General features: G+C 43.8%; 52 protein-coding genes and 1 tRNA gene (2 of these 53 cut by a window edge). 14 read left to right on the top strand and 39 right to left on the bottom strand.

The window, feature by feature from the left end; all coding sequences use genetic code 11:
• The 3 genes from CYQ88_RS00770 to CYQ88_RS00760 form a co-directional block, all read right to left on the bottom strand.
• On the bottom strand, nt 1-520 hold the 5' portion of the coding sequence (locus tag CYQ88_RS00770) for a Gfo/Idh/MocA family protein (RefSeq protein WP_101839394.1). It extends 488 nt beyond the left edge of the window; only the first 520 of its 1,008 coding nucleotides appear in the window; the start codon lies at nt 518-520; its stop codon lies off the left edge, out of view.
• Nucleotides 513-1,091 (bottom strand): SIS domain-containing protein, encoded by a 579-nt coding sequence (locus CYQ88_RS00765; RefSeq protein WP_199170133.1) that lies wholly within the window; start codon nt 1,089-1,091, stop codon nt 513-515. Before CYQ88_RS00765 ends, CYQ88_RS00770 begins: the two co-directional genes overlap by 8 nt.
• Before the next feature lie 535 nt (nt 1,092-1,626).
• Entirely contained in the window at nt 1,627-1,932 is a 306-nt protein-coding gene (locus CYQ88_RS00760) for a MarR family EPS-associated transcriptional regulator (protein WP_101839393.1), read from the bottom strand.
• 225 nt (nt 1,933-2,157) lie between these two features.
• Here CYQ88_RS00760 and cysQ point away from each other — a divergent pair, with 225 nt between their 5' ends.
• Nucleotides 2,158-2,979 carry a 3'(2'),5'-bisphosphate nucleotidase CysQ gene (gene cysQ, locus CYQ88_RS00755; RefSeq protein WP_101839390.1) on the top strand — a complete coding sequence of 274 codons (822 nt, stop codon included), beginning with the start codon at nt 2,158-2,160 and terminating at the stop codon, nt 2,977-2,979.
• 262 nt (nt 2,980-3,241) lie between these two features.
• Here cysQ and CYQ88_RS00750 read toward each other — a convergent pair.
• From CYQ88_RS00750 to cysD, 5 genes are all read right to left on the bottom strand, one after another.
• Nucleotides 3,242-3,317: transfer RNA gene (locus CYQ88_RS00750), tRNA-Asn, on the bottom strand.
• 404 nt (nt 3,318-3,721) lie between these two features.
• Entirely contained in the window at nt 3,722-4,324 is a 603-nt protein-coding gene (cysC, locus tag CYQ88_RS00745) for an adenylyl-sulfate kinase (RefSeq protein ID WP_101839388.1), read from the bottom strand.
• A gap of 30 nt (nt 4,325-4,354) precedes the next feature.
• The gene (locus tag CYQ88_RS00740) at nt 4,355-6,082 is read right to left on the bottom strand and encodes an SLC13 family permease (protein WP_101839386.1); all 1,728 of its coding nucleotides are present in this window, start codon (nt 6,080-6,082) and stop codon (nt 4,355-4,357) included.
• Nucleotides 6,083-6,091: 9 nt separating this feature from the next.
• The gene (gene cysN / locus CYQ88_RS00735) at nt 6,092-7,525 is read right to left on the bottom strand and encodes a sulfate adenylyltransferase subunit CysN (protein WP_101839385.1); all 1,434 of its coding nucleotides are present in this window, start codon (nt 7,523-7,525) and stop codon (nt 6,092-6,094) included.
• Nucleotides 7,525-8,427: a sulfate adenylyltransferase subunit CysD gene (cysD, locus tag CYQ88_RS00730; protein WP_101839383.1), complete on the bottom strand. Its 903-nt coding sequence runs from the start codon at nt 8,425-8,427 to the stop codon at nt 7,525-7,527. The genes cysN and cysD overlap by 1 nt, the downstream gene beginning before the upstream one ends.
• A gap of 209 nt (nt 8,428-8,636) precedes the next feature.
• Here cysD and CYQ88_RS00725 point away from each other — a divergent pair, with 209 nt between their 5' ends.
• The 4 genes from CYQ88_RS00725 (at nt 8,637) to CYQ88_RS00710 (ending at nt 13,607) form a co-directional block, all read left to right on the top strand.
• Nucleotides 8,637-8,951 carry a c-type cytochrome gene (locus tag CYQ88_RS00725; protein WP_101839382.1) on the top strand — a complete coding sequence of 105 codons (315 nt, stop codon included), beginning with the start codon at nt 8,637-8,639 and terminating at the stop codon, nt 8,949-8,951.
• A 155-nt stretch (nt 8,952-9,106) separates the two neighbouring features.
• Nucleotides 9,107-9,406 carry a cytochrome c gene (locus CYQ88_RS00720; RefSeq protein WP_101839381.1) on the top strand — a complete coding sequence of 100 codons (300 nt, stop codon included), beginning with the start codon at nt 9,107-9,109 and terminating at the stop codon, nt 9,404-9,406.
• 149 nt (nt 9,407-9,555) lie between these two features.
• Nucleotides 9,556-10,785 carry a phosphoglycerate dehydrogenase gene (serA, locus tag CYQ88_RS00715; protein ID WP_101839379.1) on the top strand — a complete coding sequence of 410 codons (1,230 nt, stop codon included), beginning with the start codon at nt 9,556-9,558 and terminating at the stop codon, nt 10,783-10,785.
• 32 nt (nt 10,786-10,817) lie between these two features.
• The gene (locus tag CYQ88_RS00710; RefSeq protein WP_101839378.1) at nt 10,818-13,607 is read left to right on the top strand and encodes an FAD-binding and (Fe-S)-binding domain-containing protein; all 2,790 of its coding nucleotides are present in this window, start codon (nt 10,818-10,820) and stop codon (nt 13,605-13,607) included.
• 63 nt (nt 13,608-13,670) lie between these two features.
• Here CYQ88_RS00710 and der read toward each other — a convergent pair whose 3' ends face one another.
• The 11 genes from der to CYQ88_RS00655 form a co-directional block, all read right to left on the bottom strand.
• Nucleotides 13,671-15,119: a ribosome biogenesis GTPase Der gene (gene der / locus CYQ88_RS00705; RefSeq protein ID WP_101839376.1), complete on the bottom strand. Its 1,449-nt coding sequence runs from the start codon at nt 15,117-15,119 to the stop codon at nt 13,671-13,673.
• The gene (gene bamB, locus CYQ88_RS00700) at nt 15,116-16,363 is read right to left on the bottom strand and encodes an outer membrane protein assembly factor BamB (protein WP_101839375.1); all 1,248 of its coding nucleotides are present in this window, start codon (nt 16,361-16,363) and stop codon (nt 15,116-15,118) included. The genes der and bamB overlap by 4 nt, the downstream gene beginning before the upstream one ends.
• Before the next feature lie 25 nt (nt 16,364-16,388).
• Nucleotides 16,389-17,030 (bottom strand): tetratricopeptide repeat protein, encoded by a 642-nt coding sequence (locus CYQ88_RS00695; protein ID WP_101839374.1) that lies wholly within the window; start codon nt 17,028-17,030, stop codon nt 16,389-16,391.
• Nucleotides 17,031-17,077: 47 nt separating this feature from the next.
• Complete coding sequence (gene hisS, locus CYQ88_RS00690) at nt 17,078-18,370, bottom strand: histidine--tRNA ligase (RefSeq protein WP_101839510.1); 1,293 nt, start codon at nt 18,368-18,370, stop codon at nt 17,078-17,080.
• Nucleotides 18,371-18,411: 41 nt separating this feature from the next.
• The gene (locus tag CYQ88_RS00685) at nt 18,412-18,825 is read right to left on the bottom strand and encodes a RodZ family helix-turn-helix domain-containing protein (protein ID WP_101839373.1); all 414 of its coding nucleotides are present in this window, start codon (nt 18,823-18,825) and stop codon (nt 18,412-18,414) included.
• Nucleotides 18,818-19,966, bottom strand: a complete 1,149-nt coding sequence (gene rlmN, locus CYQ88_RS00680; RefSeq protein ID WP_101839372.1) for a 23S rRNA (adenine(2503)-C(2))-methyltransferase RlmN — start codon at nt 19,964-19,966, stop codon at nt 18,818-18,820. Before rlmN ends, CYQ88_RS00685 begins: the two co-directional genes overlap by 8 nt.
• A gap of 30 nt (nt 19,967-19,996) precedes the next feature.
• The gene (gene ndk, locus CYQ88_RS00675) at nt 19,997-20,425 is read right to left on the bottom strand and encodes a nucleoside-diphosphate kinase (protein WP_101839371.1); all 429 of its coding nucleotides are present in this window, start codon (nt 20,423-20,425) and stop codon (nt 19,997-19,999) included.
• 187 nt (nt 20,426-20,612) lie between these two features.
• Nucleotides 20,613-20,939: an iron-sulfur cluster assembly accessory protein gene (locus CYQ88_RS00670; RefSeq protein ID WP_101839370.1), complete on the bottom strand. Its 327-nt coding sequence runs from the start codon at nt 20,937-20,939 to the stop codon at nt 20,613-20,615.
• A gap of 26 nt (nt 20,940-20,965) precedes the next feature.
• Nucleotides 20,966-21,400, bottom strand: a complete 435-nt coding sequence (locus CYQ88_RS00665; protein WP_101839368.1) for an Rrf2 family transcriptional regulator — start codon at nt 21,398-21,400, stop codon at nt 20,966-20,968.
• Between the two features lie 70 nt (nt 21,401-21,470).
• Nucleotides 21,471-22,271 (bottom strand): serine O-acetyltransferase, encoded by an 801-nt coding sequence (gene cysE, locus CYQ88_RS00660; RefSeq protein ID WP_101839367.1) that lies wholly within the window; start codon nt 22,269-22,271, stop codon nt 21,471-21,473.
• On the bottom strand, nt 22,255-23,055 hold the full coding sequence (locus tag CYQ88_RS00655) for an RNA methyltransferase (RefSeq protein ID WP_101839366.1): 801 nt from the start codon (nt 23,053-23,055) through the stop codon (nt 22,255-22,257). Before CYQ88_RS00655 ends, cysE begins: the two co-directional genes overlap by 17 nt.
• A 100-nt stretch (nt 23,056-23,155) precedes the next feature.
• Here CYQ88_RS00655 and CYQ88_RS00650 point away from each other — a divergent pair, with 100 nt between their 5' ends.
• Nucleotides 23,156-23,956, top strand: coding sequence for an inositol monophosphatase family protein (locus CYQ88_RS00650; protein WP_101839364.1), 801 nt, complete (start codon nt 23,156-23,158; stop codon nt 23,954-23,956).
• A 21-nt stretch (nt 23,957-23,977) separates the two neighbouring features.
• Here CYQ88_RS00650 and rimI read toward each other — a convergent pair whose 3' ends face one another.
• The 8 genes from rimI to CYQ88_RS00610 form a co-directional block, all read right to left on the bottom strand.
• On the bottom strand, nt 23,978-24,457 hold the full coding sequence (gene rimI, locus CYQ88_RS00645; RefSeq protein WP_101839362.1) for a ribosomal protein S18-alanine N-acetyltransferase: 480 nt from the start codon (nt 24,455-24,457) through the stop codon (nt 23,978-23,980).
• Between the two features lie 24 nt (nt 24,458-24,481).
• On the bottom strand, nt 24,482-25,054 hold the full coding sequence (locus CYQ88_RS00640) for a hypothetical protein (RefSeq protein WP_143483740.1): 573 nt from the start codon (nt 25,052-25,054) through the stop codon (nt 24,482-24,484).
• 15 nt (nt 25,055-25,069) lie between these two features.
• Entirely contained in the window at nt 25,070-26,617 is a 1,548-nt protein-coding gene (locus tag CYQ88_RS00635) for a 2-isopropylmalate synthase (protein WP_101839360.1), read from the bottom strand.
• Nucleotides 26,618-26,631: 14 nt separating this feature from the next.
• The gene (pssA, locus tag CYQ88_RS00630; RefSeq protein WP_199170132.1) at nt 26,632-27,450 is read right to left on the bottom strand and encodes a CDP-diacylglycerol--serine O-phosphatidyltransferase; all 819 of its coding nucleotides are present in this window, start codon (nt 27,448-27,450) and stop codon (nt 26,632-26,634) included.
• Between the two features lie 207 nt (nt 27,451-27,657).
• Complete coding sequence (locus tag CYQ88_RS00625; protein ID WP_101839357.1) at nt 27,658-28,968, bottom strand: UDP-glucose/GDP-mannose dehydrogenase family protein; 1,311 nt, start codon at nt 28,966-28,968, stop codon at nt 27,658-27,660.
• Entirely contained in the window at nt 28,965-30,596 is a 1,632-nt protein-coding gene (gene pgi, locus CYQ88_RS00620) for a glucose-6-phosphate isomerase (protein ID WP_101839356.1), read from the bottom strand. Before pgi ends, CYQ88_RS00625 begins: the two co-directional genes overlap by 4 nt.
• A gap of 133 nt (nt 30,597-30,729) precedes the next feature.
• Nucleotides 30,730-31,614 (bottom strand): UTP--glucose-1-phosphate uridylyltransferase GalU, encoded by an 885-nt coding sequence (galU, locus tag CYQ88_RS00615; protein WP_101839355.1) that lies wholly within the window; start codon nt 31,612-31,614, stop codon nt 30,730-30,732.
• Between the two features lie 76 nt (nt 31,615-31,690).
• Complete coding sequence (locus CYQ88_RS00610; RefSeq protein WP_158235984.1) at nt 31,691-31,930, bottom strand: sulfurtransferase TusA family protein; 240 nt, start codon at nt 31,928-31,930, stop codon at nt 31,691-31,693.
• A gap of 81 nt (nt 31,931-32,011) precedes the next feature.
• Here CYQ88_RS00610 and CYQ88_RS00605 point away from each other — a divergent pair, with 81 nt between their 5' ends.
• The 4 genes from CYQ88_RS00605 to CYQ88_RS00590 all read left to right on the top strand — a co-directional run bounded on the left by CYQ88_RS00605 (nt 32,012) and on the right by CYQ88_RS00590 (nt 39,016).
• Nucleotides 32,012-33,424: a M48 family metalloprotease gene (locus CYQ88_RS00605; RefSeq protein WP_101839353.1), complete on the top strand. Its 1,413-nt coding sequence runs from the start codon at nt 32,012-32,014 to the stop codon at nt 33,422-33,424.
• A gap of 110 nt (nt 33,425-33,534) precedes the next feature.
• Nucleotides 33,535-34,539, top strand: coding sequence for a tryptophan--tRNA ligase (trpS, locus tag CYQ88_RS00600; protein ID WP_101839352.1), 1,005 nt, complete (start codon nt 33,535-33,537; stop codon nt 34,537-34,539).
• A gap of 155 nt (nt 34,540-34,694) precedes the next feature.
• Nucleotides 34,695-35,873, top strand: a complete 1,179-nt coding sequence (locus CYQ88_RS00595; RefSeq protein WP_101839351.1) for an efflux RND transporter periplasmic adaptor subunit — start codon at nt 34,695-34,697, stop codon at nt 35,871-35,873.
• Nucleotides 35,873-39,016: an efflux RND transporter permease subunit gene (locus CYQ88_RS00590; protein WP_101839349.1), complete on the top strand. Its 3,144-nt coding sequence runs from the start codon at nt 35,873-35,875 to the stop codon at nt 39,014-39,016. Before CYQ88_RS00595 ends, CYQ88_RS00590 begins: the two co-directional genes overlap by 1 nt.
• An 80-nt stretch (nt 39,017-39,096) precedes the next feature.
• Here the strand turns inward: CYQ88_RS00590 and CYQ88_RS00585 are convergent, their stop codons facing one another.
• The 6 genes from CYQ88_RS00585 to CYQ88_RS00560 all read right to left on the bottom strand — a co-directional run bounded on the left by CYQ88_RS00585 (nt 39,097) and on the right by CYQ88_RS00560 (nt 44,765).
• A complete protein-coding gene (locus tag CYQ88_RS00585; protein WP_101839347.1) occupies nt 39,097-39,408 on the bottom strand; it encodes a pyrimidine/purine nucleoside phosphorylase in 312 nt (103 codons plus the stop codon).
• Between the two features lie 42 nt (nt 39,409-39,450).
• Nucleotides 39,451-39,834 carry a lactoylglutathione lyase gene (gene gloA / locus CYQ88_RS00580; RefSeq protein ID WP_101839342.1) on the bottom strand — a complete coding sequence of 128 codons (384 nt, stop codon included), beginning with the start codon at nt 39,832-39,834 and terminating at the stop codon, nt 39,451-39,453.
• 79 nt (nt 39,835-39,913) lie between these two features.
• The gene (locus CYQ88_RS00575) at nt 39,914-41,194 is read right to left on the bottom strand and encodes an O-acetylhomoserine aminocarboxypropyltransferase/cysteine synthase family protein (RefSeq protein WP_101839340.1); all 1,281 of its coding nucleotides are present in this window, start codon (nt 41,192-41,194) and stop codon (nt 39,914-39,916) included.
• A 133-nt stretch (nt 41,195-41,327) separates the two neighbouring features.
• Nucleotides 41,328-42,506, bottom strand: coding sequence for an MFS transporter (locus tag CYQ88_RS00570; RefSeq protein ID WP_101839338.1), 1,179 nt, complete (start codon nt 42,504-42,506; stop codon nt 41,328-41,330).
• A gap of 39 nt (nt 42,507-42,545) precedes the next feature.
• Nucleotides 42,546-43,649, bottom strand: a complete 1,104-nt coding sequence (aroC, locus tag CYQ88_RS00565; protein ID WP_101839336.1) for a chorismate synthase — start codon at nt 43,647-43,649, stop codon at nt 42,546-42,548.
• A 135-nt stretch (nt 43,650-43,784) separates the two neighbouring features.
• A complete protein-coding gene (locus CYQ88_RS00560) occupies nt 43,785-44,765 on the bottom strand; it encodes an integron integrase (protein WP_199170131.1) in 981 nt (326 codons plus the stop codon).
• Between the two features lie 211 nt (nt 44,766-44,976).
• Here CYQ88_RS00560 and CYQ88_RS00555 point away from each other — a divergent pair, with 211 nt between their 5' ends.
• The 3 genes from CYQ88_RS00555 to CYQ88_RS00545 all read left to right on the top strand — a co-directional run bounded on the left by CYQ88_RS00555 (nt 44,977) and on the right by CYQ88_RS00545 (nt 47,719).
• Nucleotides 44,977-45,252, top strand: coding sequence for a hypothetical protein (locus CYQ88_RS00555; protein WP_101839334.1), 276 nt, complete (start codon nt 44,977-44,979; stop codon nt 45,250-45,252).
• Between the two features lie 150 nt (nt 45,253-45,402).
• Nucleotides 45,403-46,113 (top strand): hypothetical protein, encoded by a 711-nt coding sequence (locus CYQ88_RS00550; RefSeq protein WP_101839332.1) that lies wholly within the window; start codon nt 45,403-45,405, stop codon nt 46,111-46,113.
• 13 nt (nt 46,114-46,126) lie between these two features.
• Nucleotides 46,127-47,719, top strand: a complete 1,593-nt coding sequence (locus tag CYQ88_RS00545) for a hypothetical protein (protein WP_101839330.1) — start codon at nt 46,127-46,129, stop codon at nt 47,717-47,719.
• Nucleotides 47,720-47,829: 110 nt separating this feature from the next.
• Here CYQ88_RS00545 and CYQ88_RS00540 read toward each other — a convergent pair whose 3' ends face one another.
• The 6 genes from CYQ88_RS00540 to mog all read right to left on the bottom strand — a co-directional run bounded on the left by CYQ88_RS00540 (nt 47,830) and on the right by mog (nt 56,335).
• Nucleotides 47,830-49,017: a MalY/PatB family protein gene (locus CYQ88_RS00540; protein ID WP_101839328.1), complete on the bottom strand. Its 1,188-nt coding sequence runs from the start codon at nt 49,015-49,017 to the stop codon at nt 47,830-47,832.
• Nucleotides 49,018-51,150 (bottom strand): 5-histidylcysteine sulfoxide synthase, encoded by a 2,133-nt coding sequence (ovoA, locus tag CYQ88_RS00535; RefSeq protein ID WP_101839326.1) that lies wholly within the window; start codon nt 51,148-51,150, stop codon nt 49,018-49,020.
• 44 nt (nt 51,151-51,194) lie between these two features.
• The gene (locus CYQ88_RS00530; protein ID WP_101839324.1) at nt 51,195-53,555 is read right to left on the bottom strand and encodes a DUF748 domain-containing protein; all 2,361 of its coding nucleotides are present in this window, start codon (nt 53,553-53,555) and stop codon (nt 51,195-51,197) included.
• A gap of 146 nt (nt 53,556-53,701) precedes the next feature.
• Nucleotides 53,702-54,679 (bottom strand): carbonic anhydrase, encoded by a 978-nt coding sequence (locus tag CYQ88_RS00525; RefSeq protein WP_101839322.1) that lies wholly within the window; start codon nt 54,677-54,679, stop codon nt 53,702-53,704.
• Nucleotides 54,680-54,831: 152 nt separating this feature from the next.
• On the bottom strand, nt 54,832-55,773 hold the full coding sequence (prmB, locus tag CYQ88_RS00520) for a 50S ribosomal protein L3 N(5)-glutamine methyltransferase (protein ID WP_233188770.1): 942 nt from the start codon (nt 55,771-55,773) through the stop codon (nt 54,832-54,834).
• Nucleotides 55,774-55,780: 7 nt separating this feature from the next.
• Nucleotides 55,781-56,335 (bottom strand): molybdopterin adenylyltransferase, encoded by a 555-nt coding sequence (gene mog, locus CYQ88_RS00515; RefSeq protein ID WP_101839320.1) that lies wholly within the window; start codon nt 56,333-56,335, stop codon nt 55,781-55,783.
• 166 nt (nt 56,336-56,501) lie between these two features.
• On the opposite strand from mog, the gene lon reads away from it, so the two are divergent.
• On the top strand, nt 56,502-57,671 hold the beginning of the coding sequence (gene lon / locus CYQ88_RS00510; protein WP_233188769.1) for an endopeptidase La. 1,317 nt of this gene lie beyond the right edge of the window; 1,170 of the gene's 2,487 nt are visible here — the first part of the coding sequence; its start codon is at nt 56,502-56,504; its stop codon lies beyond the right edge, outside the window.

Below are 57,671 nucleotides of genomic sequence, written 5' to 3'. Positions count from 1 at the left end.
GAATACCTTGATCAATCAATATCCCCCCGCCCGATAAGTTTCTAAAATTTCGCCAATTTTGATGGTAGTCGATACTGCCAGCCTTCCCGTAGACACCACGCAGCCACAATAAACGCCCCATATCCCCCGAGTCTATTAACTTTTTAGCTTCCATCACAGAATAATGGTAACGATGATTAAAACCATACTTTAATATCAACCCTGATGCACTTTCCGCTTCAATAACTGCGAGAAGCTCTGCAGTACTTCTCGCAGGAGGCTTCTCACAAAACACATGAACACCCCGTCCCAATGCTTTTACTGTAAAATCAGAAAGCACATCATTGTAAGCACAAATAAATACAGCATCTAATTTTTGATCCAACAACTCATCATAACTGTTACAAACAACAACCCCTCCCTGTAATTCAGGAGGATCAATGTCATATATCGCTACAACCTCTGCGAAATCAACGTTATTAACATGAATTTCTCTAACCTTACCAAGCTTTCCATACCCTGCAATACCGACTCTAAGCATTAGAACCTCGATTAATGTAATATGAGTAAATAATATGATCTAGGATCATATGTACATCTTCAACCAACCCATACTCGCCCTTAGGGGCATCTACATGAAATTTAATATCGGCAACTTCTTTAAGATAACCACCTTCAAACCCCGTTATACCAACGACCTTACACCCAATTTCTTTTGCATAACCAACAGCTTTGACGATATTGGGCGAATCACCACTACATGAAATAGCTATTACGAGATCGTCTTTAGAAACTAACCCGTTCATTTGCATATAAAATACATTTTCATAACCAATATCATTAGCAATTGCTGTAACTACTGGAGAATTATCACCCAAACTAGTTACATCGAAGTTCATAATTTCTCTTCGACGCAAGCCGGCACCTAAGTCGTTAACCATATGAGAGGCCGTTGCAGAACTACCTCCATTACCAAGAATATATACTCTAGACTTTTTCTTGACAGTTAATTCTAGCGACTCAATAATATCTTGAATAATACTCGCATCCACACTATCTAACAACAACTTCAGTTTCTCTATATAAAGAGGGGTAAATTCTTTTGCATTCACTATGTAATCACTCCACAATTAAAGACCTTGCCGAACCTTAACCAGCCCACACCAGAACCAATATTAAATTAACAACTTATTAAAACTTTGTGTAAAAACCTACTCTACTAGGCAACCTCTTCACTTCAAAATAACACATCCATTTTCTCTACCCCAGACTAGCCTCTGACAGCCACTAACCGACATACTTTTATGATAAAAGCAAGCAGCATGAAATCAATATGACTGTTTTACAGGCGCTATTTTTAAACATTACCTTTGGCTGTCACCCATATTTTACAATCAAGATTAGTTAACATTAACGATACTTTCACTACTAAACTTGAAGGCAATCTACCCTAGCCTCCGCTCTTCAGATAATACCGAGAAAATAATTTACCCACTCTCAACAAAAAGAAATACGAAGCTACCATCACAATCGGGTTTATCTACAAAACATAACAAAGTGACCACAGGGTAAATTCAGCAACAACTGCAATTAAGGCTTTAACATCAAACCTTTACTCCAAAATCTTTTTTTCTACCTTTAACCTTATCATTCAAAAGCTTTTAACTTCTGCAATTCAGAAGATAATTCATCATATTCTTGACGTTTGCGACAAATAAACTGTTCAGTAAGCTGGATACGCTCTTTTAAACCTTTAGGGGTCAACACATATCGGTAACCTAATTTATTTGAATTTTGAGCAAAACGCTCAGCTTTAACCAACCCTTTTTCCATTAAACACTTCAATACGTAGTTCGTTTTACCCAAACTAAAGCCAAGTTTCTGAGCCAAAGTACGTTGATTTGGTTCGAAATCTAAATATCGCAGGACTTGTAATTGGTTTTCTGGAGTCATTTTTTTAAACTGGACTTTGTTCAAATTTTGAAATTAAAGATTTTATCTGATGCCACTAGTAATTAAAAGTGATTTTCCGGAAATTTTCATATTAATTTCTCTCTCCTCCACAACATATGCCACCCTTATAGCGCTCAAGATAATATTGGCAACCCAAAAACACTCGCAATGTGCTATCCTTAATCAAAACCTTACCTACAACTTCCCTGCCTGATGGAATCTATTATGTCATCAATACCACTATTATTAGATCAAATCGATATTACCGACATTATTTCAATTGCCAAAGAGGCTGGAGAGGTCATAATGACCGTTTATGTACAAGATTTTCAAGTGGCTTTTAAAGCGGACGAATCTCCTCTTACCGAAGCTGACCAAAAATCAAACCAAGTTATTGAAGCAGGTTTGAAAAAAATATCGGATACTTTGGGTGTCAATATCCCCATCCTATCTGAAGAAGGTCGTGATATTCCTTACGAAGAACGGAAAAGCTGGACAACCTTTTGGTTAGTTGATCCATTAGATGGTACTAAAGAATTTGTGAAAAGGAATGATGAGTTTACCGTCAATATTGCCCTGATTCACAATAATACACCGGTATTAGGCGTAGTTTACACCCCCGCTTTAGGGCAGCTGTATTATGCCAAGCAAGGCGATGGTGCCTTCAAATCAGAAAGGATTAACAGCAACATAGTTACCCACACCTTACCCATCGCTAGCGAGCGCAAGCCTGGCGAATTAAAGATAGTAGCTAGTAAATCACACTTATCCAAGGAAACGGAACAGTTTATTGATGACTTGGCTAAACAAGGGCATAAAATTACATTAGAGTCGATTGGCAGCTCACTAAAGCTATGCTTAGTTGCAGAAGGTAAAGCGGACATTTACCCAAGACTTGGGCCTACAATGGAATGGGATACAGGCGCAGCTCACGCCATTGTCAATGAAGCCGGCTTTAGCCTACAAAAGTTTACCTTTGAACATGGCTATGAACCGCACTTATATAACAAAGAAAACTTGTTGAATGACTGGTTTGTAGTGAAATAACACTCACTCCAACGCAAAGGACGAGGTTTTACACTCCTGTTACCAAAACCTCACCTTATTTAGCCTGCCACTTCATCAGTCAATCCTGCCGCAAATCAAGACCCCTTAAAAGCGAATCGATTTTACTCATAAGTAACTAAAACGCCATGTAAACCACTCTACAAGCGGCCATGACACAATTTTCCCCACAAGGGTTATTTTGGGCAATAAAAAAGCCTGACTTCAAAACACGTAAGTACTTGAAACATCAGGCTTTAGAATGTGGCTCCCCAAGCTGGACTCGAACCAGCGACATACGGATTAACAGTCCGGTGTTCTACCAACTGAACTATTGGGGAATAGTTGGTCAAACATTGCGTTTGAATGGGCGTATTATAGACAGCTTACAAAACTTTGCAACCCCTTTTTAAATAAATTTTTATTAGCTAACGCCCCATTCTATCAGCCTTAAGGACATCTCTTTCCTTTACTACTGCTAATTACTTGATATTAAAAGCGTCTGGTTTTCATTCAAAATGTAAATACCAGACTCTGGTCACAGAATCCCTTTTTTTTGAGTCTGTGACAAATTTGTGAGAATCGTTTCTGACAAACGAACCCCAGACAAATTAAATAAAGCCGAATGAATTGCAGACATGTAAAAAAAATCGTCAAAACCTCCATAAAATCACATTTTCAGTGCATTTCTAGAATGGCATAAATCAGTTCAAATCGACACTACCTGATCACTTTCAGAAACAGATTACAGTATGCCTTTTTCGGTTAGTGCATCCACCAATTGCAGGGTAACAATTTCAATTGAGACGTCATGATTGTGAATATGGATGTCCGGCGCTCTTGGCGTCTCGTAGGGTGAGTCGATACCTGTAAAATTGGCAATTTCCCCGGCACGGGCTTTTTGATAGAGTCCTTTGGGATCTCTTTGCTCACAAACTTCGAGCGGGGTATCGATAAAAACTTCTAAAAAATGGCCTGGCCTTGCCATGTTTCGCACCAGTTCACGATCAGCTTGAAAAGGAGAAATAAAGGCAGTAATAACGATTAAACCCGCATCACACATTAAATTGGCTACCTCCCCTACACGTCGGATATTTTCAATACGATCAGCCTCGCCAAAGCCTAAATCTTTATTGAGTCGATGACGTACATTGTCTCCATCTAATAAATAGCAATGTTTACCCGAATCAAAAAGCGTACGCTCCAATTGGTTTGCTAAAGTCGATTTGCCACTGCCGCTCAAACCCGTAAACCAGATAATACAAGGGGTCTGATGCTTTTGTTTGGCTCGATCTTGTTGCGTTACAAAATGTTGATGCCAAACAATATTTGAAGAAGGGTTATTCATAACAAATCCTAAGGTCGTAGGGCTTTAGCCTCAGTTATTAAAAGGAAAAAATAGTGGGACTAGGGTAATCACGGTCATGCCATAAACTAACGAAACAGGTAGTCCCATTTTTAAGTAATCAATAAATCGATAGCCACCCAGCGAATAGACCATTAAATTAGTTTGGTATCCATATGGTGTTAAAAAGCTGGCACTGGCACCATAAGCGACCGCCATTATAAAAGGCCAAGGACTGACATCTAATGTTTGTGCCGTGACCAAAGCGATTGGAAAACTAATAGCCGCGGCTGCATTATTGGTAACGGATTCAGTCATCACTACGGTTAACAAATAAATACCAATAAAACTACCATAGATACCCCAAGCACCGCTCCACAGCATGATGGTACTTGCAATCATATCTGCTACGCCGAACTGCATCATCACTTCTGCAATACCCAGCGCAGATCCGATGATCATCACCAGCTCAAATGGCATACGCCGACGAAGTTCATTGACATGTGTCAACCCGAATACTAAATACATCACCAGTAGCAACATCAACCCTTTTAACAAAGGTAAAAAATCTAAAGCTGAAAGCGCTATCACGCCACCAAATGCGGAGACCGCCACAACACTTTGCTTTAACGACAATGGATTCTGTGATTCTAATGCGGTGTAAAAGTAGAAATTTTTATCCAAGTTTTCACGCTTTATAAAATCTACACCTGTCAGCAAAACCAACACATCTCCAGGTTGTAATATCATTTCAGCTAGCCGACCATTTAATTGTTCATTGCCACGACGAATAGCAACCACGGCCGCATCAAATTTATTACGAAATTGCGCACTTTTAAGGGTTTGACCAATCATAGAAGATTGGTGAGATAACACCACTTCTACGAAATGCTGCTCCTTGGTTGAGGCTCCACCAGAAAAGGTTAAACCGTTAAACAACAATAATTTTGATGCCGATTTAATATCCCCCGCGAATAATAATCGATCTCCACTTTGCAACACATAGGCAGGTGAAACTGGAGTTATCACTGTGCCACTCGAAACCACTTGTGCCAAATAAAGATCATGAAGATGTCTTAGGCCTGCTTGCTCAACACTCAAATTGATTAAATCCGAGCCAGCCTCCAACTTAGCCTCAATCATATAATCACCGACTTGCGACTTTGTGACTTGAAGATCAGGCAGCAACTTCCCCCCCAGAACAATCAAAGTGATACCACCAAACAGCAATAAAAAAACACCCACTGAAAAAAAATCAAATAACTGTAAATTTGGCAGACCCGCTTGAACCACAAAACTATCCACAATTAAATGTGTCGAGGTACCTACCAAAGTGAGCGTACCGCCAAGAATAGCAAAGTAAGACAAGGGCATTAGTAGCTTAGAAGGTGCGATCGTTTTTGAACGCCCTAACAGAGCCATAAAAGCAGCCACCATTGCTGTATTATTGAGGAAAGCAGACCCAATCCCGACAACCCCACTCATTCGCACAAGCGATTGACGTTGCGTTCTGCCTACCAACCAACAAGAAAGAGACTCAAACAGCCGAGTTTTCTCAAGAACACTACTGACCAGAAGTAAAAAAACCAGCGTGACCAACCCCGTATTGACATAATTAGCCAACATTGATTCAAGTGAAATTAAACCAAAAACATAATAAATTAATAATAACGCCAAAAACAATTTAAAGGCCTGAATACGACCCCAAACCAACCCTCCTAGCAACAGTAGAATGGAAACAAAAATGGCACCCGTTAACATCGATCCACTTTACCCTTGATCATCAATCACAACACAACCCCATTCGGGATAGTGTTCACGTATATAAGTATTTAACGCCTTTTCCGCGTCACTATAGTGACGTGAAGGTGCATGCGCATTATTCGCTTCAACCGCTTCAACAATCATTCCCGCAGCCAAAGTTGCATTGGAGTACTTATCAATAACAATAAAAGAGCCAGTTCCTTTGATATCAGTATAAGCATCATAGGCAATGGCCTGGTTCAGGTGTAGCTGACATTGTGCGATTTGATTAAGCTCCAACTTGGCCGCATCTGATTGAACTAACGTATTCACATCAATCTGGTGATCAATTTGGGTAAACCGTCCCGACACCACAGATGTTGCACGTTTAATAAGATAATCACTTCCTGGCGTCATTGCGGCTTCATTCATCCACACCAACATCACTTTAAAATCGCTGGCGACCAGAGGAATATCTTGCGATTTAACAATCATATCACCACGACTAATATCAACTTCGTCCTCCAGGGTTAGCGTTACCGCTGAGGGTGCGAAGGCGGACTCAGAAACCGTTTCATCACTGGTAGCAGGTAGAATAACGTCTTTAACCTTGCTCGTTTTGCGAGATGGCAATACCGTCACCGCATCCCCCACTGCAATTTCACCGGCAGCAATGGTGCCACAATAGCCACGGAAATTTAAATGCGGACGATTGACATATTGAACAGGTAACCGGAAGTGCGCTAGGTCGACATTATCAGCAATGGCGATAGAATCGAGCAATCCCATTAACGGTTTTCCTTGATACCAATCCATCTGCTCGCTTGGGTTCACAACGTTATCACCTTTCAATGCTGACAATGGGATAAACACCGGTGATTCAATACCTAGTTGCTTAGCGAACTCAGTATAGTCAGCTTTGATATCATCATATCGTTGTTGCGAATAATCGACCAAATCCATTTTATTAATGGCAACCACAATGTGCTTCAAGCCAAGCAATTTGGTAATAAATGAATGACGACGCGTCTGGGTTTGAACCCCATGACGCGCATCAATCAAAATAATCGCTAAGTCTGCTGTTGATGCTCCAGTTGCCATATTACGGGTATATTGTTCATGACCCGGTGTATCGGCAATAATATATTTACGCTTGTCGGTTGAGAAAAAACGATAGGCAACATCAATGGTAATACCTTGCTCGCGCTCAGATTGCAAACCATCCACCAAAAGCGCTAAATCAACTTCTTCTCCAGTGGTACCATGCTTTTTGGAATCTTTATTAATGGCGGCTAACTGATCTTCAAAGATCATTTTGCTATCATGTAGCAAACGGCCAATTAAGGTACTTTTTCCATCATCGACACTGCCGCAAGTAATAAACCGTAGCAGTTCTTTGTTTTCATGCTGATGTAAATAGGATTCAATATTTTCTGCAATCAGATCTGATTGGTGTGACATTAGAAGTACCCTTCCATTTTTTTCTTTTCCATCGAACCGGCTTCATCATGATCAATCATGCGCCCTTGACGCTCGGAAACCTTGGTTAACAACATTTCTTGAATAATTTCAGGCAAAGTCGTTGCTTCTGATGCAACTGCGCCAGTCAATGGATAACAGCCCAAGGTTCTAAAACGAACCTTTTCCATTTTGGCCGTTTTGCGTAGCTCTTCAGGCATACGATCGTCATCCACCATTATCTTGGTACCACCATACTCAACCACTGGACGTTCTTTTGAAAAGTATAAATCTGGAATCGGTACTTGCTCTAAATAAATGTACTGCCAAATATCCAACTCCGTCCAGTTCGATAATGGGAATACCCGAATGGATTCACCTTTTTTATGGCGGCCATTATAAATATCCCAAAGCTCTGGACGCTGGTTTTTTGGATCCCAACGGTGATGATCGTCACGGAAAGAATAAATACGTTCTTTCGCACGAGATTTTTCTTCATCTCGTCTCGCACCACCAAAGACAGCGTCATACTGATAATGATCTAGCATCTGGCGCAAGCCTTCGGTCTTCATGATATCCGTGTGCATCGTCGAGCCATGTTCAAAGGGTGAAATATTCAATTCCGCCCCTTTGGGGTTAATATGGACAATTAATTCCATCCCCACTTCCTTGGCTCGTTGATCACGAAATCCAATCATTTCCTTGAACTTCCAAGTGGTATCCACATGGACTAACGGAAATGGTGGTGGCGCAGGATAAAAGGCCTTTTGCGCTAGATGCAACATCACCGACGAATCTTTACCAATACTATATAGCATGGCGGGGTTTTCAAATTCAGCAACCACTTCACGCATGATATGAATGGCTTCAGCTTCCAGTTTTTTTAAATGGGTTACTGTCTTCACAAAAAATCCTTATCCACTACTCTCTTTAACTTCTAAAAGTCATTTTACCGACTCCCAAAGCTTATGTCTTTTTAAATAGCACTTTACCACATGAGTTAATTTCCTCACTCCCCTTGACTATTGAATTAAATTCCGCTGTAATTACGCGCAAGGCTATGCCTTATACTAAATAGAAATACGATTCTTAATCAGTGCTTAGGAGAGTACAAATGAAAAAATTATTACTTGCAGTCACTGCAACATCTTTAATGTCTTTTGGTCTAGCAGCTCAAGCTGGTGATGTAGCCGCAGGAAAAGCTACTTTCTCTTCAACTTGTGTTTCTTGTCATGGTGAGCAAGGACAAGGTGTTGTTGGTCCTAAACTAGCAGGTCAATCAGCTTCTGACCTACAAGCAAAATTACACGCTTATAAAAATGGTGAACAAAGAGGTCCTATGACTTCAATGATGGCACCTATGGCTGCTGGTCTTTCTGAAGCAGACATTCAAAACGTAACTGCATACATCGAAGCAGAATTACACTAAGTTTGCTTTGATTTTAGAAAAGCCGCTTTTTTAAGCGGTTTTTTTTCATATTAAGTAAATTTTTCCACTTATCTAAAGCTTTGTAAAAGATTGACCTAAGTGAAAAAATCGTTTTTAATAGCTTCTGTCTATTTATTCAACAAGAGATACTGTTTATGAGAACTCTACTATTAATCGCACTATCTGCTGGCCTACTTTTTACTCAAACATCAATGGCTGCTGAAATGCCTGCCAAAGCCAATACTTGTGCAGGATGTCATGGAAAAGATGGCAACAGCTTATCCCCTATTTTCCCTAACTTAGCTGGCCAGCATGCGCAGTACCTTGAAGTTCAATTAAAAAACTTTAGAGATGGATTCCGTAAAAATGCCACTATGCAGCCTTTTGCAAAAGGGTTAACGGATCAAGAAATTAAAGAATTGGCAGCTTATTTCTCTGCTCAGGCACCAAAATAATTTATAAAACATGTCTGCTTTACCCTAAGAGCGCCAACTTTATTAAGGCGCTCTATCGTTTTTTTCCTCTCTGTGGGCGTTAAGGCCTCTACAATCTTTTCTGAATCATTTATAATTGCGCTTTGTTAATTTGAACATCAGGAAGCGCCATGACCGATAAATCTCTTGCTAAAGATAAAATTAGAATCTTACTTCTGGAAGGCCCCCATCAATCTGCGGTTGATGTTTTTAATGAAAACGGCTACCACAACATTGAATACATCAAAGGGTCTTTGCCTGAAGACGAATTAAAGCAAAAGATTGCGAACGCGCATTTTGTCGGCATTCGATCTCGCACCAACCTGACTGCCGATGTGTTTGCTACGGCCAAAAAACTGGTCGGGGTTGGCTGTTTTTGCATTGGCACCAATCAAGTTGATCTAGAAGAAGCCAAACGACTCGGCATTGCAGTTTTCAATGCACCCTTTTCCAATACCCGTTCGGTTGCTGAATTAGTCTTAGGGGAAATCCTACTTTTATTGAGAGATATTCCTGCTAAAAATGCCAAGGTGCACCGTGGCGAATGGGACAAATCTGCAGCAGGCTCCGTCGAAGCACGCGGCAAAACTTTAGGCATCGTCGGTTATGGACATATTGGAATTCAATTAAGCATTATGGCTGAAAACATCGGCATGAACGTCATTTTCCATGATATTGAAACAAAATTACCATTAAGCAATGCATCGCAAGTGAAATCGTTAGAGGCTCTGTTAAAGAAATCTGATATTGTTTCTCTACACGTTCCAGAAACCGAAGAAACCCAAAATATGATGGGCGCTGAACAATTTGCACTGATGAAAAAAGGGGCTATTTTTATTAATGCCGCTCGTGGCACTGTAGTCGATATTGATGCATTAGCAGCCGCTTTAACTTCTGGCCACCTATCTGGTGCCGCTATCGATGTGTTTCCAGAAGAACCAAAGTCAAATGATGAAGAGTTCCAATCACCATTACGCGGTATGGACAATGTCATTTTAACCCCGCATATAGGCGGTAGCACTGAAGAAGCACAAGAAAATATTGGGCTAGAAGTGGCGACTAAATTGGTGCGTTACTCAGACACCGGCACCACTCTTTCGGCAAAGAACTTTCCCGAAGTCTCACTGCCTGAACACCGTGATCGTAGCCGACTATTGCACATCCACCAAAACCGCCCAGGTATTATGACAAAAATCAATGAGGCCTTTGCGGCTCAGAACATTAATGTCGCGGCACAATACCTGCAAACCAATAATGAAATTGGTTATGTGGTCATTGATATCGACTCTAAAGATCGAGAGACCGGTTTAAAAGAACTGCAAGCAATTGACGGCACTATTCGTACCCGTGTTTTACATTAATTACTGACCGATTTAGAACCTTAGGAACCTTCATGATTTCAACTGATGCTTCTGTCTATGAGATTTTTCCAGCGGACTTTATCTATCCAAAAGATACCGCTATGCTACAAGCGCGCGTCCAAGCCGCCTTAGCATCCAAGCAACCGATTACTATGCGTGCTGGCGGAACTTCTTTAGGCGGGCAAGCCATCGGTTCTGGTTTATTGGTCGATATTTCCAAACACTTGACTAAAATTTTGGATTATCGACCTGAGTTAAAAGAAGTTGACGTTGAACCTGGCGTAATTCAGGATGATTTAAATGACTTCGTCAAACAAGATCATTTACGGTTTGCTCCCGATACTTCGACCTCTAACCGCGCCATGATCGGCGGAATGATTGGTAATAATTCTTGTGGATCTTATTCCATTTATTATGGCACCACCCGTGACCATGTTAAATCAGTTGAAGTAATTTTAGCCGATGGCAACTTGGTTAAGTTTGAAGACTTAGCCGCCGACGAACTGCACCAAAAATTATCGCTTCAAACGCTTGAAGGTACCATTTATCGCACTGTCATTGAAATGCTAGAAGCCCATGGCCAAGCCATCGTCGATGCATTCCCCGATCCATCAATCGTCCGCAGAACAACTGGCTATGCCCTGGATGTACTCTATCGTGACTACCAACCCTTTAATCCGGATGGTAAACCCTTTAACTTAACCCCGCTGATCTGCGGCAGTGAAGGAACTTTAGGCGTCATCACCAAGGCGACATTAAGATTGGTCGACTTGCCCAAACACCGTCAGCTATTCTGCGCTCACTTTGACTCGATTTACACTGCTATGCAGGTGGTTCCACGTTATTTACAGTTCAAACCAGCTGCGATTGAACTAATTGATAAAGCAACCCTTGACGGCACTAAAAATAATGCAGAGCAAACTCAGAATCGTTTTTGGGTACAACAAGACCCTGAAGCCGTATTGGTGGTTGAATTATTTGACGAGGATGCGAATCAACTCCAACAACGCCTAAAAAATGACCAAGCCTGGATGTTGCTACAAGGGGCTTATGCCTGTCCCATCATAGAGCCTCAAGACAGCAGTAAAGTGTGGAATCTACGCAAGGCTGGCTTAGGGTTATTAATGGGTAAACCCACTCGAGATAAGGCCGTTGCCGTTATAGAAGATGCCGCAGTACCTGTCGCCGACTTACCCGCTTTCTACCAAGATACGCAGGCATTAATGGCGGAATTGGACATTGGCTGTGTCTATTATGGCCATGCATCCGTTGGACTGATTCACGTCCGCCCTGAAATGGACTTGGCGACTGATAAAGGCAAGCAATTGTTTCAAATTGTTGCTGAACGCAGCGCTGCCTTGGTTAAAAAATACCGTGGGGCGATTTCCGGGGAGCATGGCGATGGCCGTATTCGAGCACCTTTTATTCGACAACAATTAGGGGATGCTGTTTATCAACACCTGGTTACCTTAAAGCAAACCTTTGACCCGCAAAACCTTTTCAATCCAGGTGTCATTATCGGTGACGCCCCCATTACCGATAATTTACGAGCGAATCGCCAACCTCAGCAGTTACTCAGCCCTGGGTACAACTGGCAAAAAGATTTATCGCTAATGGATGCGGTTGAAAAATGTAATGGTGCTGGAGCCTGCCGGAAATCACCGGGTAATGGCGTGATGTGCCCCTCTTATCAGGCGACTCGTGAAGAACATTATTCCACCCGAGGCCGCAGCAATCTATTGCGCCACGCGCTAACAGAACCTAATCCATTGGCTGCCTTAAAACAACAAGAACTACAAGATGCGTTATCACTTTGTTTAGGCTGCAAGGCTTGTAAATCGGAATGTCCTGCCAGTGTTGATATGGCACGCTTAAAATCCGAAGTCCTTTATCAAGTCGATGCTTTTTCATTGAGCCGCCTGTCGATTAAGTTTTATGGTGCCATTATGAAGCTGGGAGCACTAATGCCTAGCCTTTACAATGGAATCCAAAACCTCGGGTTGATTAAACGTCTCATGGGCGTTGATTCAAGACGAACCCTTCCCAAATTGGCAAATCAATCAGCAGGTAAATGGCTTGCTAGCCAGCCGAAACCTAATTCCGTTTCGCCATCAAATCAAAAAACCGTTTGGTTACTGCTCGATTTATATGTGCAATATCAAGAACCGAATATCGCTCAAGCCGCCATTCAGAGCTTGCAAGCACTTGGGCTTAAGGTTGAACCGGTTCTATTAACCAGTTCTCCCCGAGCACTGCTGAGCCAAGGATTACTAAGCGAAGCGAAAACAGCATTATCCGACATACAAAAGCAGTTACATAACGTAACAGAGACCGACTTTGTTGTTGGTATCGAACCGTCTGACACTTTGGTTTGGCGTGATGAAGCCTGTGATTTGGTGACCGAGAATGACCAGGCCTGGTCATTTTCATCGGTGTTATTATTTGAAGAGTTGATCTTACAGCTCAACCAAACCCAGTCACTTGACTTCCAGCCGTTAAGAAAAACTGCTTGGTTGCATGTGCATTGTCATCAAAAATCTTTGGCTAAACCGGCAGAAGTAGTTAAGGCACTTCAACTCATTCCAGAGCTGCGTGTTAATACCATTCAATCGGGTTGTTGTGGGATGTCGGGTGAATTTGGTTATAAGAATTATGATGTTTCTCACAAAATTGCCAGTCAAACCTTATTACCAACTTTAGAAAAAGCGGATAAAGAAGACTTAGTAATTGCAACAGGAACCAGTTGCCGTCACCAAATTGAAGACTTTGCCGAAAAACAAGGTCTTCACCCGGCTGAAATCTTTTGGATGGCGTTACGCTAAATTAGTGTCGAAAAAGAGGTCATAGATAAGCAGTGAATCTCTTTGGTTTTCGTTGAACGGATATTAATGAGTGCGGCGTTTTTGCTGAGGTTTCTTTTTGCGTTTGCGTTTTAGCAATGCATTTTCTGCTTGCGACTCCGACTTCCCTCGACGGAAAGTAAAATTGGACTTACGCCCCTCATAAGGGTTTGCAGTCACCTTATACTCAATCATCACGGGTGTACCCACCCATTTAAATGCCTTGCGAAACACATTCATTAAATACTTGGTATAGGCTTGTGGTAATTTATCAACTTGATTACCATGAATAATCACTCTAGGGGGATTGAGTCCCCCTAAGTGCGCATAACGACATTTCACTCTGCACCCACCAATAAGCGGTGGTTGATGATCTAAAATCGCTTGTGATAAAACTCGGTTCAAATCAGAGGTGGATACCTGCTTCATGGACGCATCATAAACCGCATTGACCGTCTTAAACAAATCACCAACCCCTGTTCCGTGTAATGCAGAAATTAAATGACGCTTAGCATAATCCACAAAGTGCAATTTAAATTCCAATTCATGTTTCACTTTACTGCGCTGTTCCGGCGATAGGTTATCCCATTTATTTATAGCAATCACCAAACCGCGGCCCGATTCCATCGCCAACCCCAACAAGGTCAGATCCTGATCGGTAATACCTTCAGAACCGTCTACCACCAGCACTACGACATTGGAATTTTCCATGGCTTCAATGGCTTTAACAATACTGAATTTTTCGATTTTTTCTTTAATGTTTTTACGACGACGCACACCTGCCGTATCAATCAAAGTGTAAAGGCGCTCACCCCGCTGAAACGGGACATAAATACTGTCACGCGTCGTGCCCGGCATATCAAATGCCACCACGCGTTCTTCACCCATCATACGATTAATCAATGTGGACTTACCAACATTGGGGCGACCAATAACCGCAACTCGAATGCCCGGGTGCTTATCTAAATCGAGTGCATCTTCGTCTTCTTCAGCTCCGAAAGGCGCGACATCCGAAAGCACTTGCCCAATCATTTCTGCCACATTATCACCATGGGCAGAAGAAATAACATGCGGTTCTCCTAATCCCATTTGATAAAAGTCATTAGCAATAACCGCTTTCTTATGGCCTTCTGCCTTGTTGACTAATAAATAAATCGGCTTATTAAATTGGCGGACATAGTGCGCAATACTCTCGTCAGCAGGAATTAACCCGGCACGACCATCGACCAAGAATAACACTGCATCCGCTTCACCAATGGCAGACTGAACTTGTCCTGCCATTAATGGGTCAACGCCTTCTTGCTCACCACTCAAGCCACCAGTATCGACCACAATATAAGGCGTATCGCCTAGCCGCCCCGTGCCATATTGACGATCCCTTGTTAGGCCTGGATAATCAGCAACAATCGCATCTCGAGACCGAGTCAGACGATTAAAAAGTGTGGACTTACCCACATTGGGGCGGCCAACCAAGGCAATAACCGGTTTGCTCACTGAATTTCCTTTGTTTTAGGCGTAACGGATTTTTTGACACCTTGCGGGTCATTAGAATGGTTAAATTGATACCAATCAGCAGGCTTAACTTGATACACCGTCAGATAACCATCATTATCTAACACATATAGTTGTTGATCTGCAATCTGAACGCGTGCAATGCCTTCACTGGTACCCAAATAACCACTGCCGTGACGTGCCCGTGCAACTGGGGTACCATCCAGTTTATCAATCCAATGTAAATAGCCAAGACCATCAGCGACGAGTAATTGGGTATCGTTATACAATTTGATATTACGCAATTGACGATATTTAAAGTTCTGCTGTTGCCATAATTGGGTGCCATTCACATAATCGACTGCGGTTAGAAGATCATTTTCATCGACTAGGTATAATGCTTTGTCATCCACCACAAAATTTCTAAATCCCGAAATTTCTTTGGACCAATAAAGGTTTCCGGTGTTGGCATTCATCGCTAACAACTTACCTTGATAACCTAATACAAATAATCGACCATCTTTAACAATTAAACCCGCTTGGATATCGACCATCCTTTCCAAGTCAGTGCGACCTGATGGCACAATAACTTGCGTTTGCCAATCCAGGGCACCCGCTTTGGACTCTAATGACTGAACTTGGCCTGTCTCCCAACCCAGGAAAAGTTTTCCAGATGCATATGTAATTGGCGCGATTCCGCGGAAGGACAGATTCGGTAAGTTATGTTCAACCACCCATTCTTTGACCCCAGTATCCGCATTCAATGCCACCACTTTACCATCCACTGTGCGGACAAACACCTTACCTTCAGCAATAATGGGACGGCTCAACACCTCACTCGTTAATTGTGTCATCCAAGCCTGACTGCCATCACTTTGATTCACAGCCAATACCTGACCTTTTGACGTGCCCACGATAACGGTGCTTCGGTAAATCGTTGGGCCGGACGCAATCGGTGCTTGGAAACGTGTTTGCCAGATCACCTGATCCTGCCAACGGTCTTGATTGGCTTTATGGGCTTTAATCAAGCCACCCTTTGGGGTCGCAAAATACACGGCCTTCTTAATATCGGCAAAATACAGGCCATGACTATCCTCTCGGTTAAAGGCATCCAATTGTAATTGCCACTGTTTTTCCAACGCATAAGGCGATGTCATCTTCAGTAAGGGGGTCGGTTCCCGAACCACTTTCGGACTACTAGAACACCCAACTAACGTTAAGACGGTAAATAAAAATAAAATACGCATTAATATCACGGAATGAAAACCCACCTTATTCTGCTAGATCAGCCAGTTTAATACTGGCCACATTTTGTAACGAATCCACGGTTGATGGATTATCAACCACCGCCTGATAACCTGCTCTTGCAGTAGATAAGTCACCTTGATTAAAGGCTAATTCTGCACGATGAAAAGCAAGGTTAGCCTTCTCAGATTCAGACAAAACCGTTTCGTCAATTTGAGCCAGTAACTGAGCAGCATCTCCAAAGCGTTGCTGGTCACTATAAAGTGTTACCAGGCGCAATTGTGCCACTAGCTTTAGGGATGCATCTGGTGCATGATTAACGACCCATTGATAATTTTCATAGGCCAAATCTAATTTATCTTGTTCCAAATAGTGCTTAGCAACCATGAAAGCAATTGCTGTTGAATAAGGGCTTTCTGGCTGCTCTTCCATTAACGTCAAACCTTCACGCATCGCTTCCCCAAAGGAACCTTGCTGCTGACGAATCTGAAGCATCTCGAACATCGCTGAGGCCTTCAACCCTTCGTTTAATTTGGTATTCTGCCAGTAAGTCCATCCAGACCAGGCTAAAACGATCACTAAAATACCAGACAACAACTGGGTACCGTTTTTCTGCCACCACTGTTTTAATGCTTCAACTTGATCTTCATCTGTTTCATAACGACTCATGATTGGTTTCCTATAACGTCTTTCAACTTGATTTATGGTTTTCTAATTTATTCAGATGCCGTGGCAGCTTCTGAAAAGATATGAGACAAGTGCGGCATCAACGATTGCCACTCAATTAGCTCTTGTTCTCTGTCTTCTCGCAAATATTTGACCACGATTTGCTGTTGGGCCACTTCATTGTCACCCAAAACTAACGCCAGTTTTGCTCCAGATTTGTCGGCTTTTTTAAACTGACTTTTAAAACTGCCGCCCCCACAATTCATCTGTAATTTTAAGTGAGGCAAGGCTTCTCTAATTTGTTCAGAAATGACCAGGCCTGGGCGTTTTGTTGCATCACCCGCCAAGACCACATAGATATCGGCCACGGGTTTAATGGAAATTAGACTTTTATCCATTAATAAGGCGGTTAACCTTTCAACGCCCATCGCGAAACCAACGGCAGGCGTTGGTTTGCCACCGATTTGCTCAACCAAACCATCATAACGACCACCGGCGCAGACCGTGCCTTGCGCCCCTAATTCGGTCGTTACCCATTCAAAGACCGTGCGATTGTAATAATCCAGTCCACGAACCAGGTTCGGGTTTTCTGTATACTCAATCCCCAAATCGTCTAAATGCGCTTTAAGGTCTTGATAATGCAGTTTTGATGCATCATCTAAATGGTCAATCAGCTTGGGGGCTCCAGCAATAATGTCAGCCATATCCGGGTTTTTGCTATCCAAAATTCGTAATGGATTCGAGTTTAAACGCCGCAAGCTATCTTCATCCAGTTGTGACTTGTGTTGCTCCAAATAATTGACCAACAGCTCTCTATATGCTTGTCTCGATTCTTGACTGCCAAGTGAATTGATTTGCAGCTCAAGCCCAGTGAGACCCAACTTGTCCCATAACCGCGCGGTCAATGCAATTAACTCAGCATCGGCATCGACCGTCTCCAAGCCAAACACTTCCACACCAACCTGATTAAATTGACGGTAACGTCCCTTCTGTGGACGCTCATGACGAAACATCGGGCCAGAATAATACAGTTTTTGGATCTGGTTGTGGGCTAATCCGTTTTCAATCACAGCACGCACACAACCCGCAGTGCCTTCTGGACGCAAGGTAAGACTATCGCCATTGCGATCGGCAAAGGTGTACATTTCTTTCTCGACGATATCGGTCACTTCTCCGATCGACCGTGCAAATAATTCGGTTTTCTCTACGAGGGGTAACCGGATCGATTGAAACCCATATTGCTTCAAAACTGCTTCAGCCGTTGCCACTAAAGTGTCATATGCAACCGATGCGTCTCCAACTAAATCATTCATGCCTCGAATTGCATTGATCTTATCTGACATCATTCTTTCTCTTATCTATTCGGAACTCGGGCATCCGCCCGCTAAAGGTTAATCACAACCAATAAAGCAATTAATAAAATAATCACAACACTGGTAATAATTTTTAAAGTTGCCATGGAAAAAACAGGCTTAATGGAAGGGTCTTCGGAACTTACTGAAATCAAAGGCGCTTCTGTCGCTTTGACATCGCTAAAAATTTCACTGTAAGCGGTAATATCTAACCCAACAATTTCAGCGTAGTTCCTGAGATATCCACGTTTAAACGGGTCTAGGGACGTGATGTCGAGTTGGTCACTTTCCAAATAGGCCAAATGCTCAGCACCAACCTTGAGTTTCTCAGCGACTTCGTCAATTGACCAACCTTTTGCTTCACGCGCTTTTCTCAGTGCGTTCGCCAGTCGCGTGGCATCTACGGTGTTTTCTGGGCGGGATTCTTCTGTTTGTTCATTAACCATTTAACTGATCCAAATTGATGGTTTGAAGGGTTCTTTTGGTACGATCTTTCACTTTTCCTGCCAATTGACCACAGGCGGCATCGATATCATCTCCACGTGTTTTACGCACAGTACAATTAATACCTGATGCCATCAATACATCCTGAAAGCGGTGAACGGCATTATTCGATGAACGCTGATAAGGTGCATTAGGAAACGGATTGAAAGGAATCAGATTCACTTTACAGGCCAAATCTCCTAACAATGCAACCAATTGATTGGCATGTTCAACACGATCATTTACCTGATCTAACATCACATACTCTACGGTCACATGCTTTTTACTATGACCACCCTCAACATAACGATGCAATGCTGGCATCAAAACTTCCAATGGATATTTTTGATTGATGGGCACTAGCTCATCACGTAACGCATTATTCGGTGCATGCAATGAGATGGCCAAACTGACATCCAGTGCTGCCTTAATTTTATCAATGGCAGGAACCACTCCGGCGGTACTAATGGTAACACGGCGTTTGGATAAACCATAACCATGATCATCCATTAAAATTCGCGCAGCCGGAAAGGTATGGGTCACATTTAATAATGGTTCTCCCATCCCCATAAAAACAACATTGGAAATCACTCGGTCTTCTTTAGGCTTACACCCTAGCGCTTTATTGGCAACCCACATCTGCGCAACGATTTCCCAGTTTTCCAAATTACGGTTAAACCCTTGCTGCCCCGTTGAACAGAAGCTGCATTCCAAAGCACAACCCACTTGGGATGAGATACATAAAGTGCCCCGACTTTTTTCAGGGATAAAGACCGCCTCAACACAATTGTGATGGTCGACTTCCAACAACCACTTAATGGTGCCATCACTGGATCGTTGTTCAGAGACGATCTTAGGCGTTCGAATCACAGCCGTGTCAATCAGCTTCTGTCGTAAAGCCTTACTCAAATTGGTCATCTCGTTAAAATCGGACACACCAAACTGATGAATCCACTTCATCACTTGAGCGGCTCTAAATGGCTTTTCGCCAATTTTGGCAAAAAAGTCCACTAAACTGGCATAATCCATTCCCAGCAAATCGGTTTTTGCCGGTAGCTCACTGCCTTCTGACAGCACTTTCAGATTTGAGGGTTGAGTTGCCATAGTCATGTTCGGTTAATAACAGGCATTGAGTTAGCTGACATCAGTCGTTATTTCTATTTCACTAAAAAAATAACGAATTTCCCGTGCTGCACTCTCGACTGAATCAGAGCCATGCACCGAATTTTGTTGCATCGACAGTGCAAAATCTCTACGAATCGTCCCTTCCTCTGCTTTTTCTGGATCGGTCACGCCCATCACTTCACGGTTTTTAGCAATGGCATACTCGCCTTCCAATACCTGAACAACAATCGGCCCTGCCGTCATATTTTTAATCAAGGTGTCATAAAAAGACTTGCCCGCATGCTCTGAATAAAACCCAGCGGCTTGTTGTTCTGTCAACTTGACCATTTTTGCAGCGATGATTTTCAAACCATTTTTTTCCAGGCGCGCCATAATTTCACCCACTAAATTCCGTTGAGTGGCATCAGGTTTAATAATCGAAAATGTTCTTTGCAGCATTCCATCAACCTTCGTTAACCCGAGTTAACTTTTCTAAAATATTAATCTGATTATTTTAACAACCTCGCCCCACCTTTGCATGAATAAACACTAAAAGATTTTGTGCTTAATGGCATTTCAGCAGTATAAAAGCAAAAAACCCCGGCAAGGCCAGGGTTTATTTAATATCCAAACGCTGAATTCAAGCTTAAACCGAAAAAGACTCTCCACAACCACAACTGTCTTTGACATGCGGATTATTAAATACAAACCCTTCACTGAGCAAGCTTTCTTTAACATAGTCAAGCTCCATGCCATCAATTAGAGGCAGACTTTTTTCAGGCACAATCACCTTCACGCCATAGCTTTCAAAGACCTGATCCTGATCGGATATCTCATCCGCATAACCCACTTCATAAGAAAACCCTGCACAACCACTGGTTTTGGTACTGACCTTTAACCCTAACCCATGTCCCCTTTTGGCAATCATGGTATTCACTCTATCAGCGGCTGCCTGTGTTAATGTCACTGCCATTATCCATTCCTTCTTTGTTTCATTCGCTAAGCGACCCCAAACGCAACTTTTTGCTGAACCGCTTTTTGTTCAATCACCTGTTGAAGCGAAACACTCACTAAAAATTGTTGAATCATATCACTTAAGTCAGCCCATAACTCGTGTGACAAACATTGATTGCCGCCTTGGCAATTGGCTCGACCTTGACATCGACGGGGCTCTAAGTCTTCGTTAACAGCGGCAATAATTTCACCCACCGAAATCTCTTCGGCGCTTCGACTGAGTCGATAGCCACCACCCGGCCCTCGTGCACTTAAAACCAATCCAGACTTTTTAAGCTTTGCAAAAATTTGTTCCAAATAAGACAACGAAATCGCCTGCCTTTCTGAAATCATCGCCAATGTAATTGGACCCTTTGCTTGATTCAGTGCAATATCCAACATTGCGGTGACAGCATACCGGCCTTTTGATGTGAGTTTCATAGCGCCCCTTTTCCACTGTTAAGCGTAATCCTCTAATGAATCGATATCTTACAATAACCTAGTATTTTACTCAAGATTTATCCCGATCCATTTCAGATTTAATATGGGCCTGCTGTTCAGGGTCACCTGGCTCTAAAACAGCATCTTCCAGACTCGGTAAATCGACATGCGTATCTTCGCCACCCAACCTTTGAACTTGCTTATTTAAGAGCTCTAATTGTTCGTCCTGACTCTGCACATGATCCAACAAACTATAAATCGCTTTTTCCACCGGGTCTTCAACATTTTGACTCACACCATAAGCATCAAAGCCAATTTTTTGTGCCATTTTTTGACGACGTTTTTCTTTTTCTGATAAGTTCGTTTCGACAACTCGCCCAGGAATTCCAACGACGGTTTGCCCAGCGGGTACCGGCTTGATGACCACTGCATTCGATCCAATCCGCGCATCGTCTCCAATTTCAATCGGGCCTAATACTTTAGCACCCGCACCCACCACAACTCGATTTCCCAGAGTGGGGTGACGCTTACCTTCATTCCAACTGGTCCCCCCCAATGTAACGCCATGATAGATGGTACAGTCATCACCAATTATTGCAGTTTCGCCAATGACCACCCCCATTCCGTGATCGATAAAAAAGCGTTCCCCGATAGTGGCTGCTGGATGGATCTCAATCCCGGTTAACCAACGAGCCAGGGCTGAAATAAATCGCGATAGCCACTTTAGCCCTTTCTCCCATAACCAATGAGAAACTCGATACCATAGAATCGCGTGTAATCCAGGATAGGTGGTCAAGACTTCAAACGTATTTCTCGCAGCAGGGTCTCGATCAAAGACCGATCGAATATCATCTCTAATTCTTTTCAGCATCACTTTCCTTTTTAAACGCTTGCAATTGATCGGCTTGCCGTTGTGCCGCTGTCAAAATACCTCTTAAAATATCCACCTCTTTGACATCTAATTGACTCCGATTAAACAAGCGACGCATGCGTCGCATAAACCGGGCATTCTTTGCCGGATCTAAAAATTCAATATCTTGTAGCGCTTGATAGAGGTGATCATAAAGCCCTTCCATCCGTTCACCACTGGCCAATTGATGACGATAGCCTTCTGCCTGATGAACACTCTTAATTTCTGTTGCCATCAATAGTTCATAAACAAACACCTGTACCGCAGCAGCAATATTGAGAGAACTATAGGTTGGGTTGGTCGGAATATGTGCTAAATAGTGACATTTATCCATTTCGGCATTACTCAGACCCGAATCCTCACGCCCGAATAAAATGGCAACTGGTGCGGCAGTCTCACTCGCATTCAAAGTTTCCATAGCCAAGGTCGCAGTTTGCCGGACATCTAATTGCGGCCAAGAGACTTTGCGCATTCTAGCACTGGCTCCCACCACCAATTGACAATCGGCAACCGCAGCATCCAGTGAGTCAACTTTGACTGCCGAATCCAACACATCCGCCGCCCCAGAAGCGCGTGCTGAAGCCACTTGAGAAGGAAATTCCTTCGGGTTCACTAACACCAGCTGACTGAGTCCCATGTTTTTCATTGCCCGCGCCACAGCACCAATATTGCCAGGATGCGATGTTTCTATCAGCACGATTTTAATCTTTGCCAAATTTGGGTGGCTTCTATAATCTTCTATCATCAATTTTCCGTTATAATTCTTTTATTCTTTGACAAACCCTATCGCCCAACCCGAAAACAGGCAATCTATAGGGAATATTTTAACAACTGGAAACCACCTTATGCACCCAATTTTAAATATCGCCACCCTCGCAGCCAAACAGGCTGGCGAGTTTATCGCTGACCAGCTCAACCACATTGACCAACTTAACATTCAAGAAAAAGGTCGTCACGACTATGTCAGCGAAGTGGACAAGCGCGCTGAAAAAATCATTATCGACTGTATTCGTAAATATTACCCTGATCACAGCATCAAAGCTGAAGAAAGTGGTCACCATCAAACCGAATCGGATTTTGAATGGATTATTGATCCGCTTGATGGCACCACCAACTTTCTGCATCAGTTTCCAGTGTTTTCCGTTTCCATCGCGGTCACCGAGAAAGGCCGATTAATGCATGGCGTCATTTATGATCCCTTAAAAGACGAATGCTTTTCCGCTTCGAGAGGGGAAGGTGCGCGCATGAATAATTACCGCATCCGTGTCAGTGAGCAATCCACATTACAAAATGCGCTGATGGCCACGGGCATTCCGTTTCAAGAGCTTGACTATGTTGATGCCTATTTAGCCAGCTTAAAACAATTTATGCTCAATACCGCTGGCATTCGTCGCGCTGGTTCCGCAGCATTGGACTTAGCTTATGTCGCTTGTGGTCGCGTTGATGGCTATTGGGAACTCAATTTGAAACCTTGGGATATCGCTGCGGGCGCACTCATCGTCCAAGAAGCCGGTGGACTGGTCACCGACTTTAAAGGTGGTAATGATTATTTGAAATCCGGCAATCTCATTGCGGCCAACAGCAAAATGCTAAAAGCCATGGCCAAAATCATCGGTCAAACCATTCCTGAACAATATCGCCAATAAAACAACCAGGCCTGGTTTTTTTTAATCCGTCTTGAGTGCGCAGGACATTAATAATGCATCCTCGCGCACTTTTACCAATTCGCCATCCTGATAATCCCAAGCAGCGTAATAATTGGGGCGAATCCCATTTTGAACAAAACCAAGGGACTCATACAAGCCGATAGCCGCATTAGACACCCGCACTTCAAGCAACATAATCTGATAATTTGCGGCGCAGAAATGCTTCTGCAACGCTTGCAATGCAACACGCCCAATGCCTTGACGTTGACATTTCGGTGCCACACAAAAATTCAGTAAATGCACCTCATCCAATACTGTCAAAAAACACGCATACCCTAACTTATGTTGTTGGGCATCACAAAAGACATAAGCCAGACCATCATCCAACGCTTGCTCAAACCCACGACGCGACCAAGGAAAGTCATAGGCCTGCTGCTCGATTGACAATACCCAATCCAAATCCAGCTCCGTCATGGGTCGAAAGAAATCATAGCCCTTCATTAACTGAAAGCGCCTTTGACAAACTTAGCCAATGCCATTGGCTTGACACAAAATTTGATAGAGGGATTTTTTAGCCTCTGCAGAAGTGAATAGCTGTTCAAAGCTGGGCAAATCGATCAACTCCGCTCCAGCTTGTAAGTCCTCAATAATTGCCGTATTTCGCTCAAAGACAAACACCCGATCAACCCCCAAATCAATAATGGTGTCTAAGGCATTCATTATTGCTTCTTCGCTTTGACAAAGTTGAGAATCCACAAAATGGAGTTCGGATATTGAACGATCAAACGCTTTTAAGATATTCAACGTGAGTTGCCATTCCGGCCGTTGTGGGTTTTGCCAAATATCCGCCAAACCTGCACCCACCCAAACCCAGGGTAATGAATTTAGTGCCACCGCTTCAGTCGATGCGGTAGAACTTTCATCATGGATAGAAGTCGTATTGTCTATAGGAGGTTGTGAAATGTTTGTCTGAGTTGCAACCGCCTCCAGTTCAGTATTAGATTCTGACTGCTGCGTTACCTTCAAACCTTCAGAAAAGAAACCAGGCCTGGCTTTCCAAAGCGGCAAGCCTAATGCTGAAAAAAATGGCTGATTCAAACCCATTGGCACCAATTAAACAGCCGCGGCTTGCGGATGAGCTTTACGACCTGGGTCAAGCAACTTATTCAACGCATTGATATAGGCTTTGGCAGATGCGGTGACGATATCGGTATCCGCTCCCTGACCATTGACAATGCGACCGGCTTTCTCCATGCGGACCGTCGTTTCACCCAAAGAATCGGTACCATTGGTGACATTACTGACAGAATACAACTCTAAGCTGGCGCCAGAGTTTACTAACTGTTCAATGGCTTTAAAGGTCGCATCAACCACACCGCCGCCGACAGCAGATGCTGTTTTTTCTTCACCGGCAACCCACAAAGTAATTTCAGCAGAGGGTTGGTCGCCCATTTCGGTATTGGCCTTTAGCGCAATTAATCGGAAAGTTTCATTTTCAACGCGGCGGGTATTGTTATCGGTCACTAACGCCTGTAAATCCTCGTCGTAAATTTCATGTTTACGATCCGCTAAATCTTTAAAACTGACAAACGCATCACTGAGCTCTTGTTCGGTCTCAAACTCAATACCAAGCTCTTTTAAACGCGCTCGGAAAGCACTTCGCCCTGAGTGTTTGCCTAGCACCATTTTATTGGTGCTCCAGCCGACATCTTCCGCACGCATAATTTCATAGGTCTCACGATGCTTCAGTACACCATCCTGATGAATACCCGATTCATGTGAAAAGGCATTGGTGCCGACAATCGCTTTATTCGGCTGCACAGCAAAGCCAGTAATCCCAGCTACCAGACGAGAGGCTGCTAGAATCTCAGGCGTATAAATGCGACTATCCACCGTAAAGATGTCTTGACGGGTACGTACAGCCATCACCAATTCTTCTAATGCCGTATTCCCCGCACGTTCGCCCAATCCATTAATGGTACACTCAACCTGTCGAGCACCCGCACTGACTGCCGCGAGTGAATTGGCGACTGCCAAGCCTAAGTCATTGTGACAATGGGCTGAAAAAATAGCTTTATCGGCATTAGGAATACGGTTCAACAATTGTTCAAACAAAGCGCCAAACTGCTCTGGAATATTGTAACCCACCGTATCGGGGATATTAATCGTGGTCGCCCCCGCATCAATGGCAGCTTCGATCACACGACATAAAAAATCAATATCCGACCGTCCGGCATCCTCTGGCGAGAACTCAACATTGTCAGTAAAGTCACGCGCACGCTTGACCGCCCAAACGGCTCTTTCCACCACCTGATCAGGTGACATCTTGAGCTTTTTTTCCATGTGAATGGGTGACGTGGCAATAAAGGTATGAATCCGTCCCGATTCGGCAGGCTGTATGGCTTCGCCAGCACGGACAATATCATTTTCCACCGCCCGGGCCAAACCGCAAACGGTGACATCTTTCACCGCGCTCGCCACCGCATGGACGGATTCAAAATCCCCTTGACTGGCGGCCGGAAACCCAGCTTCAATCACATTGACACGAAGCTTTTCTAATTGTTTGGCGATACGAACCTTTTCTTCCTTGGTCATGGAAGCACCGGGACTTTGCTCCCCATCCCGTAAAGTGGTATCAAAAATTATCAATTCGTCTTTCATAGTTGTGCTGCTCTCTAATCGGGCTTGGTTTGTTTAGGAGTTGAGTCGGCATTCGCGGCCGGATCATCGGTCGGCGCTTGCACTTCGGAGGGCGAGGTGTGTTTTTTGGCTTGTCGACGCAATGTTCGTTTTTGTTGAATCATTCGTAACGTCAATAAAGGGCCAGAAATAAAATAGCCTAAAAACAAACCAAACAAAATCATGGCCGGCTTAATGGTAATCACCACAAACACTAACACGATCACAAACAAGGTCACAAACGGTACCTTACCTTTTAAGTTGAATTCTTTAAAGGAGCTAAAACGAATATTGCTGACCATCATTAACCCAGAAAACAGGGTTAGCACCAGCACAATGATCGACTCAATTCCGGTTTCTATCTGATTGGTTTCAATCATCCACACAAATCCGGCCAAGAGTGCCGCCGCTGCAGGACTGGGCAACCCTTGAAAATAGCGTTTATCCGCGATACCGACCTGAGTATTGAATCGAGCAAGACGCAAGGCAGCGCCAACTGAATAGATAAAGGCAATCAACCAGCCTAACTTTCCGAAATCTTGAAGCGCCCACTGATACACCAACAATGCTGGCGCCAACCCAAAGGATACCATGTCGGCTAAGCTATCATATTCCGCACCAAATGCACTTGATGAATTGGTCATGCGTGCAATCCGGCCATCCAAACCATCAAAAATCATCGCCACAAAAATAGCGATCGCCCCCAACTCATACTGGCCATTCATCCCAGCAATAACAGCATAAAACCCACCAAACAACGCCAAGGTTGTCATCAGGTTAGGAAGGAGGTAAATGCCTTTTTCAAATGGTTTCATAGCGCTCATTTATTATCATTGATTAGCGTCAACCATGTTTGATCATGATCAACAACCCGCGAGTGGACACATCAGTTTAGCAAGTAGATGCCCTAATAACAACGGGTAAAAAAGGCGTTTATTCTAGCTACAAAACCGCGTGGATACAAGCGTTATTGTCAGCGTAAAAACACCAGGCCGGGTTATTTTCGAAGCCTAATCCGCCCCCTAAATGACCTCTCCTCGGCCGATTGCAAAGTAGCGAAAGCCATGCGCCGCCATCACCGAATGTTCATAAATATTTCGGCCATCAAAAACCACTGGGCGCTTCATGACTTCCGTCATTCTGTCATAATCCGGGCTCCAGAATCGACGCCACTCGGTGAGCACCATCAATGCATCCACATCTTCGAGAGCATCATACATATCATCCACCAGTGTCACACCAAATCTATCGCCCCAATATTCGCTAAATGCTGGGCCTGCCTTTGGATCATAAGCCACCACTTCGGCCCCTTGCGCAATTAACGCTTCAATGGTTTTGACACTGGGCGCATTATCGACTGTGGCGGTATTCGGTTTAAATGACAGCCCCCAAATACCGATTTTCAAGCCGCGCAAATCATTCTTAAAGAAGCGCCAAGCTTTACGAAACAGCACTTCTTTTTGAATTTCATTGTTTTGCAACACTACTTTTAATAAATCCGCATCATAGCCTTTAGACTGAAAACTGCCCACCAACGCTTCCACATCCGCTGCAAAATTAGGCCCACCAAAACCACACCCTGGAAATAAATAACTAAAACCAATTCGAGAATCCGACCCCAATCCTTGGCGCACTTCTTCAATATCGATATTGTAATGCTCGGCATTATTGGCCAATTCATTCACCAGGCTGATTCGAGTCGCCAAAAGGGCATTCACGGCATACTTGGTATATTCCGCCGCCCGCGTCGACATAATTTTGACCTGATCTGTCACATGATTAAACGGGCGCATCAAATCTCTGAGCAACCGTATGGCTTCTTTATCAGATCCTCCAAGAATGACACGAGAGGGTTTTGAAAAATCATTAATGGCAGACCCTTCACTGATAAATTCGGGCATAGAAACCACCGCTGCTTTGGCAACCAAGCCCCGCTCGGCAAAAGCTAATTTAATGGATGCCTGAAATCGATCTGCAGTGCCGACCGGAAAGGTACTTTGATTGACCACCACCACATCTTTACGGGCGGTCTTACCAATTTCTTCAATGACTTTCTCTGCACGATCTGCACGCCAAGAAGGCATACTCAAAATATAAACATCCCCATGCATGATCCCTGCTTGCCAATCAGACTCAAAACTCAGACGTCCCTCTTGATATTGACTTTTAATCAATTGATCCAGGCCAGGCTCTTCACGTGGCAAAATTCCCTGTTGCAAATCTTCAACCTTAAGATTGCCAACCGGCAGCGACATCACTTCATTACCCGTATGCGCCAGCAAACCGGCCGTCACCAAGCCACTTAATTCACACCCAAATACTGAAACTTTCATTTTGCTACCCTATCGATTAATGCTTTTGTCGAACTATCAAACCCCTCAGCTAAAGCGGGCTCTTTAATGGCACTGTAAGCTTCCTTAGCAATCAGCTTCCCTAACTCAACGCCCCATTGGTCAAATGGGTTAATCTCCCAAATCACCCCTTCAACATAGGTTTTATGTTCATACAACGCGATTAACATCCCCAGCGTTTTGGGAGAAATGGTTTTCATTAGAATCGTATTCGACGGCTGATTGCCTGGATAATGTTTAAACGGCGAATCAAATGCCGATTTCAGCGACTCTGGAATCGCATCATCCCCCAACATTAACACACGCGACTGGGCAAAGCAGTTGGCCATGGCTAACTCATGCTGATGACGCAAGCTTTCATTGCGTTCCGATTGCGACCCTTCTTCAATATCGTCCCGCTCAACGGGCGCAATAAAGTCACACATCACGGCTTGCGTACCTTGATGCAGAAGCTGGTAAAAAGCATGTTGCGCATTTGGCCCCACTTCACCCCATAGAATAGGACAAGTACGGTAAGCGACTTTTTCGCCCGAACGCGCCACCGATTTTCCGTTACTCTCCATCACCAACTGCTCTAAATAGGATGGAATATATTTCAACCGCGCATCATAAGGCAGAATGGCTTTATCATGGATATTTAAAAAATTCACGTTCCAAACATCAATTAACCCTAAAACCACCGGAATGTTCTGAGCCAAGGGAGCTGTGGCAAAATGCTGATCCATAATATGCGCCCCTTGCAATAGCTCTCTAAACCGCTTCATACCGATTTTTAGAGCAATGGGCAACCCGATTGCTGACCACAAAGAATAACGACCACCGACCCAATCCCAAAATAACAATTGATTCTCAGGTGGAATACCCCATTCCGTCATTTTGTCGGGTTTGGTTGAAACTCCGATAAAGTGTTGTGCATAAATAACGGCATCATCCTCAATACACTCTTGAAGCCAGTCTTTAGCCGTTTCAGCATTAGATAAGGTATCAATGGTGGTAAAGGATTTCGAAGCGAGAATAAATAGCGTGGTTTCTTGTTTCAGACTTTTTAATAAGTTAGACGTTTGTGTGCCGTCAATAGAGGAAATGAAATGCAGGTTGACTGGAGAGTCAATGGTTTGCAAACTGTGCGTAATCATTAAAGGCCCTAAGTCCGACCCACCCACTCCGATATTCACTACATCAGTAATGGGCTTACCGCTGTATCCTCGCCAGTGTTTAGACCGAATCTTTTCAGCCATCACCGCCATTTTCTGCAAAGCCTGCTCAACGTCTGGCTGTACCTTAGCGGCTTCACCCGTCACGTCATATCCATGCGCTCTTAAAGCCGTGTGTAAAGCGGGACGATCCTCGGTATCATTGACTTTTTCTCCAGTTAATAAAGCCTGAATCGCTGCGGGTAGCTTCTGTTGTTCAGCTAGATTAATCAAATGTTCGAGGGTTTGTTCAGAAATACGATTTTTAGAAAAATCGACATACAAATCATCGAGTTCAAGTGAGAACTTTTCTGTTCTCGATGTATCTTCAAATAATGCCGACAAATGCGCCGACCCCATTCCTGAGTCACAATGTACTTGTAAAGCCTGCCAAGCAGGGGATTGTTCAACGCCCATTCGATCTCCTTAAAAACTTACGACCCAATCGGCCAATTCTCTCTTCAGCTAGCCGCCCCAGAGAAAACATCCATGCCGAGAAAGACACTCCATTACGCGAATACTTCTGGCCCGCAAAACAGCGAACATTTCATTATTTTTTCTCTAATGCCAATGAACTTAAATACGCTTTAAAATCCTTACCCAATACCGGATCTCTCAATGCATATTCGACATTGGCTCTTAAATACCCTTGCTTATCACCACAATCATAGGTTTTGCCATTTTTGAATTCAAAGCCAAACATCACCTCTTCTTCTAACAATTCATCCATTGCATCCGTTAATTGAATCTCTCCGCCAGCACCCGGCTTGGTCGTTTTTAAAATCCCCATTAATCTAGGCGTAAAGATATAACGACCTACCACCGACAAATTAGAGGGAGCTTCTTTCGGCTTTGGTTTTTCAACCAACTCCACAATTCTCAAATCGGGCCCTTTCACACCCGCGATCCCATACTTTTCAACTTCTGCTTCATCGACCGCTTCCAATGCCACCACACTGGTATGCATTTTTCGATATTGCTCAGCCATTTGTGATAAACAGCCTCTTTTGGGGTGATACATTAAAACATCCGGCAACAATACTGCGAAAGGTTCATTATCGGCAATAATGGGAGAAGCACAAAGAATGGCATGACCTAGCCCCAAAGCTTCTGGCTGGCGCACACTCACAATTCTCACCCCTTCAGGTGTAATTTCTTGTAATGGCACCAACCTTTCTGATTTACCTCGTATATTCAGCTCAGCTTCAAGTTCATAATGCTTATCAAAATGATTTTCGATTGCACCTTTACTAGAATGGGTTACCAAAATAATATCGGTAATACCCGCTTCAGCCGCTTCATGTACGATGTACTGAATGAGTGGTTTATCCACAACCGTCAGCATTTCTTTTGGAATGGCTTTAGTGGCCGGTAAAAATCGGGTTCCAAGCCCCGCAACGGGAATAACAGCTTTGGTTAATTTTTTATAGGACATTTAAAACTTCTCTTTGCTTGATTGAATTTCGTTGATTTAAATACAAATGTGCCAAAAAAGTGCGTCCACTGCTTCATTATAGGGAATCCGAACACTGAATCTGGAACACTTTTTCATCTGATCTGTCTTTCAGCAGTTGGCATGCCAAGCCCTGCTGTGAACAAAATGCAGGAATATCCCTTAAAGCCGCTTGATCTGAAACATGCATTTCAATTGACTGCGCTAATAAATCAACTTCTGACAAGGCTTTTTTCAACTTAACCAAAGGTAACGGACAGGGTAGATTTCTGACATCCAGAACAAACTTAGGCTGCATTCTCAACATTCCCTCAATGCATTTGCGATGGTTTTATCTTACAATATATTTCACTCAATTCTATAAAACTTATTGGACAAAATGTTGCGTCTTGTTTATTTTGCTATCCTTCTGCTTTCCCTTCAAGCTCATGCGTCGAATAACCTCCCTGACTTAGGCGCTTCCGACTTAAAAGATTATGACAGCCAGACTGAAACCTTACTTGGAAAATCCTTTTCTACCGCATTACACACGCAATACCCTTTGGTCTATGACGCCACACTCCTTAGTTATATTCGGCGCATTGGTGAAAAAATCACCGGTGAAACTGGTCAGAACCGTCACTACAGTTTTTTTATAATTGACGACCCTTCTATCAACGCCTTTGCTGGCCCTAATGGTGTGATTGGCATCCACACAGGTTTAATTGCATCAGCGCGTTCGGAAGACGAGCTGGCTTCAGTCATGGCGCATGAAATCGCCCATGTTACCCAACGGCACCTATCCAGAACCTATGAAAATCAAAGCGTGGCCAGCACAGCTGGCATCGCCTCCATTTTGGCCGCGATTTTAATTGGGTCACAAAACCCCAATGCCGGCATCGCCGCCTATATGGGATCTGTCGGCCTCACTATTGAAAAGCAATTGAAAAACTCACGCATTCATGAAAGTGAGGCTGACTATTTTGGCATAAAGTACCTCAATGAAGCAGGCTACAACCCTTTTGCAATGGGGGACTTTTTTAACCGTCTATCCAAAGAAGGACAGCTTTATAAAAACTCTCCGCCTGAAATCTTAATGACACACCCCGTCACTGAAAATCGATTAGCCAAAGCCAGAGATCGGGCGGAACAACTCGATAGCAAGCGTCCCTTGAGCTATGACGCGCTAAAGTTGATGCAAATGCGACTCAAATATGTCAGTCAAACCCATACAACAGATCCTTTTGAGCAAATTCAACTCAAACAATCTCATGCCTGTTATCAACGCAATCTCAAAACCCTTTATTTACCGAACCAAGATATAAACCACCTTGACGCCCAGTGTCTGGAAAAACTGATTGAAGAAAACCCTGATGAACGCTTGTATAGACAGCTTTTGATTGAAGTTAAGGTCACACAGCAAGATGTCAGTGCATTAGAGGACTTAGAAAGACTGATGGATTTTTATCCATCCGACTTCGCAATCCCCTTTCTATACGCCAAAAGCTTAGTCGCATTTGATCAAACCGATAAAGCCATTGAATTGCTCAAAGCTCGTACGCCAAGCTATCACTATCAGTACATGCTTTACAATACGTTGACGGAACTTTACGCAAAACAAAAGCAGCCCCAATTTAGCTATTATTACGATGCCTTAGCTCAATACAATATCGGCAATATCCCTCGCGCTTTCTTGTTGCTAACCCAACTGGAACCCATGATTACTGATCAAAAGTCCACTTTTTACTTAAAGGTGTCACAACTGCTCGAAGAAACTGAAAAAACACTCGCCCTCCTGAAAGAAGCCCAGTAACCTAATTGTATGGCAAAACCACATCGCTGTACTTTTTCGCTTTTTAACCAAAAAAGTGCGAAAATACGTTCTTTTTAAAAATTGATCAACGATAACTAACGGACTTCGCTATGCAAAAACCAACTTTATTCAGTGGCATCCAACCTTCTGGTGATTTAATGATTGGCAATTATATTGGCTCCATTAAAAACTGGGTCACAATGCAATCTGACTACCATTGTTTATTTTCCTTGGTGAATATGCATGCCATTACTGTTGAACAATCACCTGCGGATCTTGCTAAGCGAAGTCTAGATTTTGTGGCGCTCTATCTGGCCAGCGGCATTGATCCAGATCAAAGCACGGTGTTTATCCAATCTCATGTGCCCGCGCATAGTGAATTAGCATGGATACTCAACTGCTCTGCCTATATGGGTGAGCTCAGCCGCATGACACAATTTAAAGATAAATCGCAAAAGCATGCGCAGAACATTAATGTTGGGCTATTTGATTATCCAGTATTGATGGCGGCTGACATTCTGCTTTATCAAACAGAAAAAGTACCTGTTGGTGCAGACCAAAAACAGCACTTAGAATTAGCGCGTGACATTGCCCATCGCTTTAACAATCGGTTTGATCGTGAGATTTTCAAAATTCCCGAACCCTTTATTCCGCCGACTACCTCGGGTGGTCGTATTATGAGCTTGCAAGATCCGACGTCAAAGATGTCAAAATCGGATACCAATAAAAACAACTTTATAGGACTACTGGACGACCCGAAAACCATTATTAAGAAATTCAAAAAGGCACAGACCGATTCGGGTACAGAAATTAACTATGACCCTGAAAACAAACAGGGCGTTTCTAACCTGCTCACCATTTACTCTGTCATTAGCGGTCAGCCTATTGAGTCAGTTGTACAGCACTTTGAAGGCAAAATGTATGGTCACCTCAAAGTCGAATTGGGCGAACTGGTTGCCGACTACCTAGCCCCGATCCAACAACGTTATCACCAGCTGAGACAAAACGAGTCTGATCTGAAAGCCATCCTAAAACAAGGAGCTGACCGCGCTAAATCGCAAGCTCAACCCACTTTAGAAGCGGTACAAGAAGCCATCGGTTTTATTTTGCCCTAAACGATACCCCCCTAACGAAACTAGCTTTCCCCTTTTAAAACGCCCAGGCCTGGGCGTTTTTGCTATTTTCTGCGCTGCTTTATAAAAATGTTACACCAAAGTAACACTACATCCGTTACAATAGATCTTCAATATAAATAGCAAGGATAGCTATCATGGAAACCCGTTTATTTTCTGCACCGACTTTGATTGCACTCAAAGGACTACTCTTAGCAAGTTTGGCATTAGGCCTTACTGCTTGCGACGACTCAAAAACCCCCGCTGCAAAACCTGCACAAAAAGCCAATCCGGCTATGAGATTACCGCAAGTGGGCGTCCTCTCTGTGCAAATGACACAGGTACCCAATCAATTAGCCATTACGGGGCGCGCTCAGGCATCTGCCACGGCAGAAATCCGCCCCCAGGTTGAAGGCATTATTACCCAACGTCTTTTCAAAGAAGGCTCCTTCGTCAATAAAGGAGATACGCTTTACCAACTGGATGCTGCCAGTTATCAAGCCTTATACGAAAGTGCTAAGGCGGCCGTTGAAAAGTCCAAAGCCTTACTGACCAATGCTCAAATCAAAGTGACTCGTAATGAGCGATTAGTTAAAATTAATGCGGTCAGCGAACAAGTTTTGGATGATGCCAAGGCATTATTACGTGAAGCCAAAGCCAATTTAGCCGCCAATCAAGCCGCCCTCAAAACGGCAGCTATACAGCTTGAAAGAACCCAAATTAAGGCACCTATCAGTGGTCGCATTGGTCGCTCTACCGTTACAAAAGGAGCTTTAGTTACCACCAACCAGGCGCAATCACTCGCAACGATTCAGCAACTTGACCCCATTTATGTTGATTTTTCGGTCACGGCTAATCAGGCATTGCCTTTGCGAAAAGCTTTAGCAAATGAACAGGTGAATCTAGCGGATTATCCTGTACGCCTTAAACTACCACACCAACCTTACCCAAGCACTGGCAAAATCTTACTATCAGAATTCCAAGTGAATCCAGCTACCGATGCGGTGATTTTAAGAACGCAATTTCAAAACCCCGACACCTTAATTCTGCCGGGTATGTTTATGCAAGGTCAAGTTACCACAGGCATGTTGGAACAAGTCGCGCTGATTCCAACCCTTTCATTACAACGCAATGCGTTAGGTCAGCCATTTGTCATGGTTCTAACGCCAGACAATACCGTTGCTGTTAAGCCTGTCAAAGAGGCTGGCTTATATCAAGAAAACTGGATTATTACCGATGGCTTAGCACCTGGAGACCAAGTGATTGTTAAAGGCCTTCAATTCATTCGTCCTGGCATGAAGGCTGCCCTAATCCCTGTACAGGGAGGCGCTAGCTAATGTCTGAAACCAGCCACCGCCACCATCGTCATTCTTTCGCCACTTTCTTTATTAATCGCCCGGTGTTTGCATGGGTGATTGCACTATTAGTGATGATTGCCGGTACCTTATCGGTCGTTAACCTACCTATTTCACAATATCCAGCCATCGCGCCGCCAACCATTACCATTACCGCCACCTACCCCGGTGCCTCGGCGAAAACCATTGAGAATACCGTCACCCAAATCATTGAAAGCAAAATGAAAGGGTTAGACAACTTAATGTATATGTCCGCTACCAGCGAATCGACTGGACAAGCCAATATTACCCTCACCTTTAAAACGGGAACCGATGCTGACATTGCCCAAATGCAGATTCAAAACAAACTGCAAGCCGCCATGACATCCTTACCCGAACCGGTACAACGGCAAGGGATTCAGGTCGCTAAATCGGTTCGTAATTTTTTAATGGTCATTGGGTTTATCTCACCGGACAACACCTTCAGTGCGACCGACTTAGGAGACTATATTGGCACCCATATTGTTGACCCGATCAGTCGCTTGGATGGAGTTGGCGAAGTCATGCAATTCAGTGCTGAATACGCATTACGCGTCTGGCTAGACCCCTACAAACTGGCAAACCACCAATTGATTCCCAACGATATTGTCAATGCCATTCGCACCCATAATGCTGTGGTGACCGCTGGCCAATTGGGAGACGCCCCCGCGCCTGTTAATCAGCCAATTAACGTGGTGGTGAATTTACAAAGCCGTTTGAAAAATGTCAGCGAATTCGAACAGATCGTTATTAAAACTGCCGAAGATGGTACTTCTGTCACACTAAGTGATGTGGCTCGTGTCGAAATTGGTGCTGAAAGTTATGCTCGAACGGCGCGTTATAAAGGAGCACCTGCTGCAGGTTTCGCAGTGAAAACGGCAGCCAATGCCAATGCCCTGGAGACTGCTGAAAGAGTCATGGCCAAACTCGATGAACTGGCACCCTACTTCCCTGAAGGAATGTCTTACGTCAAAGCCTATGACACCACACCGTTTATTAAACTGTCAATTGAAGGGGTGGTACAAACCCTAATCGAAGCCATTATTTTGGTGGTGTTAATTATGTACCTATTCCTGGGCAATCTTCGCGCAACACTGATTCCGACCATTACCGTTCCTGTAGTGCTGTTGGGTACTTTTGGTGTGCTGTCCTACTTCGGCTACTCAATTAACACCCTCACCATGTTTGCCATGGTATTGGCCATCGGTCTGTTAGTCGATGATGCCATCGTCGTCGTAGAGAATGTGGAAAGGGTAATGCATGAGGAAAATTTACCCGCCAAAGAAGCCACCCATAAATCTATGAACCAAATTTCCGGCGCCCTAATCGGTATCGGCCTGGTGCTGAGTGCAGTGTTTTTGCCGATGGCCTTTTTTCCAGGCTCCGCAGGGGTTATTTACCAGCAATTCGCCGTTACCATTGTTTCGGCGATGGTGCTCTCGGTACTTGCCGCCTTTATTCTCACACCAGCGTTATGCGCCACCCTGTTAAAACCAGTGGATAAAGCCGCCGAATCTAAAGGGTTCTTTGGTTGGTTTAACCGACAATTTGACCGAGGTACCCATGCCTATGGTCAGGGCGTGAAAGGCATTATCCGTCATCGTTATCTCTTTTTTGGCATTTACTTACTGATTGTCGGGAGTGTTGGTTATCTTTATGCCAAAACACCCGCCGGCTTTTTACCAAATGAAGACCAAGGCATGCTATTAAGCCAAGTAATGATGCCTTCTGGCGCCACTCAAGAAGATACCCTGGAAGTGGTTAAGAAATTGGAACATCACTATTTAGAAACCGAGAAAGAGAATATTGAAGCCTTGTTTACCGTTATTGGATTCAACTTCTCTGGGACCGGTCAAAATACTGCCATTGCCTTTGTTCGCCTCAAAGATTGGTCTGAAAGAACTGATCCCAGCCGCAGTGTGAATGCGATTGCGGGTCGAGCCATGGGCGCTTTCAGTCAGATTAAAGAAGCGATGGTATTTGCCTTTGCCCCACCGCCTGTTATGGAATTGGGGAATGCAATGGGCTTTAATTTTTATGTCAAAGATACTGGTGGTTTTGGCCGTGAACAACTCTATAATGCCCGCAATCAAATGCTAGGCATGGCCAGCCAAAATCCAAATTTAGTCGGAGTGCGTCCTAACGGTCAAGAACCCGCCGCAGTGCTATCGGTACAAGTTAATAAACAAAAAGCGCAAGCCTTGGGATTGTCGATTGCCGACATTAACCAATCTCTCTCTATTGCTTGGGGACGTGCCTATGTGGATGACTTTATTAAGCAAGGGAAGGTCAAACGCATCTATGTTCAATCTGAACCGCAATACCGCTCAACCCCAGATAACTTTAACGACTGGTATGTACGCAATAAAACAGGCGATATGATTCCAGTATCGGCATTTGTGGACATGACTTGGATTAAAGAATCGCCCAAATTAGAACGTTATAACGGTCAAGCCGCCTTGCAAATATTAGGCATGTCGCCTCCGCATATCAGTTCAGGAGAAGCGATGGCGACCGTTGAAGCACTGAGTAAGCAGCTACCAAAAGGCGTTAGCATTGAATGGACAGGCTTATCTTATGAAGAAAAAGCAGCTGGCGAAAAAGCTACCTTACTGTATGTTTTGTCGATACTGGTGGTTTTCTTGTGTTTAGCCGCGCTCTATGAAAGTTGGACACTACCGATTTCTGTCATACTGATTGTGCCATTAGGCGTATTAGGCACGTTATTGGCCGCACACTTTTTTGCCAAGCCGAGCGATATTTACTTTCAAGTTGGCCTATTAACCATCGTTGGACTGGCAACCAAGAATGCCATTTTGATTGTCGAGTTTTCTAAAGACTTGGTTGAAGAAGGTATGAATGCCATCGAAGCGACCATTCAAGCCGCAAAAATGCGTCTCAGACCCATTTTAATGACTTCGTTGGCCTTTGGGTTTGGCGTACTGCCGTTAGCCCTCAGCTCCGGTGCGGGTTCTGGTGCGCACAATGCGATCGGTACCGCAGTATTAGGTGGTATGATCAGTGCAACCGCACTGGGTATTTTCTTAGTACCGCTGTTCTTTGTGTTGATGTACCAGTGGTTTCAGGCGAAAACTGTGACAAACTAAGGAATGGGCAACATTGAAATGAGCCCTTAAAATAACCAGGCCTGGTTATTTCAAGGGTAAGTATTGAGAGTAAAATTGAATTAAAAGTAAGAACAGCAATAATCTGCGACAGTTTTCACTTTGATATCAAACGATGCATTAGCAGGCACTTCAAAAGACTCCCCTGCCAATACCGTGCGCCACTCACTTTCACCCGGCAGTAATACTGCGACTTCGCCCGCCAACATTTCCATCAACTCTGCCGCTTCGGTGCCAAAGGTGTAATCTCCTGGCAATAAAATACCGAGCGTCTTTTTAGAGCCGTCAGCAAACAAAACCGTACGACTGGTGACTTTGCCGCCGTAATAGATATTGGCCGCTTTAACAACCGTGACATTTTCAAATTGAGACATTATTTTTCCTTTTTAACTGTCTAAAACTGTTCAAATTGAGTGCTATTTAGCGCCAATTAATTCGATTTGATAACCATCCGGGTCTTCAACAAATGCAATAATAGTGGTTCCGGCATTCATTGGTCCAGCAGGTCGAAGAATTTTACCACCTGCAGCCTGAATCGCATCCGCGGCTTGATACACATCCTCAACTTCGATGGCGATATGCCCATACCCCTCACCCAAGTCATATTGCGATTGTCCCCAATTGTAGGTCAATTCCAATACGGTATTGTCTGCTTCATTGCCATACCCCAGAAATGCGAGGGTAAATTCCCCTTCAGGATACTCCTTTCGTCTTAAGAGTGTCATGCCTAACACTTCTGTATAGAACTGTATCGACTTGTCTAAATCGCCCACTCTTAACATCGTATGTAATAAACGCATATAAACTCCTTTACATAAAAAAGGCTTTGCAGGTCAACCCTGTCAAAGCCTTTCTAATTGCCAACTTGTGAGTAAGGTATTATACCTCAGTCACCGCCGCTAATGCTTGCTCGATATCCGCCAAAATATCATCAATATGCTCAATCCCCACGGAGATTCGAACCAAGTCTTCAGAGACCCCTGCCGTTTCAAGTTCTTCAGCATTGAGCTGACGATGGGTCGTGGTCGCTGGGTGACACGCTAAAGATTTAGCATCGCCAATATTGACCAATCTCAAAATCATTTGCAAAGCATCAATAAACTGCGCGCCGGCCTCACGGCCGCCTTTAATGCCAAAACTCAAAATACCGGATGCCTGACCATGCGTCACGGTTTGACACAGCTCATGATAACGATCCGATGGCAATCCAGCATAATTGACCCAAGAGACTTTTGGATGGGCTTTTAGATATTCCGCCACTTTCAGGGCGTTTTCACAATGCCGCTCCATCCGTAAGCCCAAGGTTTCCAACCCTTGCATCAGCAAGAAGGCGCTGTGCGCAGATAAAGCCGACCCGGTATTACGCAAAGGCACCACGCGGCAACGCGCAATAAAAGCCGCCGCACCCACATCACGTGTATAAGACACACCATGATAAGATGGATCTGGCTCATTCAAAACCGCAAAACGCTCAGGCTGAGCAGCCCAATCAAATTTTCCAGAATCAATCACCACGCCGCCAATGGTTGTACCATGGCCACCAATATATTTGGTTAACGAATGCACCACAATATCGGCACCCAATTCAAAAGGACGACACAAATAAGGCGTGGCCACCGTATTGTCCACGATTACTGGAATGCCATGTTTATGAGCAATTTCCGCCAAACGCGGAATATCCACCACATTCCCTGCCGGATTACCTATCGATTCACAATAAATCGCACGAGTACGGTCATCAATCGCCGCTTCAAACCCTGCAAAATCATCGGCTTTTTTCATTCGCACTTCAATCCCTTGCTGAGGGAAAGTATGCGCGAATAAATTATAAGTCCCGCCATAGAGCTGACTGGTGCTAATAATATTATCACCGGCTTGGGTAATGGTCTGAATCGCATAGGTAATCGCCGCCATTCCTGAAGCCACGGCCAAAGCACCAATCCCGCCTTCCATGGCCGCCATCCGTTGTTCCAACACGTCGCAGGTTGGGTTCATAATACGGCTGTAAATATTACCAGGTACTTTTAAATCGAATAAGTCGGCACCATGCTGGGTATTATCAAATGTATAAGATGTGGTTTGATAAATCGGCGTCGTGGCCGCTTTGGTGGTGGCTTCAGATTCATAGCCATGATGTAATGCAAGCGATTCTAATTTCATATTCACCTCTGATTATGATGGATTTTGATTATTTAGGAATTAGGTTATCTGATTCTTTAAGAATGAATTTTAAGTCTAGAGTTGCCACCAAAATAAGTCAAACACAAAAAAATCATGTTGATATCTCATATTGTTATAGAACCGAGGTGTTTGAAGCTTTAGGCGTTTTGCCAACCCATTTCAGCGCAATCCAAATGGATAAAACAATCGCCAAAGCACTGATACCAAACCCCCAAATAGCACCACCAAAATACCAACTATAGCCCGCGACCAACATTCCAAACGCCCCGCCCAATCCATGACTGGCTGACGCATAAATCGCTTGTCCTTTATGCTGATTGCGGCCAGTAAAATAGGCATCGATTAAATAAATAGCGGCGGCATGGAATAGGCCATAACTGGCAGCATGTAGCAGTTGTGCGAACAACAATAACGGCAACGAATCCGGCACCAAAGGAATCATTACCCAGCGTAACAACGTCAGCCCCAAACTGATCCATAATAGTTTCACCACCGAAAAACGTTCAAATAAGGGACTCATCCAGAAAAACACCCCAATTTCCGCGACAACGCCTAACGTCCAGAGTATGGCAATCCATTGATGGCTATAACCATGATCAGTGAGGAAAATACTGTAGAAACTGTAATAGGTACCATGAGAAAATTGCACTAAGACGCTAACGACTAACAAACTGGCCACATGCGGCTGCTTTAGGATGGTTAAAAACCCTGTAGCATTCTCTTCATGTGCCGGCATACTTGCCTCACGAACAGCAAAGGTAATCAGCCAGATTATCACCGCTAAAATCAACAAGACCCAAGGAAATGTCGTCATCGCAAACTGATCTAACTGCCACCCAACGCCAATGACGGCAGCAATAAACCCTAGAGACCCCCATAGCCTAACGCGACCATAGCAGTGTTTTAATTCCGCCAACGTAACGAATGTATAAGATTCAAATAACGGTAAGGCCGCATGAAAGAAAAAACTCATGCCCAAGACTGTGAGCAATAGCCCCCAAAACTGATCAAAGAATAACCAGCCAAGCGAGAAGAGCACCGTTAGAAACGCACACCACCTCAGCCAACGTATCGGTTGGCCTGTATGATCGGAAAGCCAACCCAGCAGATTCGGCGCCACCACTTTAGTACCGACAAACACCGCCATCAATTGACCGATTTCAATCGCGCTCAACCCTAATGACTGATAATAGAGTCCAATATAAGGAATAAAGGCCCCAAACAGCATAAAGTACACAAAGTAAAAACTCGACAGTTTGGGGTAAACACGTTGATAGTGCTTTTCTGGCATAAAATGGCCTTTTAAAGCGGTTTAGGATATAACGTGAAACTAAGGTGTCGGATTCGCTAAATCCATAATCGGCGCAACCACATCGCCATTCTGGGCGCGATTGCGCATAAAGTGATCCAATAACACGATGGCCATTTGTGCTTCTGCAATGGGGGTAGCGCGAATACCGACACAAGGGTCATGACGCCCTTTGGTCACCATTTCAATCGCTTCTCCTCCAATATTAATACTGCGTCCAACCGTCATAATACTGGAAGTCGGTTTTAACGCAATATGCGCGATAATATCCTGTCCAGTAGAAATCCCACCCAGAATACCACCAGCATGATTCGACACAAAACCTTCTTCCGGCGTCATTTCATCTCGATGCTCAGTACCCAACTGCCCTGCTACGGCAAATCCATCGCCAATTTCAACGCCTTTCACTGCGTTGATACTCATTAACGCATGGGCCAAATCGGCATCTAAACGATCAAACACCGGCTCACCCAATCCCACTGGTACATTTTTAGCAATGACTGAAATCTTTGCGCCCACGGAGTTTTTTTGCTTCAGCAAGTTATCCATATAAACGCGAATTTCTTCACGCTTTTCCGGATTAGGACAAAAATATTCATTATCATTATCAAACGGCCAACACACATTTTCGACCTTAATGGGTCCCAATTGCGATAAATACCCTTTGATTTCCACGCCCAAACGCTCTTTTAAATATTTTTTAGCAATCGCCCCTGCTGCCACCCGCATCGCGGTTTCACGAGCGGATGCACGTCCGCCACCGCGATAATCACGGAAACCATATTTTTGCGTATAGGTATAGTCAGCATGTGCAGGGCGAAAGGTTTCCGCCACTTTTGAATAGTCTCTTGAGCGCTGATCCATATTATGAATAATCAATCCGATCGGCGTCCCTGTGGTCTTTCCTTCGAACACCCCAGACAAAATTTGCACCGCATCATCTTCTCGGCGTGCGGTAGCATGCTTAGATTTTCCTGGCTTACGGCGATCCAATTCGATTTGAATATCCGCTTCACATAACTCCATGCCTGGAGGACACCCGTCCACAATTGCACCCAGCGCGATGCCATGACTTTCCCCAAACGTGGTGACTCGAAAATTTTGTCCTAAGGTATTCCCTGACATAACGGCCTTCTCAAACTTGATTGCAAAGCAGATATTATACAAAACCCCCAAAGCGAGTGTAATGTATTAAACCAAGTCTTGCTTGACCTGCTAAAAAACAAACCGAAAACACCCAGGCCTGGGCAATTTTGAACACTACAAAACATCAAACGGACTCACCACCCCCTGCCCACCCTGCTTTAACACATGGGTATAAATCATCGTGGTTTGCAAATCGGCATGACCCAACAACGCCTGAATGGTACGAATATCCGTGCCCGTTTGCAAAAGATGCGTCGCAAACGAATGCCGAAACGTATGCGCACTCACCTTCTTTAAAATGCCACACTGTTTCACCGCACGCTTTATTGCCTTATTCACCAACGACTGATCCACATGATGGCGGCGCGTCACACCCGAACGCGGGTCTTCTGCCAAATTACGACTAGGAAACACATACTGCCAAGCCAACTCTCGACTTGCATTTGGATACTTCTTAGCCAACGCATACGGCAAATACACCGAACCAAAACCCTGCTCCAAATCTTGATCATGCAGCGTTTTCACCTTTTGCAATTGAACTTCCAATAAAGGTGCCAGATTATTGGCTAAAGGCGTCACCCGATCTTTTTTACCCTTACCATCACGCACTGTAATTTGCTTAAAGCCAAAATCAACATCCTGCACCCGCAAACGCACCGCCTCGGTAATGCGTAAACCGCTGGCATACAACAACTTAACAATCAACCCCGGAGTGCCATCCATCACCGATAAAACTTGGCCTACTTCTTCCTTCGTCAACACCACTGGAATACGCGGCTCCTTACGCGACCGACAGGCTTTAACATCTGTAAACGGTGCATTCAAAACACGGCTATAACAGTAAGTCAATGCATTTAACGCCTGGTTTTGAGTCGAAGGCGCCACATTTTGTACCACCGCTAAATCCGATAAAAACTGCCCCACCTTCTGCGACGAATCAACCAACATCGTCTCACGGCTTAAAATTCCATGAAACTTCACAAACCGCCGCACCCAATCGCAATACCCATTTTCGGTAGAATATGCGTAACCCTCACGGCGCAACTGATTACGCATTTTATCTAGCAACGATGATTTCATTAGTGTATTATTCATAAAAGCGCTTTTTCATAATGACAGCAAATCTAGATAACACCGTATAACCTGTCAAATCAACAGTTTTCATCAATATACTATCAAATAAATATGAAAACAAAGCCAATACCCAATAAGAAGGCAATAATGCCTTATACTAAATGTTAGGCATATAAATAAATCTGCCGTTCTATACTAGAAGTTCATCCAAATAAACCAGGGGGAAAAATTTATGATTGGGCTCGATTCGAATGAACTAAAGGTTTTACTAGGCAATGTGGCAATTCTGAGAGGGCAAGGGAAGTTTATTGAAGCCATCGATTTATTGGAGCCAAAACTTAATGATATAGATAATGATGGTAAAGTGGTTGCGCTTCTGCAACTTGTGTATGTGGCAAATGATGCCGGACTTAACGATAAAACACTTGAGTTTGCAAAGCTGCTTGCAAAGTTGGACCCAGAGATACCTTCTGTTAAAAAAGTATTGAAAGCAAATGGTTTAGCGTAAAAGCCTAACAAATTGCTCCATTTGACGTTTTGGTCTACGCTCGGTTTTTGGGTGGCTACGCCACTTTACCCAAAAACTCCACTCCAACCAAAACTCAAATGAGCAAGGCGTTAACTCTCAAGTGCCAAAGCAACGCAAGGATTGCCTTAGATGGAAACAAACTGTAAAGATCACTTCACAAGCCTCAATAACCAATTTGGACAAGTCATAGAAGATTCGTTTTCTTCAAATCTGGGCCCTACGCTTGTCGAGTTGTTCCAGTTCTCAGGTGATTTGAATACATGGACGGAGCTACTTAAAGATAGAACTGATTGCACCATTCTTGTTAGTGCTACCCAAGAGTTTGAACTTGGATTTCAGGCTGTTGTAAGTGGCCAATATAGGTATTCATTTATTGCGCAGCGCTATTTCCTTGAACAGATATGCCGATTTATCTATCTTTCAACCAATGAGCTCCATTTAAGGCACTGGAAGCTTGGTTTACGAGATATATCTTGGGGTTCACTAGTCGATAAAGAGAACGGGATATTTTCGAAAATATTCATCCGAGCATTTTATTCTGAAGTAGAATCTGAAGGCGATCATTTAATAACAATAGCATCAAAGCTTTATAGAGAATCCTCTGAGTTTATACATGGAAATTTCAATAAAATTGAGGAGTTGCCAAATTCTATTGAATTTAACACCTCTCTCCTGGAGCGTTGGATTGATTTCATGGAAACTAGTAGGTTTTTAGCTTTATTCTTGCTATTCATGCGGTTCTCAAAAGATGTAGAGAACCATGATCTCAGTAAGATAGAGGAAATGGCAAAAGAGGAATTAGGCGGAGTCGTAGAATTCAATCTCTTATTCGCTTCCTGAGGAACCCATAAAGATGACAGATTTTAAAATACGTACAGAAACAATTAAACCTACAAAAATATTAGATTATTTCGTAGAAACACCGGAAGATCGTTCCATAATCGAACGGCTCAAGAGTGATTCTCCTATTGTTTTGGTAGGTAGTCGCGGTGTTGGCAAGTCATTTTTGTTGAGGGTCGCGGAAGCTGAGCTTAAACGAGACCTAGAGCAGCTTAAGATTCTTCCAGTATATGTGTCATTCACGCAAGGTGCGGTTCTGCAACTAACAGATGAAACCCAGTTTTATCACTGGATGCTTGCGAAACTGTGTTCATCACTAATCAGAAGTTTAACAAAAGCAGGTTTCGTTTTACCTGTGTCTTTATTGTCGGGAAACAACGAAGAGCAAGAGGAGTATCTATCCCGATTAGTTGCAGAATTTGAAAATTCATGGAAACCACAGAAATCACAGACTATAGATTCTCAATTTCTGCCATCGATAGATGATTTCAAAGAGGCTGTGGAAGATATTTGCGAAGAAGCAGGAATAGAAACGGTAAATTTCTTCATTGACGAAGCTGCTCATATATTAAGGCCAGCTCAGCAGCGTCAGTTTTTTAGCCTATACCGGGATATTAATAGCCCATACATAAACTGCAATGCAGCAGTTTATCCTGGCGTAACATCATTTGGAGATTATTTTCAGCCAATACATGATGCAATTTTTATTAATCTAGAGAGAGATGTATCGAGTACCGGCTACGTCGAAAACATGAGGCACATGGTTGAGAAGCAAGCAGATAGTCGGTTGCTCGGAAAAATTGCACAAAACATAGGTAATTTTTCATTGCTAGCGTATGCGTCTAATGGGAACCCTAGGGTTCTGTTAAAGACTCTAGTAAGAGCGCCATCGGTATCCTCGCGCGAAGTAAATACTGCAATTAAAGAGTTTTACAAAAGCGATATATGGGAAGAGCATTCATTGCTTGCCGATAAATATTTGGGATTTGTGGATTTTATCAATTGGGGTAGGGACTTTGTTGAAGAACACGTTCTGCCAGAAATAAAGCAAAAAAATGATGCATATTTATCTGATGACAAGAAAACGTCATGTTTCTTCTGGATTCACAAAGATTCACCCGCAAAGATCAAAAAAGCTTTAGGGCTACTTTGCTATACCGGGATTATTTCATTGCATTCTGATGCGGTAAAAGCCACGAGAAGCGGTGTTGGAGCAAGATATAGTGTGAATATGGGGTGTTTGCTATCGTTAGAAAATACCCCAGCTTCAACTGGAAACAACATCGTTCGTAATCTTACCATTAAAAGAATGACGGAGTATGGAGCCAATCACCCAACATTCAGCAACCTTGAAACAGATTTAGATGATTTCGATGATCAAACCATTAGCTCAGCTTTAGATGACCAACTTAGAAAGCCTGTCGATTTTCTTGATTTACCTGAGTGGCTTATCGATGCGTTAAAAGGTCTATCTCTAAATTCGATCAGAGATGTTCTAGATGCCACTGAGGAGACTATCCAGAGAGCATATTACGTGGGCGAGGTACGCTCTAGGTATATTAAGAATGAAGCTACCTCTGCTGTTTTCGAATACCTGTCAGGATAAAGAGTTAACAAGTCAAAGCACTCGGACGCAGCAAAGCTGCGCCGGTTATTGAGGCGTTAAGAATTAAGGGATCAACGCCCTTTTAAAATAATACCCAGGCCTGGTGATTTTTAACGCTGATAATTGGGTAATGCTGACTTAGCGGTTTCTAGTTGGGATAAGGCTTGGGCTAATTGGCTGGGTGACACAGCGATATTCATTCGCATAAAGCCTGTGCCATTTTCGCCAAAGGTTTCACCATCATTCAACCCCAATCCTGCTTCATGGATTAACCAGTTTTTTAACGCCGATTGCTCTGAAAACAGCGCTGAAAAATCGAGCCAAATTAAAAAAGAGGCTTGCGGCTGCACCACCCCCACTTGCGGAAAATGCTGTTGAAAAAACTCAGTGACTGTTTGAATATTGTCTTGTAAAAACGATACCAGTTCATCTCGATAGGATTTGCCATCTTCCGAATAGGCAGCTTCCATCGCCACATTAGCAAATAGATTCGGTTCCAAAATCGACACCGATTGACAAGCTTGAATATAGCGACGACGCAATCTTGGATTAGCAATAATGGCATATCCCGTCTGCAAGCCCCCTAAATTAAACGTCTTACCAGGGGAGCTTAAAGTCACGGTATTTTGTGCGATTTCAGCGGATAACGAAGCCATGGGCACGTGCTGATGGGGGGCAAACGTCATATCGGCATGAATCTCATCCGACACCACCAATACTTGATGTTTTAGGCAAAGTTCTGCTAGCTTCAGCAATTCGGATTTTTGCCAAACCCGACCGGATGGGTTTTGCGGATGGCAAAACAGTAGCAACTTGACTTGTTGCTCAAGTATGATGCTTTCTAATGCCTCAAAATCAATTTGATAATGTCCATCCTGCCATTGCAAAGGGGCCGTTACTGTTTTGCGCTGATTATGCGGCGCGGCCTTTAAAAATGGCGGATAAACAGGCGTTTGTACCAATACCGCATCACCAGGTTCCGTAAACGCTTGCACCGCTAAATGAAAGCCATTAGCAACATTATGGGTAAAGACGATTTCAGAAGCTTTAACATCATAGTGATATTGTGCCTGCCAATTGATAATCGCTTGATACAAGCGATCTGACATTAAGGTATACCCTAAAACCGGATGCGTTAATCGATTTTGTAACGCTTGCACAATAAAATCTGGGGTGGCCAAATCTTGATCTGCCACCCACATCGGCAATACCTTATCTGTGCCAAATAACGTTGTGCGCAACTCATACTTTTCAGCATCGGTGCCCAGTCGATCTAAGGATTGATTAAAATCGGTCATTTAATGGCGCTTTTTCCAAACGGTCAATTCTGACAAGGTATGTTGGAATTTGCGCTGGGTTTCCCGAATTACAAATGGCATCTCAATCGGTTGACCTAGGCATTCAAACTCGGCATCCAATACTTGATGCAAGCCATCCAAGGTTGTGACATTTTCACCGGTTTCCGCATCCTTATAACCACCCAACCAATTGGTTTTTTCAGTGTAGTCTTCCAGCCAAGTATAGGGAGAAGCGATAAACAACAAGCCGCCCTCGGTCATTCGTTGATGAATCATCGATAAAAAGCGTTTGGGGTCATACAGTCGGTCGATTAGGTTAAGTGCAACCACCACATCATAATCGGTTAAATGCGGTTTTAAATTGGCCGCATCTTGCTGTAAAAACTGGCAACGATCCACTACACCTGCCAAGCCGAGTGCGGCTAAGTTTTGCGATTGATAATCAACTAAGTCGCCTTCCAAAGGTCGCGTGTAACGAATTTCACCCGTTTCCTTAAGTTGATTGGCGACTTGAATAAAGCGTGCAGAAAAATCAATTCCGGTGACTTGGGCAAACGCATGAGCCAGTTCAAAACTGGTACGTCCCACCGAGCAGCCGACTTCTAAACAATTAATATCTTCCCGCTGTTTGAAATCACTGTCTGCCCGCACCTTCTCAATCACTTTATCGGCACAGGCCTGGGCAAAATTATCGACACCAAAATAACTTTGGCCATAATGGAATTCACAATATTGCGCTACCGCCTGATCGGTTTCATAAGTGGAAATATAGGTCGGCACCTGTTGTGCAGATTCAATATAACGGAAGCCTGCGTGCTGAAAGAAATGTCGGCGAAATGCATAGCGAGAATGACCATTAATTTCATTACCCGTCGAAATCCAACTACTGCCTTTAATGATATTGTGCTGATTGTCAAACGTCGGCGTCGTAAAGTCATCATAGAGAGGATGCACTTTGAACCCAGTAAATGGATAGATGGGTGTATGGGTCCACTGCCAAACATTGCCAATCACATCAAAAAAGTCGCCCGTTTCAAATTGATTAACCGGCATCGATGATGCATAAAACTGCAAATTTTGATTGGCTAAGTGTGCTTTATCCAACGCCTGAGTGAAATCTCTTAACCGTAAATATTCATCCTCACTCGGCAACCGAATGGATCGCCCGGTTTCGTGTGCTTTCCATTGGCAAAAAGCTTCTGCCTCTAACGCATTGACCTCAACTGGCCAATTCCACGGCATGGCAATTTCTTCGGTCATGCAACGCAGCAACCAGTCACCTTCGGTTTGCTTTACCCAAAAGGTGGGATGTTTATCTGGGGTAAACTGCCGCCAGCGATTGCCTTCCTCTGACCAAAAAGCCGGGTTGTCATAGCCACCCGCTTCCACAAATTCTAAATATTCACTATTAGAGACCAAAAAGGCACTGGCTTTAAAAGCGTCAATATCAGCTTGATGATAGCCATACTCATTGTCCCACCCATAGCTGTCAGCAGGATCATGATGATCGATTAACACTTGCCCCGCGGGCACCTCAAATAAAATATTTTCCGGTGCTTCGCCCTGCTCTGGACAGACCGGAAACTGCGGGTGCGGTTGGACAAATTCTAGGGGCAACTGACGAATTAAGACCGATGACGTTTCTAAATGAATGCGTTCATGTTCAATCCCCATTAACACCGGCCACATTGGGCTTTCCCAATCAATGGGCAACCGAAAGTCGGTTTCATCAATCACCCGCAGCACCGCTTCATGTACCTGCTGGCGATATTGACGAACTTCGTCAACCGTTGGCCAGTCATAATGGGCTTCGTTTAAATCATCCCATGACATTTCATCTACGCCGATGGCACAAAGGGCTTCAACTTTGGGATTAATGCGCTCTGGTAAGAGTTTCGCCAGTACCAATTTATTCACAAAAAAAGTAGCCGTATGGCCAAAGTAGAAAATCAGCGGATGGCGCAAAGAACAAGCACGTTCATAATAAGCTTGATCACTTTTTAGCGTTTCAAACAAGGCTTCATAGTGTGAATAGGTCGTTTCAAAATAGGCTTTGATCTCTGCGCGTTTTGATTCAACGGTTCCCTCTATCAGGTTGACAGCGGTGGCAGGATTATTTTGTTGCAAATTCATCTGTTCTCCATTGATTTGATCATCTAACGATTGGCATCCATTCGCTACATGGATAAAAGCACGCCTGTTTCGGCTAAGGGTTCTAACTCCGGCTGGCAGGTGCTGAGTCGTTCGACATCAATATCTTCATGATCAATCAACCAAGCCTTGACACTATTTTGCCGAATATTGGCCATTTCCCGTAATTTTTGGGTTAAGGCCTCATCCTTTAATCCCTTTTGCTGCCAGAAATTTTGATCTTGTGCCGTGTAAAAACCACAAAGCTTCATATTCAATTGGGGTTTATTTAATAACATTTCAGCGACTTTATGCAAATAATCTGGCATCGAATCGAGCCAAGTGGTTTGCCCCACTGCAAACTCAACAGGTTGCAATACTACCTGCCCCAGCTTTTTATAGGCATAATCCGCGGCTAGATAAAGGGAGCCATAAGGCTGTAAGGTGAGCGCCAAATACGTTTTGGTGCCACTTTTTAATGTTTTTAATAAAGCTTTATTGATTACGCTCTTAATTTCAAAATTGGGCGAAGCCACATCGCCATTGATAGGGATTTTTAACGCAATTTGATCCTGATCATCGCGCAATAAATTAAGTCCAAGCTTTATCGAGCTTAACCCTGTCATAGAGGAATCCCGTTCAGTCAAACTGAGGCCTTTCAACGTGAGTTGATGCTCGCTGGTCAGTTGATCCTGTGCCAGTTGAATCTTGGAAACCGAGCTTAGACTACCACTTTGAATACGATGTGCGAGTATCGGTTCAATAATGGGCGAAAAGGAATGTAAATCCACACCTTTCAGCGTCACTTGAAGCTTAGTTTGAATTTTTTCCAGCAGAGGTGACACGGTTCCGGTTACCAAAACATTGGAATATTGATCGACACTGGCTTGTAAATCCACATTTGAGGACGCCGTCGGCTGTTGGGTATTGAGGGGTCCAAACGTCAACGATTTGATTTGGAGTTGCTTTTGCAAGCTTGGCTGATATTGCAGCAACTCAAGATCGACGACACTGTCTTGCAACTCAAAGACCTCTAGTTTTAAGCTAAAGGGAGCACCCTTAGCGGCGGTCAGTTGCGGTGAGTTTAACTGCGATTCCGGTTGTTCCGCAGCCTTAGCGCTCAGAGTGGCCTTGCCCGGCTTGACGGTATTTAACCAATCCAACCACTGCTGAGGCTGTTGCTGTGCATTCATCTGAATCGCCATTTGCCACTCCTGACCGACAAGGTGTCCGATATCAAAGTGATTCGATTCGCTCAACTGAAGTTGGTCAACGTTGATTGACTTGGCAACCCACAGCGGCACCATTTGGTTAGTCAGGGCATTCAATTGCAGTTGCGTTAAATCCAATTCCGATAGCGTGATCTGGTTCATTCCCTGTAAATCGATACCAAAACCAGCCTGTTCCATGGATAACAGCGGTTGTTGAACGCCTGCCGAAGTCAGTTGCAGTTGATTGGCTGCCACTTGCCCTGTGAGCGCCAAATCCGTTAGCTGAGAGAGTGCCGTATTAAAACCAAGCTGTCCTTGACCTGTCCAGCTAAAATCTCGATTGGCGAGCGATAAGTCGTCTCTTTGTAGTTGCAAATCGTTCACAGAAATCCGCCCTTTCCAGTCAAGTTCAATCGTCTCCTGACCCTGTTTCACAGACCAATCTAGCTTCGTTTGCCCTTGGCCAGCAGCCAGCGATAAAGATTTGGGGAGAAATGAATCTGCCAGAGTCAAGTCCAGATCGGATAATTGAAGTTGCCCGTTGACTGAGCGCACATCCGCAAAAGGTTGACCTTGACCTTCCATCTGCCACCGGGTTTGTTGATAACGCAACTGCATAGCAAACTGCATTTGTTGACTGGTCTGCCAACTCAAGACATTGGAAAGTTGTAATGAATCAACTACCAAAGGCCAAGTTTGCTGTGGGGTCTTCAATGTCAGCGCCAGGCCTTGCAAATTGAACTGTTGCAGCCCGACCTGCCAACCATCGAATAGAGAGTCGCCTTTTGACTCCGCGGCTGAATGGCTTTCGTTCGGTGTAGGCAAGCCTAAAACACGGATATTGCCTGATTCGTCGAAATGCGCTGTTAATTGAAGCTGCTTTAAGGTCAGTTGCTCAACCAACAGGCGCTTTTGCCAAAGCGCCGACCAAGAAATTCGTAGCAGCAGTTCTCTAAATTGCAAAGGTGGCTGGTGTTGCGCTTGCAATACACCCTCGGTTATGCGAATTTCACCCGCCCATAAATCCAAATCGAGTTCGGCTACCTCAACTGACTGAAGTCCTTGATCAATCAACACCTTTTGCAGCGTTTTTTCAACGACCCACGGCAGTAACATGATGAATGACAGTGTAACCAACACCAATGTCATGAGGACTTTAAAGCGCGTTTTTATGACAAAAGTGTTTTTAAAAGACATGGATAATGGCCTGATACGTCAAATAGAGGAGAATGACCGTTATTTTATCAGAAAGTGCGGTTCAACAAGGAGGGACTCATGACCTTTCAGTCATCGAAAAGGCTGCCAAAAACGACCAGGCCTGGGTGGTTTTGGCAGCGATAAATCTAATAAAATTCGTAAACGCGGTTTTGAAGCGGAATATCTTGCCAGGATTTTAATAAACTTCTGGCATAGTTCGGTTGTACCGGACGTGCATTTGAGCCGAGATAATCATGCAATTGCTTTAATTGCATCACCGATGCTTGAATCGGGTCTTTGAAAACCATCCAATAAACCCCTTCTGAACAAGGTGGCGTGGTTAAAGAGCCACTGTATTTATAAAACTTTTTATCGGCCGGAAAGAAAGTGGCAGGATGAATCTTTATCCACTCATGAATATCGACTTTCTCTTTGGTCTGCGGTAAAACCGGAAGAATTTGCGCTAAGGCTTCGTTTTCTTCCCCTTCTTGAAAGAGGACACCGATAACGGCTAAATTTCCATCAGCATCTTTATGTACTAGATGCATTTCCATGGGGTAATTAAAACCATCCCGCTGATGTTCCGACGGGGTGTGAAAATGGTATTGCAACAATTCAAACCGATGACCATCAATTTCGATATAACTCCCTAACGGAATATTGACTTGTAAGGTATGGCCATTATTAATCATCTTTAATGCGGTTTCACGATAATAAACATCGAACCCTGGCAAACTGGTGGTGCCAACTGCTTGTTGCATCTTTAAGTTAATAGGAGACTGGTTTTTGCCAGTTTGACACAAACTGAATTGATCTGACAACTCTCCCCAATAACGAGGGCCGGTTTCGCCAAAATAACTCCAATGAGGAGGATGTTCGGGAGTTGAGTGAGACGGCTTGTCAACTTTGGCTTTTGCCTCTGGTTGATGGTCAATGGTTTCTTTTTTGGGCGCGGGTTCTGGCTGACGATGGGTTGGCTTTGCCACCGGTTTTTCTTCAACCACTTCGCCATATTTTTTGGCTTCAGCCTTTAAATCAATTAGAGGCTCAACTGCGGCAAATACTGAACTGTATAGCGGCATTATCAAGCTTACAAAAACCGTTATCATCAACCCATTTTTCATACTACTTCCTCAAACTTAAAACTGTGATCAAGCACTGGATGCTTAGCTAAATATTTCATGACACTATCGAACTAAAATCTGTAAAAGTTTTGATAAGCAAATATCTAACCAATTAGCCAGAATAGCTAAATCCTTTGGGTAAAACAGCCATGTTAGGCTTTTCGATCATCTAACAACGATTGAAAAACGGCTAACTCAGATTTTTGAATGGCAAACACGCCTTCACCACCCTGCTCAAATTCAAACCAATAGAAAGGGAGCTCGGGATAGGCCTGTTCTAAATAATATTGCGACACCCCCACTTCAACGATTAAAGTGCCTCCTTCATTTAAATGGTTATCAGCCTCAGCCAAAATGCGTCGAACTAAATCCAACCCATCCTCGCCTGCCGCTAACCCTAAAGCCGGTTCCTTCTGAAACTCAACTGGCAAGGCAGACATTTCAATAGCATCCACATAAGGTGGGTTTGACACAATCAAGTCATACCGTTTACCTTCTAGTGCTGAAAACAAGTCGGATTCAATGGTCTGTGCGACCGATTCCAGTCCATACAACTCAATATTCTGCTGTGCCACCGCCAAGGCGGCTGGTGAAATATCGACCAAGTCCACTTCAGCATTTGGACAAGCTTGCAAACTGGCAATACCGATACAACCACTGCCGGTACATAAATCTAAAATACGGGTGACCTCATCTGCCTCAACCCAAGGCTCATAACGCTGTGCAATCAATTCAGCAATGGGGGAACGCGGCACTAAGGTATCTGAAGTCACTTTGAATCGCATCCCCGCAAACCAAGCTTCACCAATAATGTAGGCTGTTGGCTGACGCGTTTCGATACGCTCACGAAACAAGTCCGCAATTAACACCTGTTCGGATTGCGTTAATTTTGCCGTCAAATAAGCATCAGGCAAATCCCAAGGTAACTTTAACGCATAAAAGACCAATACCCGTGCATCATCAAATGCATTGTCCGTACCCTGTCCATAACTCAACCCAGCTTGTTGAAACAGCGTGCCGCCCCAGCGCACAAAATCAATCACCGTGTCCAGAAATTCATGCTGGTAATTCATTGGATATTTTAATAATGTCATGATTGTCTCACTTAACAAAAGCGGGTTTAACCGCATGTTTGGGACGAAAGGCTTTAATAAAGTCTTCATTCGTTTCGATATAGCCACCTTCAATCAGATCAATACAATACGGAACGGCCGGAAAAACCGCCCCCAAGCAATCACTGATCGCAGAGGGCTTCCCTGGCAAATTAATGATTAAACTGTGACCACGAGTGCCGGCAATTTGTCGAGATAAAATGGCGGTTGGCACAAACTGCAAAGATACGGCACGCATTTGTTCAGCGAAGCCATCTAAAATTTTATCGCAGACTGCTTCAGTGGCTTCTGGTGTTACATCCCGTTTTGCTGGCCCAGTTCCACCTGTCGTTAAAATCAGGTCACAATCTTCTTTATCTGCCAGTTCACGAAGGGTTTGCTCAATGAGTTCACGTTCATCGGCGATGACGCGTGACACACCCTGCCAATCACTTTTGAGCGCTTGGCCAATCCATTCCTGCATCGCAGGCCCACCCAAATCTTCATATTCACCTCGACTGGCTCTATCCGAGATAGTGACAAAACCGATTTTGATGTGCTTCATAACAAATCCTTCTAATGCTTAAATTTTACATCTGGGTATGATACCGCATCTTGTTTATTGCCAGTCACGATCAACCCGAATATTTCTTACAATATTTGGCTGCTAGGGTTGAATCTGAATCATTCCACCCTATAAAACCTGTCTCCAAAAAACGAAAGATTTTGCTATGACTCAAACCACAGACTTAGACAACCTTGCCGAAGAGATGGAAGCCATTGAAGGTGAACACTTGGAAATGTCGACAACTGGCACCGAAATGGTTCGAGCTGATTCCAACAAGCCCGATACGCTATTCTTATTGCCGGTTAAAGAGCGCCCCTTTTTCCCTGGGCAAACCTTGCCTATTATTTTAGATAAAGCCATCTGGGGCGAAACCTTCGAACGTATGATTGAAGAAGGCATTCACTATATCGGCATTATCTATGTTGAAGCCGATGATCATAGCAAAGCCACCCCCGAAGACTTCGCACTGACGGGAACATTAATTCGCATCCACGATCCTAAAATCAAATCAGATTATATCCAATTGGTCGCGGAAGGCCTGTGTCGCTTTCAAATTAGTCAGTGGATTCACACAAAAGCGCCCTATCAGGCCAGCGTTACTTATCCGGCCGATATTCGAAATGGCAGTAAAAAAGAATTTAAGGCCTATGGCTTGGCCATTATGAACGCATTTAAAGAGTTATTGCCTCTCAATCCGCTATACAGTGAAGAGTTAAAGTATTTTTTGAACCGTTATAGCGCTTCTGATTCACACCATTTAGCCGATTTTGCGGCTGGTTTAACGGCAGCGAGCAATGAAAAGCTTCAGGATTTGCTCGATACCTTAGACTTGGTTGAACGCCTTGAAAAAGTGCTAGCACTCTTCAAACACGAAATCGAAGTCACCAAATTGCAATTCAATATTCGTGAACGTGTTGAAGAAAACCTTAATCAACAGCAACGCGATTTTTTCTTAAGGCAACAACTTAAAGAAATCCAAAAAGAGCTAGGTATGGTCAAGGATGACCGTACCGCTGATGCAGAATTATTTGAAGAACGGATTGAAGCTTTATCTCTATCAGCAGAAGCGCACAAAAAAGCCGATGAAGAACTAAATAAAATTAAAATACTGGATCCGCAATCACCCGAATATGGTGTAGCGAGAAACTGGCTAGACTGGCTGACCCAACTACCTTGGGGACAATACAGTAACGACAAACTGGACTTGAAACGGGCACGAAGAATCCTAAACAAAGGCCATGATGGCTTAGACGATGTGAAGGATCGTATTGTTGAATTCTTAGCGGTTGGGGCTTTGAAAGGTGAAATTTCCGGTTCCATTATCTGCTTGGTT

Origin of the sequence: Hydrogenovibrio sp. SC-1 (assembly GCF_002848135.1) — a bacterium.
GTDB lineage: Bacteria > Pseudomonadota > Gammaproteobacteria > Thiomicrospirales > Thiomicrospiraceae > Hydrogenovibrio.
This window is presented reverse-complemented; position numbering and strand designations above follow the sequence as displayed.

Bases quoted from the DNA above. Each gene is read 5' to 3' on its own strand.
- CYQ88_RS00760 (WP_101839393.1), bottom strand. From the start codon at position 1,932: ATGACTCCAGAAAACCAATTACAAGTCCTGCGATATTTAGATTTCGAA.
- cysQ (WP_101839390.1), top strand. From the start codon at position 2,158: ATGTCATCAATACCACTATTATTAGATCAAATCGATATTACCGACATT.
- cysC (WP_101839388.1), bottom strand. From the start codon at position 4,324: ATGAATAACCCTTCTTCAAATATTGTTTGGCATCAACATTTTGTAACG.
- CYQ88_RS00740 (WP_101839386.1), bottom strand. From the start codon at position 6,082: ATGTTAACGGGTGCCATTTTTGTTTCCATTCTACTGTTGCTAGGAGGG.
- cysN (WP_101839385.1), bottom strand. From the start codon at position 7,525: ATGTCACACCAATCAGATCTGATTGCAGAAAATATTGAATCCTATTTA.
- CYQ88_RS00725 (WP_101839382.1), top strand. From the start codon at position 8,637: ATGAAAAAATTATTACTTGCAGTCACTGCAACATCTTTAATGTCTTTT.
- CYQ88_RS00720 (WP_101839381.1), top strand. From the start codon at position 9,107: ATGAGAACTCTACTATTAATCGCACTATCTGCTGGCCTACTTTTTACT.
- serA (WP_101839379.1), top strand. From the start codon at position 9,556: ATGACCGATAAATCTCTTGCTAAAGATAAAATTAGAATCTTACTTCTG.
- CYQ88_RS00710 (WP_101839378.1), top strand. From the start codon at position 10,818: ATGATTTCAACTGATGCTTCTGTCTATGAGATTTTTCCAGCGGACTTT.
- bamB (WP_101839375.1), bottom strand. From the start codon at position 16,363: ATGCGTATTTTATTTTTATTTACCGTCTTAACGTTAGTTGGGTGTTCT.
- CYQ88_RS00695 (WP_101839374.1), bottom strand. From the start codon at position 17,030: ATGAGTCGTTATGAAACAGATGAAGATCAAGTTGAAGCATTAAAACAG.
- hisS (WP_101839510.1), bottom strand. From the start codon at position 18,370: ATGTCAGATAAGATCAATGCAATTCGAGGCATGAATGATTTAGTTGGA.
- CYQ88_RS00685 (WP_101839373.1), bottom strand. From the start codon at position 18,825: ATGGTTAATGAACAAACAGAAGAATCCCGCCCAGAAAACACCGTAGAT.
- rlmN (WP_101839372.1), bottom strand. From the start codon at position 19,966: ATGGCAACTCAACCCTCAAATCTGAAAGTGCTGTCAGAAGGCAGTGAG.
- ndk (WP_101839371.1), bottom strand. From the start codon at position 20,425: ATGCTGCAAAGAACATTTTCGATTATTAAACCTGATGCCACTCAACGG.
- CYQ88_RS00670 (WP_101839370.1), bottom strand. From the start codon at position 20,939: ATGGCAGTGACATTAACACAGGCAGCCGCTGATAGAGTGAATACCATG.
- CYQ88_RS00665 (WP_101839368.1), bottom strand. From the start codon at position 21,400: ATGAAACTCACATCAAAAGGCCGGTATGCTGTCACCGCAATGTTGGAT.
- cysE (WP_101839367.1), bottom strand. From the start codon at position 22,271: ATGCTGAAAAGAATTAGAGATGATATTCGATCGGTCTTTGATCGAGAC.
- CYQ88_RS00655 (WP_101839366.1), bottom strand. From the start codon at position 23,055: ATGATAGAAGATTATAGAAGCCACCCAAATTTGGCAAAGATTAAAATC.
- CYQ88_RS00650 (WP_101839364.1), top strand. From the start codon at position 23,156: ATGCACCCAATTTTAAATATCGCCACCCTCGCAGCCAAACAGGCTGGC.
- rimI (WP_101839362.1), bottom strand. From the start codon at position 24,457: ATGAAGGGCTATGATTTCTTTCGACCCATGACGGAGCTGGATTTGGAT.
- CYQ88_RS00635 (WP_101839360.1), bottom strand. From the start codon at position 26,617: ATGAAAGACGAATTGATAATTTTTGATACCACTTTACGGGATGGGGAG.
- pssA (WP_199170132.1), bottom strand. From the start codon at position 27,450: ATGAAACCATTTGAAAAAGGCATTTACCTCCTTCCTAACCTGATGACA.
- CYQ88_RS00625 (WP_101839357.1), bottom strand. From the start codon at position 28,968: ATGAAAGTTTCAGTATTTGGGTGTGAATTAAGTGGCTTGGTGACGGCC.
- pgi (WP_101839356.1), bottom strand. From the start codon at position 30,596: ATGGGCGTTGAACAATCCCCTGCTTGGCAGGCTTTACAAGTACATTGT.
- galU (WP_101839355.1), bottom strand. From the start codon at position 31,614: ATGTCCTATAAAAAATTAACCAAAGCTGTTATTCCCGTTGCGGGGCTT.
- CYQ88_RS00610 (WP_158235984.1), bottom strand. From the start codon at position 31,930: ATGCAGCCTAAGTTTGTTCTGGATGTCAGAAATCTACCCTGTCCGTTA.
- CYQ88_RS00605 (WP_101839353.1), top strand. From the start codon at position 32,012: ATGTTGCGTCTTGTTTATTTTGCTATCCTTCTGCTTTCCCTTCAAGCT.
- trpS (WP_101839352.1), top strand. From the start codon at position 33,535: ATGCAAAAACCAACTTTATTCAGTGGCATCCAACCTTCTGGTGATTTA.
- CYQ88_RS00595 (WP_101839351.1), top strand. From the start codon at position 34,695: ATGGAAACCCGTTTATTTTCTGCACCGACTTTGATTGCACTCAAAGGA.
- CYQ88_RS00590 (WP_101839349.1), top strand. From the start codon at position 35,873: ATGTCTGAAACCAGCCACCGCCACCATCGTCATTCTTTCGCCACTTTC.
- CYQ88_RS00585 (WP_101839347.1), bottom strand. From the start codon at position 39,408: ATGTCTCAATTTGAAAATGTCACGGTTGTTAAAGCGGCCAATATCTAT.
- gloA (WP_101839342.1), bottom strand. From the start codon at position 39,834: ATGCGTTTATTACATACGATGTTAAGAGTGGGCGATTTAGACAAGTCG.
- CYQ88_RS00575 (WP_101839340.1), bottom strand. From the start codon at position 41,194: ATGAAATTAGAATCGCTTGCATTACATCATGGCTATGAATCTGAAGCC.
- CYQ88_RS00570 (WP_101839338.1), bottom strand. From the start codon at position 42,506: ATGCCAGAAAAGCACTATCAACGTGTTTACCCCAAACTGTCGAGTTTT.
- aroC (WP_101839336.1), bottom strand. From the start codon at position 43,649: ATGTCAGGGAATACCTTAGGACAAAATTTTCGAGTCACCACGTTTGGG.
- CYQ88_RS00560 (WP_199170131.1), bottom strand. From the start codon at position 44,765: ATGAATAATACACTAATGAAATCATCGTTGCTAGATAAAATGCGTAAT.
- CYQ88_RS00555 (WP_101839334.1), top strand. From the start codon at position 44,977: ATGATTGGGCTCGATTCGAATGAACTAAAGGTTTTACTAGGCAATGTG.
- CYQ88_RS00550 (WP_101839332.1), top strand. From the start codon at position 45,403: ATGGAAACAAACTGTAAAGATCACTTCACAAGCCTCAATAACCAATTT.
- CYQ88_RS00545 (WP_101839330.1), top strand. From the start codon at position 46,127: ATGACAGATTTTAAAATACGTACAGAAACAATTAAACCTACAAAAATA.
- CYQ88_RS00540 (WP_101839328.1), bottom strand. From the start codon at position 49,017: ATGACCGATTTTAATCAATCCTTAGATCGACTGGGCACCGATGCTGAA.
- ovoA (WP_101839326.1), bottom strand. From the start codon at position 51,150: ATGAATTTGCAACAAAATAATCCTGCCACCGCTGTCAACCTGATAGAG.
- CYQ88_RS00530 (WP_101839324.1), bottom strand. From the start codon at position 53,555: ATGTCTTTTAAAAACACTTTTGTCATAAAAACGCGCTTTAAAGTCCTC.
- CYQ88_RS00525 (WP_101839322.1), bottom strand. From the start codon at position 54,679: ATGAAAAATGGGTTGATGATAACGGTTTTTGTAAGCTTGATAATGCCG.
- prmB (WP_233188770.1), bottom strand. From the start codon at position 55,773: ATGACATTATTAAAATATCCAATGAATTACCAGCATGAATTTCTGGAC.
- mog (WP_101839320.1), bottom strand. From the start codon at position 56,335: ATGAAGCACATCAAAATCGGTTTTGTCACTATCTCGGATAGAGCCAGT.